Source organism: Paenibacillus sp. JSM ZJ436 (assembly GCF_044383795.1).
Lineage (GTDB): Bacteria > Bacillota > Bacilli > Paenibacillales > Paenibacillaceae > Paenibacillus_AQ > Paenibacillus_AQ algicola.
The window spans coordinates 1-55,764 of record NZ_JBISEO010000018.1 but is presented as its reverse complement, the minus strand read 5'-3'; the positions used below and the strand labels follow the sequence as shown (position 1 = coordinate 55,764).

General features: G+C 51.0%; 71 protein-coding genes, 1 rRNA gene and 1 other annotated feature (1 of these 73 only partly in view). Of the genes, 1 reads left to right on the top strand and 71 read right to left on the bottom strand.

Features of this window, described 5'->3' with window-relative positions:
• The 58 genes from truA to ACH6EH_RS17260 form a co-directional block, all read right to left on the bottom strand.
• Nucleotides 1-387 carry the start of a tRNA pseudouridine(38-40) synthase TruA gene (gene truA / locus ACH6EH_RS17545; RefSeq protein ID WP_208204482.1) on the bottom strand. 405 nt of this gene lie to the left of the window's left edge, so the window shows 387 of its 792 coding nt (coding positions 1-387); the start codon lies at nt 385-387; its stop codon lies off the left edge, out of view.
• 104 nt (nt 388-491) lie between these two features.
• A complete protein-coding gene (locus ACH6EH_RS17540; protein ID WP_397333250.1) occupies nt 492-698 on the bottom strand; it encodes a hypothetical protein in 207 nt (68 codons plus the stop codon).
• A 71-nt stretch (nt 699-769) separates the two neighbouring features.
• A complete protein-coding gene (gene rplQ / locus ACH6EH_RS17535) occupies nt 770-1,135 on the bottom strand; it encodes a 50S ribosomal protein L17 (protein WP_138227127.1) in 366 nt (121 codons plus the stop codon).
• Between the two features lie 34 nt (nt 1,136-1,169).
• The gene (locus ACH6EH_RS17530; RefSeq protein WP_138227128.1) at nt 1,170-2,114 is read right to left on the bottom strand and encodes a DNA-directed RNA polymerase subunit alpha; all 945 of its coding nucleotides are present in this window, start codon (nt 2,112-2,114) and stop codon (nt 1,170-1,172) included.
• 131 nt (nt 2,115-2,245) lie between these two features.
• A complete protein-coding gene (rpsK, locus tag ACH6EH_RS17525; RefSeq protein WP_054956043.1) occupies nt 2,246-2,641 on the bottom strand; it encodes a 30S ribosomal protein S11 in 396 nt (131 codons plus the stop codon).
• 19 nt (nt 2,642-2,660) lie between these two features.
• The gene (gene rpsM / locus ACH6EH_RS17520; RefSeq protein ID WP_138227129.1) at nt 2,661-3,029 is read right to left on the bottom strand and encodes a 30S ribosomal protein S13; all 369 of its coding nucleotides are present in this window, start codon (nt 3,027-3,029) and stop codon (nt 2,661-2,663) included.
• Between the two features lie 18 nt (nt 3,030-3,047).
• A complete protein-coding gene (rpmJ, locus tag ACH6EH_RS17515) occupies nt 3,048-3,161 on the bottom strand; it encodes a 50S ribosomal protein L36 (protein ID WP_003333770.1) in 114 nt (37 codons plus the stop codon).
• A gap of 75 nt (nt 3,162-3,236) precedes the next feature.
• Nucleotides 3,237-3,452 (bottom strand): translation initiation factor IF-1, encoded by a 216-nt coding sequence (gene infA, locus ACH6EH_RS17510; protein ID WP_006212898.1) that lies wholly within the window; start codon nt 3,450-3,452, stop codon nt 3,237-3,239.
• A gap of 2 nt (nt 3,453-3,454) precedes the next feature.
• Nucleotides 3,455-3,760: a KOW domain-containing RNA-binding protein gene (locus tag ACH6EH_RS17505; protein ID WP_138227130.1), complete on the bottom strand. Its 306-nt coding sequence runs from the start codon at nt 3,758-3,760 to the stop codon at nt 3,455-3,457.
• A gap of 8 nt (nt 3,761-3,768) precedes the next feature.
• Nucleotides 3,769-4,521: a type I methionyl aminopeptidase gene (map, locus tag ACH6EH_RS17500; RefSeq protein WP_208204483.1), complete on the bottom strand. Its 753-nt coding sequence runs from the start codon at nt 4,519-4,521 to the stop codon at nt 3,769-3,771.
• On the bottom strand, nt 4,518-5,171 hold the full coding sequence (locus tag ACH6EH_RS17495) for an adenylate kinase (protein ID WP_138227132.1): 654 nt from the start codon (nt 5,169-5,171) through the stop codon (nt 4,518-4,520). The genes map and ACH6EH_RS17495 overlap by 4 nt, the downstream gene beginning before the upstream one ends.
• Nucleotides 5,172-5,251: 80 nt before the next feature.
• Complete coding sequence (gene secY, locus ACH6EH_RS17490) at nt 5,252-6,550, bottom strand: preprotein translocase subunit SecY (protein ID WP_208204484.1); 1,299 nt, start codon at nt 6,548-6,550, stop codon at nt 5,252-5,254.
• Complete coding sequence (gene rplO / locus ACH6EH_RS17485) at nt 6,550-6,990, bottom strand: 50S ribosomal protein L15 (protein WP_138227134.1); 441 nt, start codon at nt 6,988-6,990, stop codon at nt 6,550-6,552. Before rplO ends, secY begins: the two co-directional genes overlap by 1 nt.
• A gap of 44 nt (nt 6,991-7,034) precedes the next feature.
• Complete coding sequence (gene rpmD / locus ACH6EH_RS17480) at nt 7,035-7,220, bottom strand: 50S ribosomal protein L30 (protein ID WP_138227135.1); 186 nt, start codon at nt 7,218-7,220, stop codon at nt 7,035-7,037.
• Between the two features lie 12 nt (nt 7,221-7,232).
• On the bottom strand, nt 7,233-7,730 hold the full coding sequence (gene rpsE, locus ACH6EH_RS17475; RefSeq protein ID WP_138227136.1) for a 30S ribosomal protein S5: 498 nt from the start codon (nt 7,728-7,730) through the stop codon (nt 7,233-7,235).
• Nucleotides 7,731-7,757: 27 nt separating this feature from the next.
• On the bottom strand, nt 7,758-8,126 hold the full coding sequence (rplR, locus tag ACH6EH_RS17470; protein WP_138227137.1) for a 50S ribosomal protein L18: 369 nt from the start codon (nt 8,124-8,126) through the stop codon (nt 7,758-7,760).
• Between the two features lie 113 nt (nt 8,127-8,239).
• Nucleotides 8,240-8,782, bottom strand: coding sequence for a 50S ribosomal protein L6 (rplF, locus tag ACH6EH_RS17465; RefSeq protein WP_138227138.1), 543 nt, complete (start codon nt 8,780-8,782; stop codon nt 8,240-8,242).
• A gap of 29 nt (nt 8,783-8,811) precedes the next feature.
• A complete protein-coding gene (gene rpsH, locus ACH6EH_RS17460) occupies nt 8,812-9,210 on the bottom strand; it encodes a 30S ribosomal protein S8 (protein WP_006212908.1) in 399 nt (132 codons plus the stop codon).
• A gap of 33 nt (nt 9,211-9,243) precedes the next feature.
• Nucleotides 9,244-9,429, bottom strand: a complete 186-nt coding sequence (locus tag ACH6EH_RS17455) for a type Z 30S ribosomal protein S14 (RefSeq protein WP_013312154.1) — start codon at nt 9,427-9,429, stop codon at nt 9,244-9,246.
• Between the two features lie 45 nt (nt 9,430-9,474).
• On the bottom strand, nt 9,475-10,017 hold the full coding sequence (gene rplE, locus ACH6EH_RS17450; protein ID WP_397333249.1) for a 50S ribosomal protein L5: 543 nt from the start codon (nt 10,015-10,017) through the stop codon (nt 9,475-9,477).
• Nucleotides 10,018-10,044: 27 nt separating this feature from the next.
• Complete coding sequence (rplX, locus tag ACH6EH_RS17445; protein WP_397333248.1) at nt 10,045-10,401, bottom strand: 50S ribosomal protein L24; 357 nt, start codon at nt 10,399-10,401, stop codon at nt 10,045-10,047.
• Nucleotides 10,402-10,457: 56 nt separating this feature from the next.
• Nucleotides 10,458-10,826, bottom strand: a complete 369-nt coding sequence (gene rplN / locus ACH6EH_RS17440; protein ID WP_138227141.1) for a 50S ribosomal protein L14 — start codon at nt 10,824-10,826, stop codon at nt 10,458-10,460.
• Nucleotides 10,827-10,864: 38 nt separating this feature from the next.
• Nucleotides 10,865-11,131, bottom strand: coding sequence for a 30S ribosomal protein S17 (rpsQ, locus tag ACH6EH_RS17435; RefSeq protein WP_025336666.1), 267 nt, complete (start codon nt 11,129-11,131; stop codon nt 10,865-10,867).
• A gap of 42 nt (nt 11,132-11,173) precedes the next feature.
• Nucleotides 11,174-11,371 (bottom strand): 50S ribosomal protein L29, encoded by a 198-nt coding sequence (gene rpmC, locus ACH6EH_RS17430; RefSeq protein WP_007132561.1) that lies wholly within the window; start codon nt 11,369-11,371, stop codon nt 11,174-11,176.
• On the bottom strand, nt 11,361-11,795 hold the full coding sequence (gene rplP / locus ACH6EH_RS17425) for a 50S ribosomal protein L16 (protein WP_007132562.1): 435 nt from the start codon (nt 11,793-11,795) through the stop codon (nt 11,361-11,363). The genes rpmC and rplP overlap by 11 nt, the downstream gene beginning before the upstream one ends.
• A gap of 2 nt (nt 11,796-11,797) precedes the next feature.
• Entirely contained in the window at nt 11,798-12,463 is a 666-nt protein-coding gene (gene rpsC, locus ACH6EH_RS17420) for a 30S ribosomal protein S3 (RefSeq protein WP_046680965.1), read from the bottom strand.
• Between the two features lie 13 nt (nt 12,464-12,476).
• A complete protein-coding gene (gene rplV / locus ACH6EH_RS17415; RefSeq protein ID WP_138227142.1) occupies nt 12,477-12,809 on the bottom strand; it encodes a 50S ribosomal protein L22 in 333 nt (110 codons plus the stop codon).
• A gap of 36 nt (nt 12,810-12,845) precedes the next feature.
• Nucleotides 12,846-13,121, bottom strand: coding sequence for a 30S ribosomal protein S19 (gene rpsS / locus ACH6EH_RS17410; protein ID WP_138227143.1), 276 nt, complete (start codon nt 13,119-13,121; stop codon nt 12,846-12,848).
• 68 nt (nt 13,122-13,189) lie between these two features.
• Nucleotides 13,190-14,020, bottom strand: a complete 831-nt coding sequence (gene rplB / locus ACH6EH_RS17405; protein ID WP_138227144.1) for a 50S ribosomal protein L2 — start codon at nt 14,018-14,020, stop codon at nt 13,190-13,192.
• 28 nt (nt 14,021-14,048) lie between these two features.
• Complete coding sequence (rplW, locus tag ACH6EH_RS17400; RefSeq protein WP_138227145.1) at nt 14,049-14,342, bottom strand: 50S ribosomal protein L23; 294 nt, start codon at nt 14,340-14,342, stop codon at nt 14,049-14,051.
• Nucleotides 14,342-14,965 (bottom strand): 50S ribosomal protein L4, encoded by a 624-nt coding sequence (gene rplD, locus ACH6EH_RS17395; protein ID WP_138227146.1) that lies wholly within the window; start codon nt 14,963-14,965, stop codon nt 14,342-14,344. Before rplD ends, rplW begins: the two co-directional genes overlap by 1 nt.
• A 28-nt stretch (nt 14,966-14,993) precedes the next feature.
• Nucleotides 14,994-15,617, bottom strand: coding sequence for a 50S ribosomal protein L3 (gene rplC / locus ACH6EH_RS17390; RefSeq protein WP_138227147.1), 624 nt, complete (start codon nt 15,615-15,617; stop codon nt 14,994-14,996).
• A gap of 38 nt (nt 15,618-15,655) precedes the next feature.
• Nucleotides 15,656-15,964, bottom strand: coding sequence for a 30S ribosomal protein S10 (gene rpsJ / locus ACH6EH_RS17385; RefSeq protein ID WP_006676490.1), 309 nt, complete (start codon nt 15,962-15,964; stop codon nt 15,656-15,658).
• A gap of 355 nt (nt 15,965-16,319) precedes the next feature.
• Entirely contained in the window at nt 16,320-17,510 is a 1,191-nt protein-coding gene (gene tuf / locus ACH6EH_RS17380) for an elongation factor Tu (protein ID WP_138227148.1), read from the bottom strand.
• A gap of 99 nt (nt 17,511-17,609) precedes the next feature.
• On the bottom strand, nt 17,610-19,688 hold the full coding sequence (gene fusA / locus ACH6EH_RS17375; protein ID WP_138227149.1) for an elongation factor G: 2,079 nt from the start codon (nt 19,686-19,688) through the stop codon (nt 17,610-17,612).
• Nucleotides 19,689-19,734: 46 nt separating this feature from the next.
• Entirely contained in the window at nt 19,735-20,205 is a 471-nt protein-coding gene (gene rpsG, locus ACH6EH_RS17370) for a 30S ribosomal protein S7 (RefSeq protein ID WP_138227150.1), read from the bottom strand.
• Nucleotides 20,206-20,255: 50 nt separating this feature from the next.
• On the bottom strand, nt 20,256-20,675 hold the full coding sequence (gene rpsL / locus ACH6EH_RS17365; protein WP_138227151.1) for a 30S ribosomal protein S12: 420 nt from the start codon (nt 20,673-20,675) through the stop codon (nt 20,256-20,258).
• 137 nt (nt 20,676-20,812) lie between these two features.
• The gene (locus tag ACH6EH_RS17360; protein WP_138227152.1) at nt 20,813-21,064 is read right to left on the bottom strand and encodes a ribosomal L7Ae/L30e/S12e/Gadd45 family protein; all 252 of its coding nucleotides are present in this window, start codon (nt 21,062-21,064) and stop codon (nt 20,813-20,815) included.
• 179 nt (nt 21,065-21,243) lie between these two features.
• Nucleotides 21,244-24,855 carry a DNA-directed RNA polymerase subunit beta' gene (gene rpoC, locus ACH6EH_RS17355; RefSeq protein ID WP_397333247.1) on the bottom strand — a complete coding sequence of 1,204 codons (3,612 nt, stop codon included), beginning with the start codon at nt 24,853-24,855 and terminating at the stop codon, nt 21,244-21,246.
• A gap of 88 nt (nt 24,856-24,943) precedes the next feature.
• Nucleotides 24,944-28,489, bottom strand: coding sequence for a DNA-directed RNA polymerase subunit beta (rpoB, locus tag ACH6EH_RS17350; protein WP_138227154.1), 3,546 nt, complete (start codon nt 28,487-28,489; stop codon nt 24,944-24,946).
• A gap of 346 nt (nt 28,490-28,835) precedes the next feature.
• Nucleotides 28,836-29,444, bottom strand: coding sequence for a class I SAM-dependent methyltransferase (locus ACH6EH_RS17345; protein ID WP_397333246.1), 609 nt, complete (start codon nt 29,442-29,444; stop codon nt 28,836-28,838).
• Between the two features lie 208 nt (nt 29,445-29,652).
• Nucleotides 29,653-30,015: a 50S ribosomal protein L7/L12 gene (gene rplL, locus ACH6EH_RS17340; protein ID WP_138227156.1), complete on the bottom strand. Its 363-nt coding sequence runs from the start codon at nt 30,013-30,015 to the stop codon at nt 29,653-29,655.
• A gap of 62 nt (nt 30,016-30,077) precedes the next feature.
• Entirely contained in the window at nt 30,078-30,581 is a 504-nt protein-coding gene (gene rplJ / locus ACH6EH_RS17335) for a 50S ribosomal protein L10 (protein ID WP_138227157.1), read from the bottom strand.
• A gap of 52 nt (nt 30,582-30,633) precedes the next feature.
• Nucleotides 30,634-30,791: a sequence feature (ribosomal protein L10 leader region), on the bottom strand.
• Nucleotides 30,792-30,859: 68 nt separating this feature from the next.
• Nucleotides 30,860-31,552 carry a 50S ribosomal protein L1 gene (gene rplA, locus ACH6EH_RS17330; RefSeq protein WP_138227158.1) on the bottom strand — a complete coding sequence of 231 codons (693 nt, stop codon included), beginning with the start codon at nt 31,550-31,552 and terminating at the stop codon, nt 30,860-30,862.
• A gap of 82 nt (nt 31,553-31,634) precedes the next feature.
• A complete protein-coding gene (gene rplK / locus ACH6EH_RS17325) occupies nt 31,635-32,060 on the bottom strand; it encodes a 50S ribosomal protein L11 (RefSeq protein ID WP_138227159.1) in 426 nt (141 codons plus the stop codon).
• Between the two features lie 65 nt (nt 32,061-32,125).
• Nucleotides 32,126-32,659: a transcription termination/antitermination protein NusG gene (gene nusG / locus ACH6EH_RS17320; protein ID WP_138227160.1), complete on the bottom strand. Its 534-nt coding sequence runs from the start codon at nt 32,657-32,659 to the stop codon at nt 32,126-32,128.
• 21 nt (nt 32,660-32,680) lie between these two features.
• On the bottom strand, nt 32,681-32,872 hold the full coding sequence (secE, locus tag ACH6EH_RS17315; RefSeq protein WP_138227161.1) for a preprotein translocase subunit SecE: 192 nt from the start codon (nt 32,870-32,872) through the stop codon (nt 32,681-32,683).
• 21 nt (nt 32,873-32,893) lie between these two features.
• Nucleotides 32,894-33,043: a 50S ribosomal protein L33 gene (gene rpmG / locus ACH6EH_RS17310; protein WP_006212941.1), complete on the bottom strand. Its 150-nt coding sequence runs from the start codon at nt 33,041-33,043 to the stop codon at nt 32,894-32,896.
• A gap of 378 nt (nt 33,044-33,421) precedes the next feature.
• Complete coding sequence (sigH, locus tag ACH6EH_RS17305; RefSeq protein ID WP_138227162.1) at nt 33,422-34,069, bottom strand: RNA polymerase sporulation sigma factor SigH; 648 nt, start codon at nt 34,067-34,069, stop codon at nt 33,422-33,424.
• A 157-nt stretch (nt 34,070-34,226) separates the two neighbouring features.
• Nucleotides 34,227-34,751 carry an NYN domain-containing protein gene (locus ACH6EH_RS17300; RefSeq protein ID WP_208204487.1) on the bottom strand — a complete coding sequence of 175 codons (525 nt, stop codon included), beginning with the start codon at nt 34,749-34,751 and terminating at the stop codon, nt 34,227-34,229.
• 7 nt (nt 34,752-34,758) lie between these two features.
• Nucleotides 34,759-35,508, bottom strand: coding sequence for a 23S rRNA (guanosine(2251)-2'-O)-methyltransferase RlmB (gene rlmB / locus ACH6EH_RS17295; protein WP_208204488.1), 750 nt, complete (start codon nt 35,506-35,508; stop codon nt 34,759-34,761).
• A 75-nt stretch (nt 35,509-35,583) separates the two neighbouring features.
• Nucleotides 35,584-36,027 (bottom strand): Mini-ribonuclease 3, encoded by a 444-nt coding sequence (locus ACH6EH_RS17290; RefSeq protein WP_397333245.1) that lies wholly within the window; start codon nt 36,025-36,027, stop codon nt 35,584-35,586.
• On the bottom strand, nt 36,024-37,430 hold the full coding sequence (cysS, locus tag ACH6EH_RS17285) for a cysteine--tRNA ligase (RefSeq protein WP_138227165.1): 1,407 nt from the start codon (nt 37,428-37,430) through the stop codon (nt 36,024-36,026). The genes ACH6EH_RS17290 and cysS overlap by 4 nt, the downstream gene beginning before the upstream one ends.
• 24 nt (nt 37,431-37,454) lie before the next feature.
• A complete protein-coding gene (gene cysE / locus ACH6EH_RS17280) occupies nt 37,455-38,162 on the bottom strand; it encodes a serine O-acetyltransferase (protein WP_397333244.1) in 708 nt (235 codons plus the stop codon).
• A 464-nt stretch (nt 38,163-38,626) separates the two neighbouring features.
• The gene (gene gltX / locus ACH6EH_RS17275; RefSeq protein ID WP_397333243.1) at nt 38,627-40,087 is read right to left on the bottom strand and encodes a glutamate--tRNA ligase; all 1,461 of its coding nucleotides are present in this window, start codon (nt 40,085-40,087) and stop codon (nt 38,627-38,629) included.
• Between the two features lie 59 nt (nt 40,088-40,146).
• A complete protein-coding gene (gene ispF, locus ACH6EH_RS17270) occupies nt 40,147-40,635 on the bottom strand; it encodes a 2-C-methyl-D-erythritol 2,4-cyclodiphosphate synthase (RefSeq protein ID WP_397333242.1) in 489 nt (162 codons plus the stop codon).
• The gene (gene ispD / locus ACH6EH_RS17265) at nt 40,632-41,330 is read right to left on the bottom strand and encodes a 2-C-methyl-D-erythritol 4-phosphate cytidylyltransferase (RefSeq protein WP_397333241.1); all 699 of its coding nucleotides are present in this window, start codon (nt 41,328-41,330) and stop codon (nt 40,632-40,634) included. The genes ispF and ispD overlap by 4 nt, the downstream gene beginning before the upstream one ends.
• 96 nt (nt 41,331-41,426) lie before the next feature.
• Nucleotides 41,427-42,515, bottom strand: coding sequence for a PIN/TRAM domain-containing protein (locus tag ACH6EH_RS17260; protein ID WP_397333240.1), 1,089 nt, complete (start codon nt 42,513-42,515; stop codon nt 41,427-41,429).
• 270 nt (nt 42,516-42,785) lie between these two features.
• On the opposite strand from ACH6EH_RS17260, the gene ACH6EH_RS17255 reads away from it, so the two are divergent.
• Nucleotides 42,786-43,181 carry a nucleoside triphosphate pyrophosphohydrolase family protein gene (locus ACH6EH_RS17255; protein ID WP_397333239.1) on the top strand — a complete coding sequence of 132 codons (396 nt, stop codon included), beginning with the start codon at nt 42,786-42,788 and terminating at the stop codon, nt 43,179-43,181.
• 128 nt (nt 43,182-43,309) lie between these two features.
• On the opposite strand, the gene pssA is transcribed toward ACH6EH_RS17255, so the two are convergent.
• The 13 genes from pssA to rrf all read right to left on the bottom strand — a co-directional run.
• Nucleotides 43,310-44,038: a CDP-diacylglycerol--serine O-phosphatidyltransferase gene (pssA, locus tag ACH6EH_RS17250; RefSeq protein WP_138227172.1), complete on the bottom strand. Its 729-nt coding sequence runs from the start codon at nt 44,036-44,038 to the stop codon at nt 43,310-43,312.
• Nucleotides 44,039-44,089: 51 nt separating this feature from the next.
• Nucleotides 44,090-45,166: a DNA integrity scanning diadenylate cyclase DisA gene (gene disA, locus ACH6EH_RS17245; RefSeq protein ID WP_138227173.1), complete on the bottom strand. Its 1,077-nt coding sequence runs from the start codon at nt 45,164-45,166 to the stop codon at nt 44,090-44,092.
• A 13-nt stretch (nt 45,167-45,179) separates the two neighbouring features.
• The gene (gene radA / locus ACH6EH_RS17240; RefSeq protein ID WP_138227174.1) at nt 45,180-46,547 is read right to left on the bottom strand and encodes a DNA repair protein RadA; all 1,368 of its coding nucleotides are present in this window, start codon (nt 46,545-46,547) and stop codon (nt 45,180-45,182) included.
• Between the two features lie 300 nt (nt 46,548-46,847).
• Nucleotides 46,848-49,295, bottom strand: coding sequence for an ATP-dependent protease ATP-binding subunit ClpC (clpC, locus tag ACH6EH_RS17235; protein WP_397333238.1), 2,448 nt, complete (start codon nt 49,293-49,295; stop codon nt 46,848-46,850).
• Nucleotides 49,296-49,364: 69 nt separating this feature from the next.
• Nucleotides 49,365-50,444: a protein-arginine kinase McsB gene (gene mcsB, locus ACH6EH_RS17230; protein WP_397333237.1), complete on the bottom strand. Its 1,080-nt coding sequence runs from the start codon at nt 50,442-50,444 to the stop codon at nt 49,365-49,367.
• 55 nt (nt 50,445-50,499) lie between these two features.
• Entirely contained in the window at nt 50,500-51,021 is a 522-nt protein-coding gene (mcsA, locus tag ACH6EH_RS17225; RefSeq protein WP_138227891.1) for a protein-arginine kinase activator protein McsA, read from the bottom strand.
• Between the two features lie 34 nt (nt 51,022-51,055).
• Nucleotides 51,056-51,517, bottom strand: a complete 462-nt coding sequence (locus tag ACH6EH_RS17220) for a CtsR family transcriptional regulator (protein ID WP_138227177.1) — start codon at nt 51,515-51,517, stop codon at nt 51,056-51,058.
• 381 nt (nt 51,518-51,898) lie between these two features.
• Nucleotides 51,899-52,645: a hypothetical protein gene (locus ACH6EH_RS17215; protein ID WP_397333236.1), complete on the bottom strand. Its 747-nt coding sequence runs from the start codon at nt 52,643-52,645 to the stop codon at nt 51,899-51,901.
• Nucleotides 52,642-53,343: an ABC transporter ATP-binding protein gene (locus tag ACH6EH_RS17210; RefSeq protein ID WP_397333235.1), complete on the bottom strand. Its 702-nt coding sequence runs from the start codon at nt 53,341-53,343 to the stop codon at nt 52,642-52,644. The genes ACH6EH_RS17215 and ACH6EH_RS17210 overlap by 4 nt, the downstream gene beginning before the upstream one ends.
• On the bottom strand, nt 53,343-53,729 hold the full coding sequence (locus ACH6EH_RS17205; protein WP_138227180.1) for a GntR family transcriptional regulator: 387 nt from the start codon (nt 53,727-53,729) through the stop codon (nt 53,343-53,345). Before ACH6EH_RS17205 ends, ACH6EH_RS17210 begins: the two co-directional genes overlap by 1 nt.
• 58 nt (nt 53,730-53,787) lie before the next feature.
• Nucleotides 53,788-54,546 (bottom strand): ABC transporter permease, encoded by a 759-nt coding sequence (locus ACH6EH_RS17200; RefSeq protein WP_208204493.1) that lies wholly within the window; start codon nt 54,544-54,546, stop codon nt 53,788-53,790.
• A complete protein-coding gene (locus tag ACH6EH_RS17195) occupies nt 54,539-55,480 on the bottom strand; it encodes an ABC transporter ATP-binding protein (RefSeq protein WP_397333234.1) in 942 nt (313 codons plus the stop codon). Before ACH6EH_RS17195 ends, ACH6EH_RS17200 begins: the two co-directional genes overlap by 8 nt.
• 202 nt (nt 55,481-55,682) lie before the next feature.
• A 5S ribosomal RNA gene (rrf, locus tag ACH6EH_RS20250) occupies nt 55,683-55,764 on the bottom strand; the annotation flags it as partial.

The window sequence follows — 55,764 nt, the reverse complement described above, 5'->3', positions numbered from 1 at the left end:
AAATTGATAACGGAGATGAAAAGGATCCGGAAACTGGTTGGCGTTAATCGTATATCGGTAGGTTTTGCGCTTCGCCTCCCGGCGGGAATGAAAATCAAGCGAAACCTCCTGTGCATCAGTTACGACAATGTCCGAAGGCAGCCTGGAGTTCAGAGCCGAACACCACCGCTCCGGAGGAATCATGGCAGCGGAGCAGAAATTAAAAATCTGTCCCCGAGCATGAACGCCGGCATCGGTCCGGCCTGAGGCCGTGATTTTCAACGATTCCCCCGTCAAGCCGTAGATGGCCTGCTCAATCACATCCTGAACGGTGTTGCCGTCCGGCTGTGTCTGAAAGCCATTATAGTTCGTACCGTCGTAGCTTACTCTCATCAGAAGATTGCGCATAATTTCCCTCCTGCCTGGTGCCTGATGTCGTTCTCCCCGGTTAGGTGAGTGCAGCCTGGTCCAAAAACACCTAAAAAAAGAGCCCACCAAGGAGCTCCTTTTCATCATGCCAGCCGATCCTTCACAGTCAGCTGCATGACTAGAAGGCCTACCTTACGATGCCACAGGTGTAGCCGAGAGGAGCCGAACAAGTACGGCATGTTCCATCTCGAACCACGTCCCTGATCTAGGCTCTGAACGATTATCACAGGGGATAAATCAGTAACGAGCCGGGCATACATAACTACAGTCACTTCGGATGCAAAGCTCACTGTCGTTATTGAAACCTTTCGGCTGCAGCCACAAGATTTCAATAGTGATCTAACAGGTTAGATTGTAATGATTAAGCGCGGTCTACCAGTTCCAGATAAACCATAGGAGCTGCGTCACCACGACGAGGTCCCAGCTTCAGGATACGAGTGTATCCGCCGGCACGCTCGGAGTAACGAGGTGCAATCTCAGCAAACAGCTTTTGAATTGCATCCTGCTCACCATCAACCGTTTCACGACGAACAAATGCAGCTACCTGACGACGTGCATGCAGGTCATTGCGCTTTGCCTTGGTGATCAGCTTTTCAGCGATGGAACGCACTTCCTTGGCTTTCGCCTCGGTTGTTTGAATACGCTCGTACAAGAACAGATCAGTTACCAGGTCACGAAACAACGCTTTACGCGCGCTGGAATCGCGGCCCAACTTTTGGTATGCCATGTGTTTTCCCTCCTTTGCTAAAGCAATCGCGAGACTATTCTTCCGAACGGAGTCCCAAACCTAGCTCTTCAAGCTTCTCTTGAACTTCCTCCAAGGATTTGCGGCCCAGGTTACGGACCTTCATCATATCCTCTTCAGTTTTCGTCGTCAGCTCTTGTACCGTATTGATGCCGGCACGTTTGAGGCAGTTATAGGAACGTACGGAGAGATCCAGCTCTTCGATCGTCATTTCAAGCACTTTTTCTTTCTTGTCTTCTTCTTTTTCGACCATGATCTCGGCATCCTTCGCTTCGTCGGTCAGACCGACGAATAGGAAGAGGTGCTCGGTCAGGATTTTGGCGCCAAGGCTGACGGCTTCCTCCGGGCGAATGCTGCCATCCGTCCAGATTTCCATAGTCAGCTTGTCATAGTTGGTCACTTGACCTACGCGGGTGTTTTCAACGCTGTAGTTGACACGGCTGATCGGCGTATAGATCGAATCGACGGGAATGACGCCGATAGGCTGGTCATCGTGCTTGTTCCGATCCGCCTGGACATAGCCACGACCGCGATTGGCGAAAACACGCATATGAAGTCTTGCACCCGGGCCAAGCGTCGCAATATGCAGATCCGGATTAAGAATCTCCACATCGCTGTCTGCACGGATGTCTCCGGCAGTCACGACACCTTCGCCTTCCGCATCAATTTCGAACACTTTCTCTTCGTCGGAATGAATCTTCAGCGACAAAGCCTTCAGGTTCAAAATGATTTCAGTCACGTCTTCCATGACACCCGGAACCGTAGAGAACTCATGCAGAACGCCGTCAATCTGAATGGATGTGACAGCTGCGCCAGGCAGCGAGGACAGCAAAATGCGGCGGAGAGAATTCCCCAGCGTTGTACCGTAACCACGCTCCAGCGGTTCAACTATGAATTTTCCATAGGTTCCTTCCTCATTGACATCAACGGTCTCAATTTTCGGCTTTTCGATTTCAATCACGCAAGTACCCCTCCTTCAAACGTCGCTCCTATATGAAACTGTCATCTTATCCAGTAATCCATGTAGTATGCCTAAACAACCATTCTTAGCAGATTGCACCGGATTTATACCACATTAACAGGATGACTTCATTATACGCGACGACGTTTTGGCGGACGGCATCCGTTATGCGGAATTGGTGTTACGTCCTTGATCAGGTTAACTTCAAGACCTGCAGCCTGGAGGGAACGGATAGCTGCCTCACGGCCAGCGCCCGGACCTTTAACCATAACCTCTACAGCCTTCATGCCATGTTCCATTGCTGCTTTAGCCGCTGTTTCAGCAGCCATCTGTGCAGCAAACGGAGTGGACTTACGGGAACCTTTGAAACCCATGCCGCCGGAGCTCGCCCAAGAAATAGCATTTCCGTGGGGATCCGTAATGGTAACAATCGTATTGTTGAACGTGGAACGGATGTGAGCCACGCCAGATTCAATATTTTTGCGGTCACGACGTTTAGTACGTACGACTTTTTTTGGTTTAGCCATTGTCTGTTATCCCCCTTTCTTATTTCTTTTTGTTCGCTACCGTACGACGAGGACCTTTACGTGTACGAGCATTGGTTTTAGTACGTTGACCACGGACAGGCAGACCACGACGGTGACGAATACCGCGGTAGCAGCCAATCTCCGAGAGACGTTTAATATTCAAAGAAATTTCACGACGCAGGTCACCTTCAACCTTCACATTACCGTCGATCGTTTCGCGCAATTTGTTTACTTCGTCTTCTGTCAGATCACGGACACGAGTGTCCGGATTGATGCCTGCTTCATTGATAATTTTCTGGGAAGTCGTTTTGCCGACTCCGAAAATGTAAGTCAAGGCGATCTCAACGCGTTTGTCACGTGGCAAATCCACACCAGCTATACGAGCCATTACGCTACACCCCCTTCTTTAACCTTGTTTTTGTTTGTGTTTCGGATTTTCACAGATAACCATTACATTCCCTTTGCGGCGAATGACTTTGCATTTCTCGCAAATAGGCTTCACAGAAGGTCTTACCTTCATGTTAATTACCTCCTCCAAGTTTTACATCAGTAAAACCGCTTCGCAGCTTTTGTTGTTTCCAGACGGAAACGACATCTATTTACGGTAAGTGATACGACCTTTAGTTAAATCGTATGGTGAAAGTTGGACAACCACTTTGTCACCTGTAAGGATACGGATAAAGTGCATCCGCAGCTTCCCGGAGACGTGAGCTAAAATCTGATGACCATTTTCCAGCTCGACCTTGAATGTTGCATTCGGCAACGGCTCGATGACCGTGCCTTCGACTTCAATGACATCTTCTTTGGCCACAATCATTCTCCTTTCTGATCAGCATTCGGATTCTCGGATAAAAATCGGCTGACGGCGAACCGCAGCTTTCCATTTGTTACCCGACCGCTTTCTTGCAAACTGTTTACAACTTCGCTGCTAATAAAGGATTGAGGCATCAGATGAAGAATATTCTTTTTCTTCGCCTGATCGAATTTAATGCTGTGCCCATCCGCTATCTTAACATACTTGCTGTCCTCAATAGAAACGATAACGGCATGCTGATCGGCACCTTTGCCTCTCAAGATCCTAACGACCTGACCCAAGCTCAATGTGACTGGTTTATTCAACGTATCACCTACTCCGGCAGCTTCGTCAAGATTTCCATACCTTCTGCGGTGACTGCAACTGTATGCTCGAAATGAGCGCACAATGAGCCGTCAACCGTAACAACCGTCCAATTGTCTTCCAGCGTCTTTACATTCCGTTTACCGGCATTGACCATCGGTTCAATCGCGAGCACCATGCCCGGCTTAAGCCTCGGTCCCCGGTCCGGAATGCCGTAGTTCGGGATCTGCGGATCTTCATGCAGTTCTGCCCCTACGCCATGGCCAACATACTCCCGGACGACGGAAAAGCCCGCCTCCTCGATGTGACGCTGGATGGCATGAGAGATTGTAAACAAGCGGACATCAGGTTTAATTAGTGCCAGTCCCGCATATAATGCGCCTTCTGTAACCTCTAGCAGGCGCTGAGCCTCATCAGAGATTCTGCCCACCGGGTACGTCCATGCCGAGTCACCGTGGTAACCCTCATACTGTGCACCGATATCAAACGTGACGATATCGCCCTCGATCAATTTGCGTGTACCGGGAAATCCGTGCACCAGTTCTTCGTTCACTGATGCGCAAATGCTGGAAGGAAATCCGTTGTAGCCTTTGAAGGACGCCAAAGCGCCTTGGCTGCGAATAAACACGTCGGCTATGTGGTCCAGTTCCCCCGTGGTTATCCCCGGTTGAACGTGAGAAGCTAGCAGCTTGTGACACTCAGCCACAATCCGGCCCGCCTCTCTCATCAAGCCCAGTTCCGTTTCGGATTTACAAATGATCATTCACGTGAGCCCCGCAGTATAGACGCAATCTCTTCCGAAACCACGTCGATTTCCTGTTCACCATCCATTTGACGCAGAAGGCCTTTATTTTCATAAAACGTGAGGAGTGGTGCTGTTTTGTTGATATATTCGTCCAAGCGAATGCCCACACTCTCTTCATTATCATCAGAGCGCTGGTACAGCTCGCCGCCGCATTTATCACAAATACCTTCCTGTTTAGGCGGGTTGAAGATGACATGATAGGTAGCGCCGCAGGATTTACAAATACGGCGTCCTGTCAGACGAGCAAGCAGCTTGTCGCGGTCAACCTTCAGGTTAATGACGTGATCCAGACCGGTGTTCATGCGGTTCAGAATGTCATCCAGCGCTTCCGCTTGCGAAAGGGTTCTTGGAAAGCCATCCAATAAGAAACCTTTTTCGCAATCGGACTGCTGCAGACGCTCTTCCACAATCCCGATCGTCACATCATCAGGCACTAGCAGACCTTGATCAATATATTCCTTGGCTTTCACACCAATAGGTGTTCCTTGCTTGATCGCCAGGCGAAATGCATCACCTGTAGAGATATGAGGAATACCGAATGTATTGACGATCGCTTCTGCTTGTGTACCTTTGCCTGCCCCAGGAGGTCCCATGAATAAGATGTTCACCCTAGTCCCTCCTCTAGCCTGTAGTTAGAACAGCATAATAGGTGCCGGAAGGGGATAAGCCACTACCCGGAACCTATTACTTATTTATTGATAAATCCTTTATAGTGACGCTTGATCAGCTGGCTCTCAATCTGCTTCATCGTATCGAGCGCAACGCCCACCACGATCAGCAAGGATGTACCACCGATTTGGACGGTACGAGGCAAGCCGGCCAAAGCGCCAAAGAAGACAGGAAGTACAGAGATTACGGCCAGGAACAGCGCTCCTGTCATCGTCAACCGTGTCATAACACGGGTCAAGTACTTCTCGGTAGCTTTACCAGGACGGATGCCCGGAATGTAGCCGCCGTTTTTCTTCATATTATCAGCCATCTGGTTCGGATTCATCTGCACGAAGGTGTAGAAGAACGTGAAACCGATGATCATCAATACATAAAGGACCATGCCCAGCGGCGCGTCATAAGCCAGATAAGCGGTAATCCACTTCGCCCAGTCCGTTGTGGACCAGAAGCTGGCCAGAATCACGGGGAATTGAAGCAGCGACATCGCGAAGATGACCGGAATGACGCCAGCGCCATTAACCTTCAGCGGGATGTGCGTGTTCTGTCCGCCAAACATTTTGTTGCCTACAACACGCTTGGCGTATTGTACTGGAATCTTGCGGATCCCCTGCTGGATAAACACAACGCCCGTTACAATCAAAATCAGGATCAGTACGATCACAATTGCCTTCAGACTGTTCAGGAAAATCTGATTGTCTTGAATGAAATTGGATTCGATTGTAGAGCGGATATGCATTGGAATACCAGCTGCGATACCTGCGAAGATAATAATCGAAATACCGTTGCCGATACCCTTTTCTGTAATCTGCTCACCGAGCCACATCAAGAAGGATGTACCTGCGGTCAGCACGATCGCAATGACCAGATAATCGACAAAGCCTGCATTAGGAATCATCTCGGTGCCGTATAGGCGGTTAAAGCCGATCGACATCCCGAATGCTTGGATCAGACCCAGTATTACCGTACCATAACGAGTAATCTGAGCCAACTGCTTTTTACCGTGTTCCCCTTGTTTGGCCCATTCCGCAAACTTCGGAATGACGTCCATCGACAGAAGCTGTACGATAATGGACGATGTAATATATGGAAAGATCGAGAGAGCGAAGATCGAAAACTGCGATAACGCGCCCCCCGAAAACGTGTTAAGGAGACCAAACAGCTCATTGCCCGCCTCGTTGCTTTGCGTAAAGACATCCTTGTTCACACCGGGAACCGGTACGAAGGAGCCGATACGAAACACAATGAGGACTAACAGGGTAAATATGATCCGATTGCGAAGATCCTCGACACGCCATATATTTTGCAGGGTCTTAAACATTAGATCACCTCGGTTTTACCGCCGGCAGCCTCGATCTTTTCTACCGCAGTTTGAGAGAACTTATTCGCTTTTACAGTCAGCTTTACGGACACTTCGCCGTTACCAAGAATTTTGATGCCGCTCTTCGTATTTTTTACGATGCCGCTCTCAACCAAAACTTCTGGAGTCACTTCAGTACCCTCTGCAAAGCTGTTCAGTTCTTCGATGTTCACAACCGCGTATTCTTTCCGGGTCGGGTTCACGAAACCACGTTTCGGAAGACGACGATACAGCGGATTTTGACCGCCCTCGAAGCCTGGACGCACGCCACCGCCGGAGCGGGAGTTTTGTCCTTTGTGACCTCGACCTGATGTTTTACCCGTACCACTGCTTGTTCCGCGTCCAACGCGCTTACGCTCTTTGCGGGATCCTGCAGCTGGGCTCAGCTCATGTAACTTCATCTGTCGTTGCACCTCCTTAATGTATCCGGGTTGAGTACCCGGGATTAACCTTCAATTTCTTTAACAGAAACCAGGTGATTAACCTTCTTGACCATACCGCGAATAGCTGGATTGTCGTTATGAACCACGGAATGGTTGATTTTACGCAAGCCCAGTGTTTTCACAGTCACACGCTGATCTTCCGGACGGCCGATCACGCTGCGCACGAGGGTGATTTCAAGTTTACTCATGAGATTCCCTCCTTAACCCATTAGCTCTTCGACAGATTTGCCGCGAAGCTTCGCAACTTCTTCAATACGCTTCAGGCGGGACAAGCCTTCCAAAGCTGCATTGACCATGTTCATGGAGTTCGAAGAACCTAATGATTTTGTCAAAATGTCGCCTACGCCAGCCAGTTCCAATACAGCACGAACCGGTCCGCCAGCGATTACTCCAGTACCTTCAGATGCAGGCTTCATGAATACGCGGCCAGCACCGAAGTGACCTGTTACTTGGTGAGGAATTGTGGTTCCCACGAGTGGAATGTGGATCAGGTTTTTCTTCGCATCTTCAATAGCTTTGCGAATGGCATCTGGAACCTCGCCAGCTTTACCGATACCTGCTCCAACCCAACCCTTGCCATCACCGACAACAACGAGAGCGCTAAAGCTGAAACGGCGACCGCCTTTTACAACCTTAGCAACGCGGTTAATATTTACAACTCTTTCAGTCAGTTCTAAAGTGTTAGGATCTACACGCAAGTCGTTTACCTCCTTTTGAAAATTTTCTTAAAATTCAAGGCCTGCTTCGCGAGCTGCTTCAGCCAGCGCTTGAATACGTCCGTGATACAGATATCCGCCGCGGTCGAACACGACTGCTTTGTAGCCTTTATCTGCTGCACGCTTTGCAACCAGCTCACCGACTTTACGCGCGGATTCCACGCTGCCGCCGTTGGAGATGTCGCTGCTCAATTCTTTATCCAATGTAGAAGCCGAAGCCAGTGTTACGCCAGCTACGTCATCGATCAGTTGAGCATAGATATGTTTTGAAGAACGGAACACGTTCAAACGTGGACGCTCTGCAGTTCCTTGAATTTTCTTCCGAACACGCAGATGTCTTTTCAAACGAGCCTTGTTCTTATCCTGTTTGGTGATCATGCTTCCCTTTCACTCCTTTCAGTTATGCCTTTACAGCTTCACTTTAAGATGCAAGGGGTAAGTAAAAGCTAACACTAGACCAAGCCAGCGGGCTGACCCGCAGGTGATCAGTCTTACTTCTTCTTACCAGCCTTACCTTCTTTACGGATGATACGCTCACCTTCGTACTTGATACCTTTGCCTTTATACGGCTCAGGTTCACGAACGGAACGGATCTTAGCAGCGTAAGCACCTACGCGCTCTTTATCGATACCACGAACCGTAATCTTGGTGTTGGATGGAACCTCAAACTCGATTCCTGGCTCCGGTGTAATTTCAACCGGATGGGAGTAACCCACGTTCAGAACGATTTTGTCACCGGACTTTGTTGCACGGTAACCGACACCCACGAGCTCAAGGTTCTTAGAGAAGCCTTCAGTAACACCGCTGACCATGTTTGAGACAACGCTGCGGGTTGTGCCGTGTAAAGAACGATGAGTCTTTTGATCGGAAGGACGAACGACGTTGATCTCGTTGTTCTCTACCGAAACCTGCATATCTTTATGCAATGCACGAGTCAGGGTACCTTTAGGTCCTTTAACTGTGATTACAGAGTTATCGAGTGTGACTTCCACACCGCCTGGGATTGCAATTGGTTTACGACCAATACGGGACATTCATTGCACCTCCTATCTTGTGACGTTAATTACCAAACGTAGCAGAGAACTTCTCCGCCGGCTTTGCTTTGACGAGCTTCTTTGTCGGTCATTACTCCCTTGGAAGTAGAGATGATCGCGATACCGAGACCGCCGAGTACACGAGGAACTTCGTTGCTCTTCGTATAAACACGCAGACCAGGCTTACTGATTCTCTTCAGACCTGTAATAACACGTTCGTTATTGGAACCGTATTTCAGGAATACGCGGATGATCCCTTGTTTGTTATCTTCCACGAATTCTGCATCACGGATGAAACCTTCACGCTTCAGAATGTCAGCGATTTGCTTCTTAATGGTCGATGCAGGCATTTCTACTGTCTCGTGACGCACAGTGTTGGCGTTACGGATACGAGTAAGCATATCTGCAATTGGATCGGACATAGTCATGTAGGGTGTACCTCCTTCCCGGTTATAAACTTCTTACCAGCTTGCTTTTTTCACGCCAGGAATCTGGCCTTTATAAGCTAATTCACGGAAACAAATTCTGCAAATTTTAAACTTCTGCAGTACCGAATGTGGACGACCGCAACGCTCACAGCGGGTATAAGCCCGCACTTTGAACTTTGGTGTGCGTTGTTGTTTAACTTTCATCGAAGTTTTTGCCACTTAGCCTGACACCTCCTAAATAGTTTCGGAGAAAGAACGACGGTGTTACTTCGCGAAAGGCATGCCCAGTTGAGCCAGCAGTTCACGGGACTCTTCGTCCGACTTAGCCGTCGTAACGATAACGATATCCATACCACGAACCTTATCTACTTGATCATACTCAACCTCTGGGAAGATGAGCTGCTCTTTCAAGCCAAGCGTGTAGTTGCCACGGCCGTCAAAAGCTTTAGTGGATACGCCGCGGAAGTCACGTACGCGTGGAAGCGTAATGTTGAACAGCTTGTCGAGGAAGTAGTACATGCGCTCGCCGCGCAGAGTAACCTTCACACCGATTGGCATGTTCTCACGCAGTTTGAATCCGGCGATGGATTTCTTAGCACGGGTGATAACCGGCTTCTGGCCAGCGATCAACTGCATGTCGTTCACCGCGGAATCCAGCACCTTCGAGTTAGCAACAGCGTCACCTACACCCATGTTGATGACTACCTTCTCGATTTTCGGAACCTGCATAACTGTTTTGTAGCTGAACTTCTGCATCAGAGCAGGAGTTACTTCATTCAGAAAACGTTCTTTCATTCTTGCTGCCATGATTCAAGGACCTCCTTTCTTAACGTCTTATTTATCGATTGCTTCTCCGGATTTCTTAGCGACGCGAACCTTTTTGCCGTTGTCCAGCACTTTGTAACCGATACGGGTTACGCCTCCGCTCTTCGGATCAACATGCATTACGTTCGAAACGTGAATTGGAGCTTCCTTCTCGATGATACCACCTTGCGGGTTTTGCTGGCTTGGCTTCTGATGCTTCTTGATCATGTTTACGCCTTCCACCAAAACGCGGTTCTCACGAGGGTAAGCTGCGATGACGCGGCCTTTTTTGCCTTTGTCCTTACCGCTGATCACAATCACGTTGTCGTCTTTCTTCACGTGAAGCTTATTGTTATGGGATTCCAGAACTTTTTTCACTCTAGGCATTCGTTACACCTCCTGGGGCCTGTGATTCACAAGCATTACTTAACTGATCCGTCCAATTAGATAACTTCCGGAGCCAAGGAAACGATCTTCATGTAGTCTCTTTCGCGAAGTTCGCGAGCGACTGGTCCGAAAATACGAGTTCCGCGCGGGCTTCTGTCCTCTTTCACAACGACCGCTGCATTCTCATCAAAAGAGATGTAAGATCCGTCCTTCCGACGTACAGAACGCTTAGTGCGTACGACAACCGCTTTGACTACATCACCTTTTTTGACAACGCCGCCTGGTGTTGCTTGTTTAACGGAGCACACGATCAAATCACCGATTTGAGCTGTACGGCGACCTGTACCACCCAATACGCGGATACACATCAGTTCCTTCGCACCAGAGTTGTCGGCAACAGCCAAACGTGTAAATGGTTGAATCATTGATATTTCCTCCTTTCAACAAAAGCTGCTTGCTATATTTAGATGATGACCGCTTTCTCTACAACTTCAACCAGTCTCCAGCGCTTGTCTTTGGAGAGAGGGCGAGTTTCCATGATCTTAACGGTATCTCCGATTTGAGCCGTGTTGTTCTCATCATGCGCTTTAAATTTCTTGGTGTATTTAATGCGCTTGTGATACAGGTCATGCTTTTTATAAGTTTCAACAGCTACCACGATGGTTTTATCCATTTTGTCGCTGACTACTTTACCGATTTGCACCTTACGAGCATTGCGTTCTTCGCTCATTGTTGGCCTCCTTTCTGAATACAGACAACAGGGTCTGTTTCATTAACTAATCCCAAGTTCTCTTTCACGGATCACGGTTTTAGCACGAGCTATTTCTTTGCGTACGTCACGAATCCGGGTCGGATTGTCAAGCTGACCAGTAGCCAATTGAAAACGGAGGTTAAAGAGTTCCTCTTTAAATCCGGCGATTTTTTGCTCGATTTCTGCAGTGGTCAAGTTACGCAGTTCATTAGCTTTCATTTGCTTCACCACCCACTTCTTCACGTTTCACAAACTTTGTTTTTACAGGCAGCTTGTGAGCGGCAAGACGCATCGCTTCGCGGGCGATTTCCTCAGAGACGCCTCCAAGTTCAAACATGATCTTGCCTGGCTTCACAACGGCAACCCATTTCTCAACGTTACCTTTACCGCTACCCATCCGCACTTCGAGAGGCTTTTGAGTAATCGGCTTGTCAGGGAAAATCTTGATCCATACTTTACCGCCACGGCGGATATAACGAGTCATCGCAATACGCGCAGCTTCGATCTGACGGTTCGTGATCCAGCCCGGCTCCATAGCCTGCAGACCGAATTCACCGAAGTTCAGTTCTGTACCGCCTTTAGCTTGGCCTCTCATATGGCCGCGCTGTTGCTTGCGGTGTTTTACACGTTTTGGTACCAACATGATTAGTTGCCTCCTTCCTGAGCAGCTTGTTTCTTAGCCGTAGGAAGAACCTCTCCACGATAGATCCATACTTTCACGCCGATACGGCCGTAAGTCGTATGCGCTTCTGCTGTACCGTAGTCAATGTCTGCACGAAGCGTATGAAGTGGAACAGTTCCTTCACTGTAGCCTTCCGTACGAGCGATCTCGGCGCCGCCAAGACGTCCGCTGACCGATGTTTTGATCCCTTTAGCTCCGGCACGCATAGTTCTTTGGATTGCTTGCTTCAAAGCACGACGGAACGATACACGACGCTCCAGCTGTTGTGCAATGCTCTCGGCAACAAGAATTGCGTCGATCTCAGGGTTTTTGATTTCGGAAATGTTGATGTGGACTTTTTTGCCGCCAGCGATTTTAGTCACTTGACCGCGCAGTACTTCAACCTCCGAACCACCTTTACCGATAACCATACCTGGTTTCGCAGTATGGATGGTTACGTTCACGCGATTCGCTGCTCTCTCGATCTCGATACGGGATACAGCGGAATCTTTCAGCTTGTTCTTCAGGTATTCACGGATTTTCACGTCTTCCAGCAAAAGATCACCGAAATCTTTGCCTGCATACCATTTGGATTCCCAGTCACGGATAATTCCGATACGGAGTCCTACTGGATTTACCTTTTGACCCACACGTTTTCCCTCCTTATTTTTCAGCTACCACCAAAGTAATATGGCTGGTGCGTTTGTTAATCCGGCTTGCACGTCCCATCGCGCGAGGGCGGAAACGTTTCATTGTCGGACCTTGGTTGACGTAAGCTTGAGTTACGACCAGCTTGCTAACGTCCAAAGAATAGTTATGCTCAGCGTTTGCGATCGCCGAGTTCAGCAGCTTCTCTACAACCGGTGAAGCAGCTTTCGGAGTGTGACGAAGAATTGCAATTGCTTCGCCGACCTGCTTACCGCGGATCAAGTCAACTACCAGTTGAGCTTTACGAGGAGCGATCCGAATCGATTTTACATGTGCTTTTGCTTCCATGGGTTTAACCTCCTCTCAAACAAAGAGCTATCAAAATTATCTTCTGGTTTTCTTATCGTCTTCATGACCTTTGTAGGTACGGGTTGGCGCGAACTCGCCCAACTTGTGTCCTACCATGTCTTCCGTTACGTATACTGGCACGTGTTTACGGCCATCGTATACTCCGAATGTGTGACCGATAAATTGCGGGAAAATCGTGGAGCGGCGGGACCAGGTTTTAATTACAACCTTTTTCTCCGTGCTGTTCAGCTCCTCCACTTTTTTGAGCAGATATCCGTCAATGAAAGGTCCTTTTTTCAAACTACGGCTCATATGGTAATCCTCCCTTCACCAAATTGTCTCGTCACTCGCACGTGACACGAAGTTATGCACAATGTGTATTACTTCGTGCGGCGGCGAACGATATATTTGTCAGAAGCTTTTCCTTTTTTACGAGTCTTCGCACCCAGGGTTGGTTTACCCCATGGAGACATTGGAGACTTACGTCCGATTGGAGCGCGGCCTTCACCACCACCGTGAGGGTGATCGTTAGGGTTCATTACAACACCGCGAACTTCAGGACGTTGACCCAGCCAGCGGCTACGGCCTGCTTTACCGATCTTGATCAGCTCATGATCGCCGTTACCAACGGAGCCGATTGTCGCGCGGCAGGTTTTCAGGATGTGACGTACTTCACCGGAAGTCAGACGAATTGTAACATACTTTTCTTCCTTACCGAGAAGCTGTGCTTCAGTACCGGCTGCACGAACCAGCTGTCCGCCTTTACCTGGTTGAAGCTCGATGTTGTGGATAACGGTACCGACCGGAATGTTCTCCAGTGGAAGTGCGTTACCGATCTTGATGTCAGCACCAGCGCCGGAAACGACCTGGTCTCCAACCTTCAAGCCTTTAGGAGCGATGATATAACGCTTCTCACCGTCTGCATAATGGATCAGAGCGATGTTGGAAGTACGGTTTGGATCGTATTCGATAGTAGCAACGCGACCTGGAATGCCGTCCTTCGTACGCTTAAAGTCGATGATACGGTATTTACGCTTATGTCCGCCGCCATGGTGACGAACTGTAATTTTACCTTGGTTGTTGCGGCCTGCTGTTTTGCTCAGAGGCGCCAGCAACGATTTCTCCGGCTGGTTTGTTGTGATTTCTTCAAACGTCGACACGGACATGTTGCGTCGAGCCGGGGATGTCGGTTTATACTTTTTAATAGGCACTGTGTTTCCCTCCTAACTTTACAGATTTTTATTCAACTGCTTCAAAAAACTCAAGCGGCTTGCTGTCAGCAGTAAGAGTTACGATAGCTTTCTTCCATTCCGATGTGTAACCGGAGTGACGGCCATAACGCTTCGGCTTCGCAGGAACACGCATGGTGTTAACGTTCGAAACTTTTACGTTGAAAATGGATTCAACAGCTTTCTTGATCTCCGTCTTGTTCGCACGAATGTCTACTTCAAAAGCATATTTCAGCTCAGCCATGTAGTCAGCCGTACGTTCCGTGATCACTGGGCGCTTAATGATATCGCGAGGATCCTTCATTACGCGAGCACCTCCTCTACCTTCTGGACTGCTTCTTTCGTAATGATCAGTTGATCGTACGTCAGTACGTCAAGAACATTAATGCCATCAGCCGCTACAAACTTCACACCAGGGATGTTACGAGCGGACAAGGCTACATTGTCATCATAGCTAGGAGCCACGATCAGAGCTTTGCTTCCCACTTTCAGGTTGCTGAGAATGTTAGCAAACTCTTTGGTCTTTGGAGCGTTCATTGTCAGCTGATCCAGCACGATGATGCTGTTATCCTGTACTTTCGAGGAAAGCGCGGATTTGATCGCTAGACGACGAACCTTCTTCGGCAATTTAAAGGAATAGCTGCGTGGAGTCGGTCCAAATACGACGCCGCCGCCTTTCCATTGCGGTGAACGGATCGAACCTTGACGGGCACGACCAGTACCTTTCTGTTTCCACGGCTTGCGTCCGCCGCCGCGTACTTCAGAACGTCCTTTAACTTTGTGTGTACCACGGCGCAGGGAAGCACGCTGCAGCAATACTGCGCTGTGCAGAACATGAGCGTTAGGCTCGATTCCGAAGACGGAATCATTCAGTTCCACTTCACCCACTTGGCTGCCGTCGATACTAAAAAGTGCTACTTTAGGCATTGATTGTTCCTCCTTTCTTCAGGCGAGATTACTTCTTCACCGTTTCTTTAATTTGTACATAGCCTTTCTTAGGTCCTGGAATGGAACCTTTCACGAGCAGTACGTTGCGCTCTGTATCTACACGAACGACTTCAAGCTTCTGAATTGTTACAGTGTTATGGCCCATGTGACCTGGCAGGCGCTTGCCTTTAGGAACACGGTTCGCTTGAATGGAACCCATGGAGCCCGGACGGCGGTGATAACGGGAACCGTGGGACATAGGTCCGCGGCTTTGGCCCCAGCGCTTGATAACACCTTGGAATCCTTTACCTTTAGAAATACCGGTTACGTCAACAAACTCGCCTTCAGCGAAGACATCAGCCTTCAGCTCTTGGCCAACCTCGACAGACGCGAGGTCAACACCGCGAATTTCGCGAACGTAGCGCTTAGGTGCAGTGTTAGCTTTTTTCGCATGTCCTGCCTCTGGCTTGTTGGCGTTCTTTTCTTTCTTGTCAGAGAATCCGACCTGAATCGCTTCGTAGCCGTCGTTCTCGAGATCTTTCTTTTGCAAAACAACACAAGGACCTGCTTCGATAACAGTAACAGGAATTACATTACCTTCAGCGGTAAATACTTGAGTCATTCCGAGCTTTCTCCCTAAGATACCTTTCATGTTGACACCTCTTTTCTCTTCTCAATAAATTTCGTATATTACAGCTTGATTTCGATATCTACACCGGACGGCAGGTCCAAGCGCATCAAGGCATCCACAGTTTGTGGAGTCGGGTTCACAATGTCGATCAGACGCTTATGTGTGCGCATCTCGAACTGTTCCCGAGAATCCTTGTACTTGTGTACCGCACGGAGAATGGTAATTACTTGTTTCTCAGTTGGCAATGGGATCGGACCAGATACGCCGGCACCCGAACGCTTTGCTGTTTCAACAATTTTCTCAGCGGATTGATCAAGAATTCTGTGGTCGTAAGCTTTCAAACGAATACGGATTTTTTGCTTTGCCATTTTATTTTCCCTCCTTCTATCGCCCAATTTGGTATCGGACATACTCCGTGAAAATTTTCTAACCACCTGCTCCATGGCAAAGGGGCCGGGTGTGTCAGTAACCTCTCACATCATCGCAACGTCGCAGAACAACATTCATTATTATATAGAATAGATAGGCTCAATGCAAGCTTTTCTTTATAATTTATCTTTACCGTTTTATCTGGCAGGAATACACTTCCAAACAAAGCTAAAGATCTCAGCAGATTTTCATTAAAAAAGAGTCTGGCTGCTAAGCCAGACTCTTCTACGGGACATCACATTGTTGCTCGTTCCAGTACACTGTTGCTTTATAATCAGACGTTAAGTCTTTATATTACTTAATGATTGTAGCTACGGAACCCGCACCTACTGTACGACCGCCTTCACGAATGGAGAACTTAGTTCCTTCTTCAATCGCGATTGGGGAGATCAGGTTAACCGTTACAGTGATGTTATCACCAGGCATAACCATTTCTGCGCCTTCTGGCAGGTTGATAACGCCAGTTACGTCAGTTGTACGGAAGTAGAACTGTGGACGGTAGCCAGTGAAGAAAGGCTTATGACGTCCGCCCTCTTCTTTGCTCAGCACGTACACTTGAGCAGTGAACTCAGTGTGCGGCTTAACGGAAGCTGGCTTTGCCAGTACTTGACCACGCTCGATTTGAGTACGGTCTACACCGCGCAGCAGTGCGCCGATGTTGTCGCCCGCTTGAGCGGAATCCAGCAATTTACGGAACATTTCAACGCCCGTAACAACGGATTTCTTAGTTTCTTCTTGAATACCAACGATTTCGATCTCGTCGCCGACTTTAACAGTACCACGCTCTACACGACCTGTAGCAACGGTACCACGACCAGTGATGGAGAATACGTCCTCGACAGGCATCAGGAAAGGCTTGTCAGTGTCGCGCTCTGGAAGAGGGATGTACTCATCGATCGTTTTGAACATTTCAACGATCTTTTGAGCCCATTCGCCATCCGGATTCGTCAGCGCTTCACGAGCAGAACCACGAGTGATTGGAGTATCGTCGCCTGGGAAGTCATACTCGCTCAGGAGATCGCGAACTTCCATTTCTACCAGTTCCAGAAGCTCTTCGTCTTCAACCATGTCGCATTTGTTCAGGAATACGACGATGTAAGGAACGCCTACCTGACGGGACAGCAGGATGTGCTCACGAGTTTGCGGCATTGGGCCGTCAGCTGCGGATACAACCAGGATTGCTCCGTCCATTTGAGCTGCACCAGTGATCATGTTTTTAACATAGTCAGCGTGACCTGGGCAGTCAACGTGTGCATAGTGACGGTTGTCAGTTTCGTACTCTACGTGTGCAGTAGAGATTGTGATACCGCGCTCGCGCTCTTCTGGAGCTTTATCGATTTGATCGAATGCTACAGCAGCACCGCCGTAAGTTTTGGACAGTACAGTTGTGATTGCTGCAGTCAGCGTAGTTTTACCATGGTCGACGTGACCGATAGTACCGATGTTAACATGGGGTTTCGTACGTTCGTATTTAGCCTTTGCCATTTGAACAATTCCTCCTTAAGGGGATATATATGTTTGGGCCGGTTGGGAGCTGCGGCAACGATGAAGTTTCCGCCCTCCGCTCCGACAGGTAAAACGTTATTATTCTCCGCCTTTGTTCTTGGACACGATTTCTTCGGAGATGTTCTTCGGAACTTCTTCATAATGAGAGAGTTCCATGGAGAACACACCGCGTCCTTGTGTACCGGAACGCAGGGTTGTGGAGTAACCGAACATTTCGGACAGAGGCACCTTCGCACGGATAATTTGAGCGCCACCGCGAGCATCCATACCTTCGATGCGTCCACGACGGGAGTTCAGCATACCCATTACGTCGCCCATGTATTCCTCAGGGACGGTAACTTCCACTTTCATGATTGGCTCAAGCAGGACAGGCTTACACTTGTCTTTAGCTGCTTTCAATGCCATGGAGCCGGCGATTTTAAACGCCATTTCGTTGGAATCGACATCATGGTAGGAACCGTCAACAATCGTTGCCTTAACGTCAACGAGAGGGAAGCCGGCGAGTACACCGTTCTTCATTTGCTCCTCAATCCCTTGCTGTGCAGGACCAACATATTCTCTAGGTACGGAACCGCCGACAATCTTGCTCTCGAACTGGTTGCCAGTACCCGGCTCCAGAGGTTCGAACTCAACCCAAACGTGACCGTATTGACCACGACCACCGGACTGACGAACGAATTTACCCTCAACGCGACCTGGGGTGCGGAAGGTTTCACGGTAAGCAACCTGTGGTTTACCCACATTGGTCTCTACCTTGAACTCACGACGCATACGGTCGATGATGATATCCAAGTGAAGCTCACCCATACCTGCAAGAATCGTTTGACCGGTTTCTTCATCAGTATGAGCACGGAGAGTTGGATCCTCTTCCGTCAATTTACCAAGAGCGACACCCATCTTGTCCTGGTCCGCTTTGGTCTTTGGCTCCACAGCGATCTCGATTACTGGATCCGGGAAGTTCATGGATTCCAGAATAACCGGATTCTTCTCATCACACAGTGTATCACCTGTGCCTGTATCTTTCAAACCTACAGCTGCTGCGATATCTCCGGAGTATACTTCAGAGATTTCTTGACGGCTGTTCGCGTGCATTTGAAGGATACGTCCGATCCGCTCGCGCTTGCCTTTAGTAGCATTCAATACGTATGAACCGGATTGCAGAATACCGGAGTATACGCGGAAGAATGTCAGTTTACCCACATAAGGGTCCGTCATAATCTTGAACGCCAGAGCCGAGAACGGCTGGTCGTCACCAGACTTACGGATTGCTTCTGTTCCGTCTTCCAGTGTACCTTTAATGTCTGGTACGTCAACTGGAGCCGGCAGATAGTCAATAACTGCATCCAGCATCAGCTGAACACCTTTGTTGCGGTAAGATGAGCCGCAAATCACTGGGAAGATCTTAACCTCTACTACACCTCTACGAAGAGCACCTTTCAGCTCAGCTATGGAGATTTCTTCTCCTTCGAGGTATTTCATGGTCAGCTCTTCATCCAGTTCTGCAACCTTCTCGATCAGCTCATTGCGGAGCTCTTCTACCTGATCCTTGTAGTCCGCTGGAATTTCAGCTTCTTCGATATTTTGGCCGAGGTCATCCTTATACATATAAGCTTTTTCCTCAACGATATCGATGATTCCTACAAAGTCAGACTCAGCGCCGATTGGCAACTGAATAGCTACCGCATTCGCTTGCAGACGGTCTCTCATGTCTTTCACAACATTCAGGTAGTCCGCGCCGATGATGTCCATCTTGTTCACGTATGCGATCCGCGGAACGCCGTAGCGGTCTGCTTGTCTCCATACGGTCTCGGACTGAGGCTCTACGCCCTCTTTAGCACTGAATACACCTACTGCCCCATCCAATACACGAAGGGAACGTTCAACTTCTACTGTGAAGTCAACGTGTCCCGGGGTGTCGATAATATTAACGCGATGACCTTTCCATTGAGCGGTAGTCGCAGCGGAAGTAATCGTGATCCCGCGCTCCTGTTCCTGCTCCATCCAGTCCATTGTAGCCGCACCCTCGTGAACTTCACCGATTTTGTGCGTACGGCCTGTGTAGAACAAGATCCGCTCTGTGGTGGTCGTCTTACCAGCGTCAATATGCGCCATGATCCCGATATTACGTGTATTTTTCAAGGAGAACTCTCTTGCCATGACAATAGTCTCCCTTCAAAATTGAAGTTTTATGAACGGCTTAATCCTACCAACGGTAGTGAGCAAACGCTTTGTTCGCTTCAGCCATTTTGTGCGTGTCTTCGCGTTTCTTAACAGAAGCGCCTGTGTTGTTGGAAGCATCGATAATCTCAGCCGCCAAACGCTCTTCCATTGTCTTCTCGCCGCGGTTGCGGGAGTAGTTTACGAGCCAACGTAATCCCAGGGATGTACGTCTTTCAGGTTTAACTTCGATCGGCACCTGGTAGTTTGCACCGCCGACACGGCGTGCTTTAACTTCCAATACTGGCATGATGTTCTTGATGGCTGCTTCAAACACTTCCATCGGATCATTGCCGGTACGCTGCTGGATCAGGTTGAATGCGTTGTAAAGGATGCTTTGTGCTACACCTCTTTTACCATCCAGCATAATGCGGTTGATCAGACGAGTAACCAGCTTGCTGTTATAAACCGGATCTGGCAGCACGTCTCTTTTAGTAACTGGACCTTTGCGTGGCATGGATATCCCCCTTTCTTTATGTTAAGCTAGCTTGTTGATGGTTGTATGAATTAGCTCTTCGCTTTAGGACGCTTCGCGCCGTACTTGGAACGAGCCTGCATCCGGTTGTTCACACCAGCGGTATCAAGTGCGCCGCGAACGATGTGGTAACGTACACCCGGAAGGTCTTTTACTTTACCGCCACGAACCAGTACTACACTGTGCTCCTGCAGGTTATGACCGATACCCGGAATGTAAGCTGTAACCTCGATACGGTTAGTCAAGCGTACACGCGCGTATTTACGAAGCGCGGAGTTCGGCTTCTTCGGCGTCATTGTACCTACACGAGTACAAACACCGCGTTTTTGCGGAGCGCTCAAATCGGTTTCCTCACGTTTCAAAGCGTTGAAGCCTTTTTGCAGAGCCGGAGATTTCGATTTGTAAACTTTAGCTTGACGACCTTTACGGACCAGTTGGTTAATTGTTGGCATGCTGCCACCCCCTTCCTCAATTTGTCATTCAGTTACAAACCTGATTTAAGTCCACAGACCCAGGCGGTTCATAAAAGAACAAATGAAAAGTTTTTGCCGACAGAAGTGACCTCCTGCAACAAAAACAGTTTCTTAACCTAAGATTTCAAGACTGCTGACATCGCAGCACCGACTTCGATTCCGCACGCCTCGCCGAGTTGCCTCGTTGTTGGCACATACGTTATATCCACACCATGCTTCTGACACAGGGATACAATCTTCGTTATCAAACGCTTGTCGCAATCTTCGGCTACATATACCTCAGCAGCCTGACCGTTCTCCACGGCCTTCATGGTTTGCTTCGTACCGATCTTCAGTTGAGCGTCCTGCCATTTCTTATCACCAGACACGAACATACCCTCCAAAAGAACAGGAATAGAGCTGATGCTCAAGCACCTTTGCTATATTAGCATCTGCATATAGCGATGTCAAGCATTTATATAATTACAGTTAGAATTTAAGAGGCTGGGCTGCAGCTGCCGGATTTCGTGCCGCTGCAGCCGCCTCTTTGGATTCTATTCAGTGCAGATTACTCCGCGTTTACACTTTCCAGCTCTTGGTTGTCCGAGACTTCGTCCTGGCCTTCAAACTTCACACTGCGGTAACGGTTCATACCTGTTCCTGCAGGGATCAGCTTACCAATGATTACATTCTCTTTCAGACCGAGCAGCTGGTCAACTTTGCCCTTGATTGCAGCATCTGTCAGTACGCGGGTTGTCTCCTGGAAGGAGGCCGCGGACAGGAATGAATCTGTCTCCAGAGATGCCTTGGTAATACCGAGCAGCACCGGCTTCGCCACTGCCGGCTCTTTACCCGACAGGATCGCCACCTTGTTCGCAGACTCATATTCGTGCAGATCCACGAAGGAGCCTGGAAGCAGGCTGGTATCTCCCGCGTCAACGATGCGGAATTTACGCAGCATCTGGCGGATCATGACTTCCACGTGCTTATCGTTAATTTCTACGCCCTGGTTCCGGTATACGCGCTGAACTTCCTGAAGGATATAGTTCTGCACGCCGCGGATTCCTTTAATGCGCAGCATTTCTTTAGGGTCAATTGAGCCCTCGGTCAATTCATCCCCGGCTTCGATTTGTTTGCCTTCGCTTACGCGCAGACGGGAACCGTAGGTGACAGAATACACCTTGGTCTCCGCTTCACCCTGGATCTCAATCTCGCGGCGGTCCTTGGTTTCACGGATTTCTTTCACGACTCCGTCAATCTCACTGATGGTAGCCTGACCTTTCGGATTCCGGGCCTCAAACAGCTCCTGAATACGCGGAAGACCCTGCGTGATATCATCACCCGCTACGCCCCCGGTATGGAACGTACGCATCGTGAGCTGGGTTCCCGGCTCCCCGATGGATTGGGCTGCGATAATACCTACAGCTTCGCCAATTTCCACAAATTTGCCGGTAGCCAGGTTGCGGCCGTAGCATTTTTTGCAGACGCCGTGACGGGCACGACAGCTTAGAATAGACCGGATTTGAAGCTTCTCGACGCCAGCTTTTACGATAGCATCTGCCTTATCGGAGTCAATAAGCTCATTACGGTTCACGAGAATTTCTCCTGTTTCCGGATGACGAACGGTTTCAAAGGAATAACGTCCTTCAATCCGATCATACAGATCCTCGATTACTTCCTTACCGTCCTGAATCCGGCTTACAGTGAAGCCTTTATCCGTGCTGCACTCATCTTCACGTACAATGACATCCTGGGCCACGTCAACCAGACGACGGGTAAGGTAACCGGAATCCGCTGTACGCAGCGCCGTATCGGCCAGACCTTTACGCGCACCGTGCGTGGACAGGAAGTACTCGAGTACCGTCAGACCTTCACGGAAGTTCGATTTGATCGGCAATTCAATGATTCGTCCGGACGGGTTCGCCATCAGACCGCGCATACCGCCGAGCTGTGTGATCTGGGATTTGTTACCCCGTGCCTTGGAATCTACCATGAGCATGATGGAGTTGAAGCGGTCCATCGACTTCATGAGCACTTCGGTAATATCATCCTTCGCCTTGGACCAGATATCAATAACGCGGTCATAGCGCTCTTCATTTGTAATCAGACCACGGCGGTACTGATTCATAACGACGCTGACCTTATCGTCAGATTCCTTCAGAATCTCGTTCTTCTCATCCGGTACAATAACGTCGGATACTGCAACAGTGACGCCTGCACGTGTGGAATACGTAAAGCCGAGCTGCTTGATTTTATCCAAAATCACAGAGGTCTCGGTTGTATGATACGTTTCAAAGCAGCGTGCAATGATTTGACCCAGGTATTCTTTGCCAACTGCCCCGCTGATTGGCAGGTTCTGAATAACCTCCTGGATGTCAGCGCCTTTTTCATATACAAAGAACTTCTCCGGAGTGCCCTGGAACAGATTCTCACGAGTCGGTTCGTTGATATAAGGGAAGGTTGCCGGGTAAATTTCGTTAAAAATAATCTTCCCGACCGTTGTCACGAGCATAGCCTGCTGCTGCTTATCGGTAAAGCTGGTTTTGCCCAATGCCTTCACCGGAATGGCTACGCGTGCATGCAGTCCTGCAGCACCACGCTGATAAGCGGACACTGCTTCGTTGACACTACCCAGAATCATGCCGGTGCCTTTTTCCTCTTTGTTGTCCATCGTGAGGTAGAAGGAGCCGAGAACCATATCCTGGGACGGAGTCACGACTGGCTTGCCGTCTTTCGGGTTCAAAATGTTACCGGAGGCCAGCATCAGCAGACGCGCCTCTGCTTGAGCTTCCGCCGAGAGCGGTACGTGCACCGCCATCTGGTCACCGTCAAAGTCGGCGTTGTAGGCCGTACATACGAGCGGATGCAGACGGATTGCATGACCCTCTACCAGAATCGGCTCGAACGCCTGGATTCCGAGTCTATGCAGAGTTGGGGCACGGTTCAGCAGAACCGGATGCTCCTTAATAACTTCTTCAAGAACGTCCCACACCTCAGGGCTTACGCGTTCTACCTTGCGTTTAGCACTCTTGATGTTGTGGGCAAGACCCTTGTTCACGAGCTCTTTCATCACAAAAGGCTTGAACAGCTCCAGTGCCATCTTCTTCGGTAGGCCGCACTGATACATTTTGAGGTAAGGACCGACTACGATAACCGAACGGCCGGAGTAGTCTACCCGCTTACCCAGCAGATTCTGACGGAAACGGCCCTGCTTACCCTTCAGCATATGGCTGAGAGATTTCAAAGGACGGTTGCCGGGACCGGTTACCGGACGACCACGGCGTCCGTTGTCAATGAGGGCGTCTACCGCTTCCTGCAGCATCCGCTTCTCATTCTGAACGATAATATCCGGCGCACCCAGGTCCAAAAGACGCTTCAGACGGTTGTTCCGGTTAATGACGCGGCGATACAAATCATTCAGGTCCGATGTCGCAAAACGTCCACCGTCCAGCTGAACCATCGGGCGCAGCTCCGGCGGAATGACCGGAAGCACATCCATAACCATCCACTCCGGATTGTTACCGGAGTTACGGAAGGCCTCAATAACCTCCAGCCGTTTGATCGCACGGTTACGGCGCTGCCCTTGAGCGGTACGCAGCTCTTCTTTCAAGAACTCCAGCTCTTTATCAATGTCCAGGTCCTGCAGAAGCTTCTTCACAGCCTCGGCACCCATACCAGCCTGGAATCCGTACCCGTACTTCTCACGGTAGCTGCGGTATTCCTTCTCGGACAGCAGCTGTTTTCTTTCGAGAGGTGTATCACCTGGGTCAGTCACGACATACGAAGCGAAATAAATAATTTCCTCCAGGGATCGTGGAGACATATCCAGCGCAAGGCCCATCCGGCTCGGAATGCCTTTAAAGTACCAGATATGAGATACAGGAGCAGCGAGCTCGATATGGCCCATGCGTTCGCGGCGAACCTTCGCGCGAGTAACCTCAACGCCGCAGCGATCGCACACAACGCCTTTATAACGAACGCGCTTATACTTGCCGCAATGACATTCCCAGTCCTTCTGAGGACCAAAAATACGTTCGCAGAACAAGCCTTCCTTCTCCGGCTTCAATGTACGGTAGTTAATCGTTTCCGGCTTCTTGACTTCACCTCGGGACCAAGAACGAATCTTCTCCGGGGAAGCCAGGCCGATTTTCATGTACTCAAAATTGTTAACATCCAACAAGGAGCAACCCTCCTCAACCTAGTCCTAGTTATATGGCTTTCACTCACAACACCACCGCCGGCTGTTCACCGGCGGGGTGGCATGACAATTATTCTACTCCGACTTCCGCACCTTCCAGGTTGAGGCTCAGCTTATCGTTGCCGCCCTCATCCTCGTCGTCCAGCTCTTTCATTTCGATCTCCTGCTCGTCCTCGCTCAGGATTTTGACATCCATACCGAGGGACTGAAGCTCCTTGATCAATACTTTGAACGACTCCGGAACTCCCGGCTCCGGTACATTCTCGCCCTTGACGATAGACTCGTAAGTCTTCACACGACCAACCACGTCATCGGACTTGACGGTGAGGATTTCCTGAAGGGTATATGCAGCACCATAGGCTTCCAGTGCCCATACCTCCATCTCCCCGAAACGCTGACCGCCGAACTGAGCTTTACCACCCAGCGGCTGCTGTGTAACGAGAGAGTAAGGACCCGTGGAACGGGCGTGAATCTTATCGTCAACCATGTGCGCGAGCTTGATCATGTGCATGACGCCAACGGTAACCTCGCGCTCAAAGCGCTCTCCCGTACGTCCGTCATACAGCACGGTCTTACCATTGCGCTGCATGCCTGCTTCTTCCATCGTATCGAACACGTCGTACTCGCTGGCACCGTCAAATACCGGGGTCGCGACATGGATTCCCAGCTGCAGCGCAGCCATACCCAAGTGAACCTCCAGCACCTGTCCGATGTTCATCCGGGAAGGTACCCCCAGCGGGTTAAGAACAACCTGTACCGGCGTGCCGTCTGGAAGGAAAGGCATATCCTCTTCCGGCAAAATCCGCGCCACGACACCCTTGTTACCATGGCGTCCGGCCATCTTATCGCCTTCCGAGATCTTCCGTTTCTGAGCAATATACACGCGCACCAGCTGATTCACGCCCGGAGGCAGCTCATCGCCGTTCTCGCGAGTAAACACCTTAACATCCACGATAATCCCGTCACTACCATGCGGTACGCGGAGCGATGTATCACGGACTTCACGAGCCTTCTCACCAAAGATTGCGTGCAGGAGGCGTTCCTCTGCTGTCAGCTCTGTAACACCCTTAGGCGTTACTTTACCAACGAGAATGTCGCCCGCGCTGATTTCTGCTCCGATGCGAATAATACCGCGCTCATCCAGGTTCTTCAGTGCTTCTTCCCCGACGTTCGGAATATCCCGTGTGATCTCTTCCGGACCGAGCTTCGTATCCCGTGCTTCAGACTCATATTCTTCAATATGAATGGATGTGTAAACATCCTCTTTCACGAGTTTCTCGGAGAGCAGGATTGCATCCTCATAGTTGTAGCCTTCCCAAGTCATGAAAGCAACGACTACGTTACGGCCCAGTGCCAGTTCACCCATCTCCGTGGATGGACCGTCCGCCAGGATGTCACCCTTCTGGATCACGTCACCGCGCTGTACGATCGGGCGCTGGTTAATGCAGGTACCTTGGTTCGAACGCATAAATTTGTGTAATTTATACTTAACGATATCGCCTTTGACCTCTTGACCGTCTACCGATTCAACTCGGCGCAGCCAGATCTCGTTCGCAGACGAACGCTCAATAATTCCATCGTATTTGGATACAATACATACACCGGAATCCTTCGCGGATTTATGTTCCATTCCCGTTCCTACCAGCGGAGCTTTAGGAATCAACAGAGGTACAGCCTGACGCTGCATGTTCGATCCCATCAGTGCGCGGTTGGAGTCATCGTTCTCCAGGAACGGAATAAGCGCGGTCGCTACAGATACAACCTGCTTCGGTGAAACGTCCATGTAGTCTACACGTTCACTTGGCATTGGCAAAATGTTATCCGACTGCTTATTGTAACGGACAATAACCATATCGTCCCTAAACTTGCTCTCTTCTGTCAATTCCGCATTAGCCTGGGCCACGACATAGTTATCCTCTTCGTCCGCGGTCAAGTAATCAATCTGCGTGGTCACTTGTCCGGTCTTCGGATCTACCCAGCGATACGGCGCTTCAATAAAGCCGTACTCGTTAATGCGGGCAAAGGTCGAAAGGGAGTTGATCAGACCAATGTTCGGTCCCTCCGGGGTTTCAATCGGACACATCCGGCCGTAGTGACTGTGATGGACGTCCCGCACTTCAAAGCCGGCACGTTCCCGAGTCAAACCGCCCGGTCCGAGTGCAGACAGACGACGCTTATGCGTCAGCTCTGCCAGCGGATTCGTCTGGTCCATAAACTGTGACAGCTGAGAGCTTCCGAAGAATTCCTTAATCGATGCGATAACCGGGCGAATGTTGATCAGCGCCTGAGGCGTAATCACACTAGCGTCCTGAATGGACATTCTCTCCCGTACTACGCGCTCCATACGGGATAAACCGATACGGAATTGATTCTGCAGCAGCTCACCCACAGAACGAAGACGACGGTTGCCCAGATGGTCAATATCATCCGTATCGCCGATGCCATGCAGCAGGTTAATGAAATAGCTGATCGAAGAAATGATGTCCGCTTGGGTAATGTGCTTTACGGATTTGTCGATAATTCCGTTCGCAATAACCTTAACGACCTTGCCGTCCTCAAACGGGGAGAACACATCAATAGTCTGAAGCGGAATATCATCGCTTTCCATTACGCCACCGGCAACATGATAGGTTTTGAAGCCTACATTGTTCTCCAGGTACGGAATGATTTCATCCAGCAGACGGCGATCCACGGTTTGACCCGCTTCAGCGATAATTTCACCCGTCTCTGTATCAACCAGACTTTCAGCCAGACGCTGGTTAAACAGTCGGTTCTTGATATGGAGCTTCTTGTTAATCTTATAGCGGCCTACATTCGCCAGGTCATAACGCTTCGGATCGAAGAAACGTGCGACGAGCAGGCTCTTTGCATTCTCCAGCGTCGGCGGTTCGCCTGGACGGAGACGTTCATAGATCTCAATGAGCGCCTTCTCTGTAGAATCTGTATTATCTTTATCCAGGGTATTGCGAATGTACTCGTCATTGCCCAGCAGGTCCAGAATTTCGGCATCCGTGCCAAAACCCAGAGCGCGAAGCAGCACCGTCACTGGAATTTTGCGTGTACGGTCGATCCGGACATAAACGATGTCCTTCGCATCCGTTTCAAGCTCCAGCCAGGCACCACGGTTCGGAATAACGGTAGCGGTGTATGTTTTCTTTCCGTTTTTGTCCACTTTAGTGCTGAAATAGACGCTGGGAGAGCGAACCAACTGGCTGACAATGACCCGTTCGGCACCGTTAATGATGAATGTTCCGGTTTCCGTCATCAGCGGGAAATCTCCCATGAACACTTCCTGCTCCTTGACTTCTCCTGTCTCCTTGTTGATGAGACGAACCTTTACGCGGAGCGGCGCCGCATAAGTAACGTCGCGTTCTTTCGCGTCATCGACGGTATATTTCGGTTCTCCGAGGCTGTAGTCAATAAACTCCAGCACCAAGTTTCCTGTAAAGTCCTGAATTGGCGAGATGTCCTGAAACATTTCGCGAAGTCCTTCCTCCAAAAACCATTCGTAGGATTTTTGTTGGATCTCAATCAGGTTCGGAACTTCGAGTACCTCGTTAATACGTGCATAACTTCGCCGAGTGCGTCGACCATATTGAACAAGATGTCCTGCCAACTTAAACTCACCCCTCATGTCTACTCACTTTTAAAAATACATTGCGAACCTCTGTTTGTAACACTATAATGGAACATACAGAGGATACTCCCATAAATAGAGAAAAGCCCTTATCGAAGACGTTTCGAAAAAAGAGCAGCTTATCCATGGTTATGATAATCATCTCATATCCAGTAGATTTGCCCAAAATGTACATATTATACGTCAACACGACTGACTTTATTCAGCCTTTGTCATGTCAAGGCTTGACATTTCAGCAAACTACAGATAAAGAGACCATCCTAATACTGACATTTTATAATAATACCACAATGAACAAGCCGGGTCAATGCCCAGTTTGTTGCATTTACGTTGTCGCTTTAACGGCCCTGAGGATACGGTATCCCTTATCCTTGGTCACTTCCTCTACTTGCTGAAACAGACTTTCCAGCTTGGCTCTCGCAGATGGAGCGCCCTGCTTCTTCTGAATGACGATCCACAGCGCCCCGCCGTCCCGAAGATGGCGATACGCTTCTTCAAAAATAGTATGCACTGTTTCTTTGCCTGCACGGATCGGCGGATTGGTCAGCACGACATCAAAGGCTTCGCCTTGAATAGACGAGAACAAATCACTCTCCAGGATGGTGACATTGCCAATCCCGTTCAGAGCAGCATTCTCCTTCGCCAGTTCAACAGCCCGGCTGTTCACATCTATCATCGTGACATGCCCGGTAGAGGCGAGCTTTGCTGCAGACAAGCCGATGGGCCCGTAGCCGCAGCCCACATCCAGCACCTTAGCCTGTGCCGGAAATTCCATGGCTTCAATCAAGACCTTACTGCCGTAATCGATTCCCCCTTTGGAGAACACCCCCGCGTCACTGATGAAGCTCAGCTTCGTACCGCGAAGAACAACATCCAGCTTTCGCCGATCATGACCCGACTCCGGATTGTTAGAATAGTAATGCTGATTCGGCATAATCTCTCCTTCTCACACCTTCCGAAATCATCCTATCAACCTCTTAGCACCCTCGGGCCGAAAAATGCCTGCATAGTTTCAGTATACCCGAATGCAGCAAGCCATATTCTAGCTGAATCAGCTTCCCGTGGCTGCCTATAATAACAAACCCCTTGAACCGAAATTCAAGGGGTTTGGTCATTTCAATCACAAGCTTTGGAGAAATGAATTACTTCACTTCTACTGCAGCGCCTGCTTCTTCCAGCTTCGCTTTAACAGCTTCAGCGTCTTCTTTGGATACTTTTTCTTTCAGTGGCTTCGGTGCGTTGTCAACCAGTTCTTTCGCTTCTTTCAGGCCAAGACCTGTGATTTCGCGAACAACTTTGATTACGTTGATTTTGGACGCGCCTGCGGAGTTCAGGATTACGTCGAACTCAGTTTGCTCAGCTTCAGCTGCTGCTGCGCCGCCACCAGCTACTGCAACTGGAGCTGCAGCAGTTACGCCGAATTCTTCTTCGATTGCTTTAACCAGATCGTTCAGTTCCAGAACGGACATACCTTTAATTGCTTCCAAGATTTGCTCTTTGCTCATTTGGGTTGAACCTCCATTTATATTAGGTTTATTGGTTTTATACTGCTAGGTGAACAGGAAGCTTACGCTCCTTGCTCTTCTTTCTCGGCCACAGCTTTAACTGCAAGCGCGAAGTTGCGAACTGGCGCTTGAAGCACGCTGAGGAGCATGGAGAGGAGACCTTCGCGAGAAGGAAGCTCTGCCAGTGCCTTGATCTCTTCCGTGCTGATTACACGGCCTTCAACAACGGCACCCTTCAATTTCAATGCGTCGTTCTTCTTGGCGAAATCATTCAGGATTTTAGCCGCAGCAACAGCATCGTCTTTGCTGAATGCAATCGCGGTAGGTCCTGTCAGCGCTTCGTCCAGCTCAGTCAGCTCTGCAGCTGCTGTCGCACGACGAAGCAGTGTGTTCTTCAATACTTGAAATTCGATGCCGGCTTCACGAAGCTGCTTACGCAGTTCAGTTACTTGGGCAACGTTCAGTCCACGATAGTCCGCTACAACGGTCGATACGCTTTCGCGCAGCTTGGAAGTAACCGCGTCCACCGCTTCCTGCTTGGATTGAATCACTTTTGCGTTTGCCAATATTTACACCTCCTGATTGTATGGTTAGCTGGAAAGTCACACTTCCCATCCTACGGGCATCAAAAAAGCCTCCGTAGAATCACGAAGGCCTGATGAATCATCCCTATACCGAATCATCGGCATAGCTGTTGACGTTCTATCATAACACCTCGGTAGGAGATTAAGCCTGCTAACGGCACCTACTGTCTACGGTAAGCATATTCGAATGTAATAACAAGTCATCTTCATGACAACTGTTACAGCATATCAATGTCCATGACAAAAGTCAATGGTAATTATTATCTGTAACTAGCTGTGCTCACGCGTGCGCTAGGTCCCATCGTCGAAGAGATCGCGATGTTCTTCAGGTATACACCTTTAGCAGCCGCTGGCTTCGCGCGGTTCAGAGCGTCAACCAAAGCTTTCAGGTTGTCGTTCAGTTGAGCCGCATCAAAGGACACTTTACCGATTGGCGCGTGGATTTGACCTGCTTTGTCCAGACGATACTCGATTTTACCGGCTTTAATTTCTTGAACAGCCTTGGCAACATCAAAAGTAACCGTTCCGGCTTTAGGGTTAGGCATCAGACCTTTACCGCCGAGCAGACGGCCCAATTTACCTACTTCACTCATCATATCAGGTGTAGCTACGCAGACGTCGAATTCGAACCAGCCCTGTTGGATTTTGTTGATCATGTCCTGATCGCCAACAAAATCAGCGCCAGCCGCTTCGGCTTCCTTCGCCTTTTCACCTTTTGCAAATACCAGTACGCGCTGTGTTTTACCCGTGCCGTGAGGCAGGACTACAACACCGCGGACAGCCTGGTCTTGTTTACGCGGGTCAACGCCCAAACGTACAGCCGCTTCGACCGTCTCGTCGAATTTGGCAGTTGCGGCCTTCTTCACCAGTTCAACGGCTTCCAAAGGCTCGTAAGTTGCTTCGCTGTTAATCAGCTTGGCAGCTTCGGCATATTTCTTACCATGTTTAGCCATGTTAAATGTTCCTCCTTTGTGGTATTAGCGGAATGTCCTCCCACATATTCCGGATCAAGTCCGGGGTAAAGATCAATAGAACCTAGTCTTCAACTGTAATACCCATACTGCGGGCAGTACCTTCAACCATCAGCATTGCAGCTTCAACAGATGCAGCGTTCAGGTCTTCCATCTTTTGCTCCGCGATTTGACGCACTGCGTCACGCTTTACCGTTGCAACCTTCTTCTTGTTCGGTTCGCCGGATCCTTTTTCGATCTTAGCAGCAACCTTCAGCAGAACAGCAGCCGGTGGAGTTTTGGTGATGAATGTAAAGGAACGATCCTCGAATACCGAGATTTCAACCGGGATAATGAGGCCAGCCTGATCAGCAGTACGAGCGTTGAATTCTTTACAGAATGCCATGATGTTGACACCCGCTTGACCCAATGCCGGACCTACTGGAGGAGCTGGATTCGCTTTACCTGCAGGAATTTGCAGTTTAACAACCTTGATTACCTTTTTAGCCATGTGAGACACCTCCTTGCATCAATAGTGGTACTCGGACGCCTTGTAGCGCCCTCCCACAAGAAACCTTATATCTTCTCCACTTGAGTATAATCCAACTCCAGCGGGGTTTCCCGTCCAAACATGTTGACGTGCACCTTCAGCTTACTCTTCTCAACCAAGATTTCTTCCACGGAGCCCACAAAATTCGCAAAAGGACCTACCTTGATCCGAACGGATTCCTTGATGTCGAACTCGATCTTCGGCTTCGGTTCTGCCATGCCCATATGCTTCAGAATCTGTTCTACCTCTTCTGGAAGCAAAGCTGTGGGTTTGGAGCCCGAACCTGTCGATCCGACAAATCCCGTTACCCCAGGCGTGTTGCGAACAACATACCAGGAGTCATCCGTTTGAATCATTTCGACCAAGACATATCCCGGGTAAACTTTACGCATGACGGTCTTCTTCTTACCGTCCTTGTCTACCACTTCTTCTTCCATCGGAACAAGAACGCGGAATATTTTGTCCTCCATGCCCATGGACTCGACGCGTTTTTCCAAATTGGCTTTGACCTTATTCTCATACCCAGAGTAGGTATGAACTACGTACCATCTTTTTTCCATATCAAGCCACCTGGGACCCTTCTAAATTATCGCTTCGATCACAGCGGAGATGCCGATGTCTAGAACCCAAAAATAAACAGTGACAAACGCAATGGTGCCGATAACGATCAACGTGTAGTTTGTCAATTCTTTACGATTGGGCCAGCGAACTTTTTTAAGTTCACCCCAGCTTTCAGAGAAAAAGGAAAACAGAGACTTGAAACCACGTTTCACGCCGACTACACCTCCAAAAAACTATCTGGTTTCGCGATGAGGAGTTTGCTCGTTACAGAACTTGCAAAATTTCTTCATCTCCATGCGGTCGGGGTGATTTCGCTTGTTTTTGGTGGTTGTGTAGTTTCTTTGTTTGCAGCTTGTACAAGCCAAAGTGATAATTACCCGCATGATGTACACCTCCCGAAGACGTCCTTCTTCATCAGAAGAACCGATATTAATCCTAGTAGAAATACCGGCTATCCGAATAAAGACGGATCACCAATATTCCCGCGGAACATAAGCCTGCACAAATAAAAAAAATCCGTGCCTGCTCATATTCTGAATAAACCGCTAGAGCTTTAGGTGCTCCTGCGATCATTCATGAAAACGCGAATTTAGGCCTACCTGAAACACTTTATCACATGGAACTCGCCATTTCAAGCCTTTTTCTCTCTGATCCCAAGGATGCATTACTTTCCATTATGGTCAATCTCGCTCCAGATGAAACCTTTGCAAGAGCCCACACTAACAAAAAAAGGCCCGAATCCGAGCCTTCCCCTTCCACAATCAATGATCCCGCACCTCTAAATATCGCTCCAGCTTTCGCTTTACACGCTGAAGGGCGTTATCAATCGACTTAACATGACGACTTAAATCCACGGCAATTTCCTGATAAGAGCGGCCGTCCAAATAGAGCATGAGTACTTTGCGTTCAAGGTCGCTCAGAATTTCTGACATCTTGTCTTCCAGCCCGACAAACTCTTCCTGGTTAATAATTAACTCTTCCGGATCACACACCGCCGTGCCGCAAATGACATCCAGCAGCGTCCGGTCCGAATCCTCATCATAAATCGGCTTGTCCAAGGATACATAGGAGTTCAGAGGAATATGCTTCTGACGCGTAGCCGTCTTGATGGCTGTAATGATCTGCCGTGTAATGCACAGCTCCGCAAACGCTTTAAATGAGGACAGCTTGTCTCCCTTGAAATCCCGAATAGCCTTGTACAGGCCAATCATGCCTTCCTGAACGATGTCCTCCCGGTCGGCGCCGATAAGAAAGTAAGAGCGCGCCTTGGCACGAACAAAATTCCGGTACTTATTGATCAGATATTCCAACGCCCCGATTTCACCTTCACGGACCGCCTCGACAATGTCTTCATCACTAGCAACATCATACCTCGACAATAATATGACTTCCTTGAGGTCGACACTCAATAGAATCCCTCCGGCCCGGAACGCACGGTAGCCCGTCACTCGCTTGAAATATATGACAAGTATATATGATGCCTTTCAGACCGTCAACCACAGTATCCCTGTTTTAGAACATTAATAACATAACTGTAAAGTGCTGCTTGATGTCTTTAAACGCTCTTTATTTCTCACGCCGCCAGCGCTCCAGCTGTTGAAGAATGTTATCGGAAACCTTGCCTTCCAGGGTGTTTCGCTGTGAACGCTCCCGGTCCTCTCTGATCCGGCGCTTTACCTCCTGCTCGCTTTGCTCGATCTGGCTTAGCAGCTCCCGTGCCGGAATCCGCAGCGCGCCCAGCGCAAAAATAACATGCTGCTCCATGAGATCGCTGGTCGCGACATAGATCTTGCGGCGACGATGGCTGAACTCCACTACCAGGCGCTCGATGCACTCATCAGCGGTTTCTTTTTCCTTGGTGAAATACACCTGCACCTTCCCCTGCGTAAACGACTTGCCGATCCCCGGCACCAGATAAGCATCAAAAATCGCAATAACGCGCAGTCCCGAAAAAGCCTGATAGTCCGCCAGCCTCTCCAACAGGCCATCCCGCGCCTCCTGCATGCTGACCTTGGCAAGCTTCGCCAGAAAGGGCCAGCCGCCGATCATATTATAGCCGTCGACCAGCAGTACATCCCGCCAATCGGCCATCTTCCCGTTACCCCTTGGCGCGGCGGCGGCGGAGCACCTCGTACATAATGACTCCTGCCGCTACGGAAGCGTTGAGGGAGTTGATCTGTCCGGACATCGGAAGCTTGACCAGCACGTCGCATTTCTCCCGGATCAGCCGCCCCATGCCTTTGCCTTCGTTGCCAATGACAATAGCAACCGGTCCGTCGAATACCGTCGATTCAAAAAGATCCTCTGCTGCATCCACGGCTGTGCCTACAATCCATACGCCCATTTCCTTAAGCTGCTCAATCGTCTGCGCAAGATTCGTCACGCGGGCAACAGGAACGTACTCTACTGCTCCGGCCGAGGTTTTGGATACCGTGGCTGTCACCTGGGCAGACCGGCGCTTGGGCAGAACGACGCCGTGAACGCCCGTGCAGTCTGCGGTTCTCAGGATGGAGCCCAGATTGTGAGGATCCTCGATCTCATCGAGAAGCAAAAGGAAGGGCGCTTCCCCCTTCTCTTCAGCACGCTTGAGCAGGTCATCCAGCTCTGCGTACGCGTATGGGGCTGCCTGGGCTACAACACCCTGGTGCTGCACGCCGGGCACCATCTGGTCCAGCTTGCGCTTGTCCACATTTTGGATGACGATCCCCGCTTTTCTGGCTTCAGCAATGATGGGCTGCGTCAGATGCTTTTGTGCATTTTCAGCAATCCATATTTTATTGATGGTGCGTCCCGAACGGAGCGCCTCTGTTACCGAGTGCTTCCCGGCAATGATTTCTTCTTCCTGCATAACAGCTTCCTCCTGATGCCTGCCAATGCTGCGAGTGCTGCAGGTCGGCGGCTGGGTTATTTCATGATTCGACACTTATGATTCGACATGATTTTCTTTGTATTCAATACCTTGGCCGATCAGCTCCTGAAGCCTGTCATGCTGATTGGCGTAATACAGATAGCCTACCAGACATTCAAACGCCGTAGCATGCCTGTACTCCAGTACATCGGCATTCTTGGGTACGCTGCCGGACTTGGCATTCCGTCCCTGGCGGACCACATCTCTCTCTTCTTCCGTTAACCGGGGCTCCAGGAAGCCTAGAATCATGCTTTGGGCCCGGGCGGAGACCAGGCTGGTTGCAGCCCGGTGCAAATGATTCGGCCGCAAGCCCGGCTTGGAAATCAAATACTGGCGAACTGCCATCTCATATATAGCATCTCCTATATACGCCAGTACAATCGGCGGTATTAAGCGGAGAGGGCGGGAGGACGGATAAGGAAACCATCCGTCCTGTCCCTGCATAGGACCGCCGCTCATTTACGCCGCCAGCGCATCCCCTGCGCCGTATCCTCCAGCAGGATGCCCCGAGCTGCCAGCAAATCGCGAATTTCATCGGCTCTCGCCCAATTCTTGCTGCTGCGGGCCTCTACACGTTCGCGGATGAGCTGCTCAACCTCTTCATCCAGCAGCTCTTCTGCCGGTGTGTCCACGATGCGAAGCACCCCGTTCATCTCTTCATAGGCAGCCAGCACAAGCTTCAGGTCCTCTGACGGGATGGAGGGCTGCTGCAGCAGCTGATTGGCTTCTGCTGCCCATTGGAACATCGCTGTAATGGCGTCCGGTGTATTGAAGTCATCCTGCATTTTGTGATGGAACTCCGCCAGCACAGCGGCCATACTCTTAGTAACCGTCTCGCTGGGATGTCCATCCGGTGAAGACACAGCCAGCTCCAGACGGTGACGGATGTTGCCGGCTGCATTGCTGATCCGATCAATGCTGCTCTGTGCCTGATCCATCACCTCATCACTGAAATTCAGCGGGTTGCGGTAGTGTGTCGAGAGCATGAAATAGCGAATCGCTTCCTTCGTATATTGATTCCGCAGCTCCCGCACCAGCACACCGTTACCGAGTGATTTCGACATTTTCTCATTGTTGATTCGAATGTAGCCGTTATGCATCCAATAGTTCGCCAGCGGCTTGCCCGTCAAGGCTTCCGACTGAGCCACCTCGCACTCGTGGTGCGGGAACTGGAGATCCTGGCCGCCGCCGTGAATATCCAGCGTATCCCCCAAGTACCGGCGGGCCATGGCCGAGCATTCAATATGCCAGCCCGGGCGGCCGCTTCCCCATGGGCTATCCCAGGAAATTTCACCGGGCTTGGCTGCTTTCCACAGCACGAAGTCTTCCGGATTCTCCTTGCGCCGGTCCACCTCGATCCGGATGCCGAACTGCAGCTCATCCAGGTTCTGCTGAGAGAGCTTTCCATAGTCCTGAAACTTGCGCGTCCGGTAGAATACGTCTCCACCATTCTCATAAGCGAAATCCTTGTCGATCAGCTCCGAGATGAACCCGATGATCGGTTCCATGTTCTCTGTCACCCGCGGGTTCAGCGTTGCCCGCGGAATGCCCAGGCCGTCCAGATCCTCGTAATAAGCAGAAATAAACTTTTCTGCCACTTCCGGCACGGTCGTTCCGGTCTGCTCCGCCTTGCGGATCATTTTGTCATCCACATCGGTAAAGTTAACGAGATAATTCACAGCATAGCCCTGCTGCTCCAAATAACCGCGCACCACATCAAAAAAGATCATCGGGCGCGCATTGCCGATATGAATATAGTCGTATACGGTCGGGCCGCACACATACATGCTGACCTTGCCAGGTTCATTGGACTGAAAAGCTTCCTTCTTGCGGGTTAGTGTATTATACAGGTGAAGTGCCATGGTTAGGGTCACATTCCTTTCGTCCTATCGCTTTTGTAAATCTTTATGCACCGCTGCCTCCAGAGGTTCACGAGCGGGATCACCGGACCCAGACCCCGTCTCCTGACGGCGGCTCAGCTCCTCGCGCAGCTCATCAATTTCCTTTTGCATCGTTCGCAGCATATCCACCACCGGATCCGGCAGCCGGGTATGATCCAGCCGATCCCGCACCCGCTCTCCGTTCTGCTTCACGACCTTGCCCGGGTTGCCCACCACCGTGCTGTTCGCCGGCACCTCCCGAAGCACGACGGCATTGGAGCCGATATTGGAATTATCCCCAATGGAGAAGGAGCCCAGTACCTTGGCGCCAGAGCCGACAACCACGTTGCTGCCAATGGTCGGATGCCGTTTCCCCTTTTCTTTGCCCGTGCCCCCCAGGGTAACTCCCTGATAAATGACAACATCATCGCCGATCTCACAGGTCTCCCCAATCACTACACCCATTCCATGGTCGATAAACAGCCGCTGGCCGATGCGCGCACCAGGGTGAATCTCAATGCCGGTCATAAACCGGCTGATCTGTGAAATGACGCGGGCCACCGTGTACCATCGTCTCTTGAACAACGCATGAGCCACCCGGTGCGCCCACAGAGCATGAAGTCCGGAGTACGTGAATACAACCTCAAACCACCCACGGGCGGCCGGATCGTTCTCGAACACCGTGCGAATATCCGACTTCATCTGCTTGAACATGGGTCCTCCCCCTCTCTCTTTACCACTACCATCCCGCTGTCTGCAAAATATAAAACAAAAAACGCCCCTGCAGCTCTCGCTGCAGAGACGTCGATTACGCGGTTCCACTCTGCTTGAATCCTGACACGCCCTGATCAGCTGCCGTCTTGACAGCCCCAACAAGGGTAAACCCCGGATTCCACTCCAGTCCGTAACGGGGACGACCGGCATTGTCTAACGTAAAAACCGCTTCAACAATGCAGCTCCTAGGCGCATTTCCGCTCTCGGCAGTGGATCGCTTTCAGCCTGGAGGAGTCATGCCTAGCATGACCATCACTCCCGCAATCCTCTCTGTAATCCGCCTTCATTCACGCGTACTTCTCCTGATCATTGCTGTTTCATTATGACTTCGTACCTTGATACTGCTCTATATTCTACTCAAAAGAAGACGCTGTGGCAAGAGGTCTCATTGCCCAGCTGCAAGCCTAGCCCTTGATCTGGGATTCAAGGCGCTCCAGCACCCGATCTCTGCCCAGCAGCCAGATGGTCTGATTCAAATCCCGGCCATGCGTCTGCCCGGTCAATGCTACCCGGATCGGCATGAACAGCTGCTTGCCCTTAAAGCCGGTCTCCTTCTGCACTTCCTTAATCAGGGCAGCGACGTGCTGAGCGGTAAATGTCTCGCTTGCCTCCAGCTTCTGGCGAAGTGCGGACAGCACAGCAGGCACCTGCTCTCCTGCCATAATCTCTGCCGCCTCTTCATCCATTTCCAGATGAGTGCGGAAAAATACGCTGGATAAATCAACAATTTCTGAAGCGGATGTCAGCTGCTCCTGATACAGTGCAACCAAAGCGCGTGCCCATGACTCTTCCTGTGCATCCAGCTCCTGAGGAAGACGGCCGGCCTTCTGGAGGTGAGGAATCGCCAGATTCGCCACCACATCCGGGTCCGCCTGCTTGATATAAGCATTGTTCAGATGCTCCAGCTTCTTCGTATCGAATACAGCCGGGCTCTTGGACAGACGGTTTGCATCAAACATCTCGATCAGCTGCTCCCGGGAGAGGATTTCCTCCTCGCCTTCCGGGGACCAGCCCAGCAGCGCGATGAAGTTGAACAGCGCCTCCGGCAAATAGCCCAGCTGGTCATACTGCTCGATAAACTGGATGACCGACTCATCCCGCTTGCTCAGCTTCTTGTGATGCTCATTCGTAATCAAGGTCATATGACCGAACTGCGGCGGAGTCAGGCCCAGCGCTTCGTAGATCATCAGCTGGCGCGGCGTATTGGAGATATGATCCTCGCCGCGAAGCACGTGGCTGATCTTCATCAGCGAATCATCCAGCGCTACAGCAAAGTTGTACGTAGGGATGCCGTCTTTTTTCACAATGACGAAGTCGCCGGTTTCCTTGCTGTTGAAGGAGATCGTGCCCTTCACCATGTCATCCCAGGTATAAATGCGTTCGTCCGGAACACGGAAGCGAATGCTCGGTACCCGGCCCTCGGCCTCAAAGCCTGCGCGCTGCTCTTCTGTCAAATTCCGGTGCTTACCGGAGTAGCGCGGCGTTTCACCGCGGGCCATCTGCTCCTCCCGCTCCTGCTCCAGCTCTTCCTCTGTGCAGTAGCAGTAGTATGCCAGGCCGCGGTCAAGCAGGTCCTGCCAGTAGGTGCGGTACAGGTCCAGGCGCTCGGTCTGGCGGTAAGGGCCGTAGTCACCGCCTACGTCCACGCTTTCATCCCATTGCACGCCGAGCCATTTCAAATATTTCAGCTGGCTCTCCTCGCCGCCGGCCACGTTGCGCTTCACGTCTGTGTCTTCGATCCGGATAATGAATTTCCCGCCATGCTTGCGGGCAAACAAATAATTAAACAGCGCCGTTCTGGCATTGCCGATATGTAGATGTCCGGTTGGACTCGGCGCATAACGGACGCGGACTTCTTCAGTCATGGATGATTCCTCCGTAGGCATATTCATTTTTTTGGTAAAATATTGAATGATTTCTTTGCTCAAGATGATAGCATATCTGAAACGAGGCAGACAACCGCCTGCGCGGCAATGCCTTCGCCCCGTCCCGTAAAGCCCAGCTGCTCGGTCGTCGTCGCCTTCACATTGACCTGCTCCGGCTCGGCATTCATGGCCTTGGCCATAATTTCGGCCATCTGCGGGATGTACGGCGCCATCTTCGGCTTCTGTGCAATAATGGTACAGTCCGCATTCCCCAGCGAATAGCCCTTCTCCTTGGCCATGCTCCACACCTCTTCCAGCAGCTTCAGACTGTCGGCATCCTTAAAAGCGGGATCAGTGTCCGGAAAATGTCTGCCAATATCGCCCAGACCTAATGCGCCGAGAATCGCATCACTCAAAGCATGCAGCAGCACATCGGCATCGGAATGCCCCAGCAGTCCCTTCTCGTACGGAATATGCACCCCGCCGATAATGCAGGGTCTGCCCTCCGTCAGCTGATGCACATCAAATCCCTGGCCTACGCGAATCATGAATCCGACTCCTCCTTGTTTCGTGTCATCAACGCCGCCAGCACCAGATCATCCGGCGTCGTAATTTTGATATTGCTGTATTTGCCCTCTGTAATCGCCACCGGCAGCCCGAGATGCTCCAGCAGCATTGCATCATCCGTTGCCGCAAAGCCGTCCTGCTGTGCCGTCTCGTGGGCTCGCAGCAAATCAGCAAGACGAAAAGCCTGCGGCGTATGCACAGCCCACAGACTTTGACGGGCCGGTGTGCCCGTAATCAGGCCCTGCCCGTTGACCTGCTTGATCGTATCCTTCACAGGCACGGCCAGCACAGCCGCTCCCTCCCGGATCGCGGTATCCCTGCAGGCTGCGATTTCCTCGTGCGTCACGAAGGGACGTACCCCGTCATGGATCATCACCCATTCACTGTGCAGCTGCAGGATCCCGAGATACACGGACTCCTGACGCTCCCGGCCGCCGGGGACGACAGCCTTGACCTTGTCCAATCCGTACTCCGAGATCCAGTCCTGACAGCGCGGCACATCGTCTTCCCCCGTCACCAGCACGATTTCTTCCATCCATGGCAGGCGGTTAAATATATCCAGGGTCTGGACCACAATTGGCCTGCCGCCAATGTCCAGAAACTGCTTGCTTTCCCGGGTGCCCATTCTTGAACCTTTTCCTGCCGCTACAATCACGGCTCCGAAGCCCGTAAACATATCAAAACCCCTGTTCCAAAATGCCCCGCTTTAGAGAAGCTTGCCTGTCATCCCTGCTGCGGCGCGCAGTATAGGTACATGTTCCATCATACCTGTTTACTGCGCTTTTTCCAACAGTTTCGGTTTCGCAAAAATCATCCGTCCCGCCGAGGTCTGAAGGACACTTGTGACCAGCACCTCCATCATGTTGCCGATATAATCCCGTCCGCCTTCCACGACGATCATCGTCCCGTCATCCAGATAAGCCACGCCCTGACCGTGCTCCTTGCCATCCTTGATGATCTGCACGAGTATTTCCTCGCCTGGCAGCACAACCGGCTTCACCGCATTCGCCAGATCATTGATGTTCAGCACCGACACGCCCTGCAGCTCACATACCTTGTTGAGATTGAAATCGTTGGTTACCACCTTGCCCTGAAGCACCTTTGCCAGCTTGACCAGCTTGCTGTCCACCTCGGAGATGTCTTCAAAGTCTCCTTCATAGATGAGTACCTTGACGTCCAGTTCCTTCTGGATCTTGTTCAAAATATCCAGTCCCCGCCGTCCCCGATTGCGCTTCAGCAGGTCAGATGAATCCGCGATATGCTGCAGCTCCTCCAGCACAAACTCAGGAATGACAATTGTCCCCTCAATAAACCCGGTCTTGCAAATATCAGCGATCCTGCCGTCAATAATGACACTGGTATCCAGAATCTTATGCTCCTCGAACCAGCTCGGCTCCGGTTCGGCACTCTGACTCCAGCGGCCGCTCATCCAGAAGGATGCCAGCTCGTCCTTCTTCTCCAGGCCGATCCGGTAGCCCGCATAGCCTCCCAGCAGCGTCAGGCCGACCTGAAGCAGGCGTCCTCCCTGGCCCATCCAGGCAAGGCCTGGGGAGAGGAGCAGCGACAGCAGCAGGCCTCCCAATAGACCCGCCATACCGGCAGCCAGCTCGTTCATAGGCACTCTTGCGCAGGCAGCAATAACCCCCTGCAGCCTTCCGGCGAATCGGTCGGCCAGAAGCGTGCCGCTCATCCCGAACAGCAGCGCACCCAAGAGAGCAAACACCCCGCTTCCCCCTCCCAGCATGCCTTGGCCAAATACGAGCCCCAGCTCGGGAAACGATGGCTCCAGCCACTCATATAACGAATTTCCGCACCATGCCCCGCACAGTAAGGTGAATACTAAGATAGCTTTTTTTAACATAGGTCCGGCGCACCTCCTTTAACAAAATAGTGTCAACTTATAGCACTCAGTATGGTCAGATTTTCCAATGGATAATCGTATAGAAATGTAAAATTTTATTGGAAGAGGAAAATGCGCGGTCATGTGGCTGACTTTCAGGGCATATCAGGGCATGACGGAGAGAATCCCCGGTTCAAGCCGTTTCCCGGCAAGCTGGCCAGGTTGAATCCCTAGATGGGGTGGACTATAATGAATGCAACTATATCAACAAATCGAGGTGGATGTTAAACGATGAACGCTCCTAATTTACAGGCCTTTCAGGATCAGGTCTCCGAATTGCTGCTCCGCCACCGCAGTCTGCTGGACGTCCTCTCCAAGAATGGCCAAAGCAGTGCTTCCGTTAACCGGGCTGTCACCAAAGCGATCACGGAATGCGGATGTATTGAGCTGCATGCCACCAAACAAAGCTTTGACGCCGGGACGGATCTTGAATCGGCCAGAGCGCATGCCGGCACTCATATCGAGGGAAGCTTGTGCGAGAATTGCCGGGAGGCTGTAAGCTCTGAGCTGGGGCGCAATTTGTTTTATATGTCTGCTATGGCCAACCTGCTCGATATTCAGCTGGAGGATGTACTCAACAAGGAATCCAAGAAATGCTCGACGCTGGGATTGTTCAATTTATCGTAAAGATGTTCTAAGCAAAAAAAAGCATTTATTTCTCTGCCCTTACGTTCAAGGACAGGAAATAAATGCTTTTTATTCGTGGATATGTCGGTATGGATCCGAGTAAACGCTATACATGGTCACAGATGGCATTACCGGTCCGAAGAACGATACGCCTCTTCCTCAGAATTCCGCTTCATACGGCGGCCGCGAATGAGACGCTGCACACTCTGCTTCAGGCCAAAGCCTGCATACAGCACCAAGGGTACAAAGATCAGCATAGAGGTCTGCTCCGGGAAGAACACCGCTACAGCAACCGCAGCAATAACGACCAGCGGCGTAAACTTGATCGCCTTCTTCGGAAGGCCGATCTTCTTGAAGTTCGGGTATTTCACACGGCTAATCATCAGATAAGAGAGCAGCAGCATGGCAATCATCATATAGGGCGCTGAAATTTCTTCGTGGAACAGAGCCAGTGTAGCCAGTACACCGCCCGCCGCCGGAATCGGCAGCCCGATGAAATATCCCGGAATACCCGGGCGGACATTGAATCGTGCCAGTCGGAGCGCTCCGCACATCGGAAAGACCGCGGTTACAGTCCAGGCCAGCGCACTGTTCATATCCATAAAAGCTACGGAATACATAATGAGCGCCGGTGCTACGCCAAACGATACGATGTCAGACAGGGAATCCAGCTCTTTGCCAAAATCACTCTGCGCATTGAGGGCGCGAGCCACTCTGCCATCCAGTCCGTCAAGCAGCATAGCGACGATAATCATAATAGCCGCTGTGCTGGTGTTACCGTTTACCGCAAGAATTATGCCAATCATTCCGAGAAACAGATTACCTAAAGTAAACATGTTCGGAATTGATTTCGTCATGGGTTGTTCACCTCGTTAGATTTTACATCACGTTAATAGATTGTATGATATTTACATTTGTCTGTCAATAAATACTTGATCCTGCAGACGCTTCAGACCTTCTTTAATCGTGCGCGCCCGCACCTCTCCGATGCCGTCCACTTCATCGAGCTCATCAATGCTCGCCGCCATGATGCTCGGCAAATCCTCAAACGTATCCACCAGATTACGAATAATGACATTCGGCAGCCGCGGGATTTTATTCAGGATGCGGTAGCCGCGGGGAAGCACTTCCTCATCGGCGGTAGCTGTGGAGGAGGGATAGCCCAACAGCCGAAGAATGAGATTAATATCGAGAAGCTCCTCGTCATCCAGCCGCTTCAGCGCATGAATAATCTCTCTGACGTTCTCCTCGCTGTACTCCTTGGCATAATCGGCATACAGGAACCAGGCTTCCTCTTCAATGTTGCTGACGAGCTCTTCCATCTGCATACTGATCAAACGGCCTTCGTTACCCAATTCATTGATATACCGTTTGATCTCCTTCTTAATCCTTAACACCATTTCGACCCGCTGAATAACATTTACGACCTCATGAATCGTCACCAGCTCTTCAAATTCCGAGGCGGACAGGTTCGTCAGCGACTGGTTCAGCACCACCCGGTAACGCTCCAGTGTCTGAATAGCCTGATTCGCTTTGGTCAGGATGACGCCAATTTCCTTCAGAGAATAACGGATCGAGCCCTGATAGAGCGTAATAATGTTCCGGCGCTGGGAGATGGACACCACCAGCTTCCCGGTCTGCTTCGCCACCCGTTCTGCAGTACGGTGCCGAATTCCGGTTTCGATGGAGGAGATCGAGGAGTCCGGAATGAGCTGGGTATTGGCATACAGTATCCGCCTTAAATCCTCACTCAGAATAATCGCACCGTCCATTTTGGCCAGCTCATACAAGTAGTTCGGCGAGAAGTCACAATTGATGGAGAAGCCGCCGTCTACAACCTCCATCACCTCTGGACTGTAGCCGACCACGAGCAGGGCCCCGGTTTTGGCGCGCAGCACGTTCTCCAGTCCGTCACGGAAAGCTGTCCCCGGTGCCACCAGCTTCAGCAGTTCATTCATTTTGTCCAGTTGAACCGATTCTTTCACCTTAGTATGCCCCCTAATTTAACGCAACCGCTAACGCATCTGCTACCGTATTAACTCCAATAATTTCTATGCCCTTGGGATGCTTCCATCCCTTCAAGCTCTTCTCGGGCAGGATAACCCGTTTAAAGCCCAGCTTCTGCGCTTCCTTCACCCGCTGCTCCGCACGGGACACTGCCCGCACTTCACCGGTCAGGCCGACTTCTCCGAAGATGACGTCATACGGCTTCGTCGGTACATCGCGGAAGCTGGATGCAATGCTGACTGCGATCGCAAGATCCACAGCCGGCTCATCCAGCTTCACGCCCCCGGCTACATTCAGGTAAGCGTCCTGATTCTGCAGGAACATGCCCATCCGTTTCTCCAGCACCGCAATAATGAGATTCATCCGGTGATGATCTACCCCGGTGCCCATCCGCCTTGGAGACGGAAAATGAGTCGATGAGATCAAAGCCTGCAGCTCCACAAGTACGGGCCGTGTGCCTTCCATGCTCGCTACCACCGTAGAGCCGGCTACCCCCAGCGGACGCTCGGAGAGAAACAGCTCGGATGGATTGCCAACCTCCCGCAGCCCCTCCTCACCCATTTCAAAAATCCCCATCTCGTTCGTGGAGCCGAAGCGGTTCTTCACGGCGCGCAGCAGCCGGTACGTATGATGGCGTTCCCCTTCAAAATAAAGCACGCAATCCACCATATGCTCCAGCATCCGCGGTCCCGCGATGGCCCCTTCCTTCGTCACGTGGCCCACGAGCACTGTAGCGATGCCCTTAACCTTCGCAATCCGCATAAACCGGGCGGTGCATTCCCGCACCTGCGATACACTTCCCGGCGCACTTGAAATATCCGGCTGATACACCGTCTGAATGGAGTCAATAACCACAAACTGCGGCTGCACGCTTTCAATCGCTTCCTCCACACTCTCCAGATTTGTCTCGCAAAGCACAAACAGCTCCGGGGACAAGGCCCCTAGGCGGTCAGCACGAAGCTTGGTCTGGCGAACCGATTCCTCTCCCGAGATATACAGCACCCGCAGCCCGCGGTTAGCCAGCTGATTCGAGGTTTGGAGAAGCAGGGTTGATTTGCCGATGCCCGGATCACCGCCGACAAGCACAAGTGAACCCGGGACGAGTCCGCCGCCGAGTACTCTGTTCAGCTCTATAATGCCGGTCTCGATCCGGGGCTCCTTGCCGCTCTCCACATTCAGGATGGATACGGGCTTCTCTTTACTATGAAATACGGGCGAATTCATGCCCTGTGTCTTGATTACCGTCTCGGTTTCTTCCACCATGGAGTTCCAGGCCTGACAGCCTGGGCATTTGCCGTACCATTTCGGCGATTCATAGCCGCAGTCGGTACAATAAAACTTGGTTTTGGATTTAGCCATGTTCTCTCCTTTATGATGACCATCCTTTACAAAAAACCATAAGTCTTTTGCGAATTAGGCATTACTCAAAGTTTACCATTGATCACAAACCAACGTAAAGGCAAATCGGGAATCCTCTCCTTGATTATCGGTCTGTTTTTCCTAAAGCCTTACTGTATATACAAAAAAAGCAGGCCCTCGCGCATCATGCATCGGCCTGCTTCTTCAATCGTGATCACAGCAGAGGAGCATGCTGCCGGCTGTCGCCGGCAACTCTTGCTCTCCTGCCTGATGAGATCCTATATCTTATTATGGCTTGGGTTACTCCTGCTGCGCCGGGGCAGCCTGCGTTTTGGTTACGGTCAACGCGCCTTCGCTCTCGTCGATCAGCAGATGATCTCCTTTGGAGATATTACCCTTCAGCAGTTCCTCGGACAAACGATCCTCTATATGCTTCTGAATCGCTCTGCGGAGCGGACGGGCACCGAATGCCGGATCATAGCCTTCCTTCGCCAGGAATGCCTTCGCTTGATCGGTCAGCTCGAACTCCACATTGAAGTCACGCAGCCGCTTCTTCAGCTCATCCGACATCAGCATCACGATCTCGCCGATGTGCTTCTCTTCCAGGGAGTGGAACACGATGATTTCATCAATCCGGTTCAGGAATTCAGGACGGAAGCTCTTCTTCAGCTCATCCATGACCTTGCCCTTCATGTTGTTATAATCATGGCCCGCATCCAGCGATGCCGTGAAGCCGAGGGTAGAGTTACGCTTGATCGCTTCCGCTCCAACGTTAGAGGTCAGAATGATCAGCGTGTTGCGGAAGTCAACAACCCGGCCCTTGGAATCGGTCAAGCGTCCATCCTCCAGCACTTGCAGCAGGATGTTAAACACTTCCGGATGAGCCTTCTCAATCTCATCCAGCAGGACGACGGAATAAGGCTTGCGGCGAACCTTCTCGGTCAGCTGACCGCCCTCATCATAGCCGACATATCCTGGAGGCGCTCCAACGAGCCTCGAAGTCGAGTGCTTCTCCATATACTCAGACATGTCGATCCGCACCACGGCGTTCTCATCGCCGAACATGGCTTCTGCCAATGCACGGGCAAGCTCAGTCTTACCTACACCGGTTGGACCGAGGAAGATGAAGGAGCCCATTGGGCGCTTCGGATCCTTCAGGCCAGCGCGGGAGCGGCGTACGGCACGGCTGACTGCCTTGACGGCTTCCTCCTGGCCAATGACCCGGCTGTGAAGCAGCTGCTCCATGTTCAGCAGGCGCTCGGTCTCTTCTTCCTTCAGCTTGTTCACAGGAATACCGGTCCAGATGGCTACCACATCCGCAATATCCTCCGGAGTTACCTCGGAATCTGTACGTCCCTGCTTCTCTTTCCACTGGTTCTTCGTCACTTCCAGCTCTTCACGCAGCTTCTGCTCCGTATCGCGGAGCGCCGCAGCCTTCTCAAACTCCTGGCTCTGTACAGCAGCATCCTTCTCCTTACGGATATCCTCCAGACGAGATTCCTGATCCTTCAGGTTTGGCGGAATAGTGTACGTATGCAGCCTTACCTTCGAGCCTGCTTCATCAATCAGATCGATCGCTTTATCTGGCAGGAAGCGGTCTGTAATATAACGGTCGGACAAGCGTACCGCCTGTTCAATCGCTTCATCGGTAATTTTGACACGGTGATGCGCCTCATACCGGTCACGCAGACCGTACAGAATCTGGATGGCTTCTTCCGGAGACGGCTGATCCACCGTAATCGGCTGGAAGCGGCGCTCCAGTGCAGCATCCTTCTCGATGTACTTGCGGTACTCATCCAGGGTAGTTGCCCCGATGCACTGCAGCTCGCCCCGAGCCAGAGAAGGCTTCAGAATGTTGGAGGCATCAATAGCTCCTTCTGCGCCGCCCGCACCAATCAGCGTATGCAATTCGTCGATAAACAGAACAATGTTGCCTGCTTGGCGAATCTCGTCCATGATTTTCTTCAGGCGGTCCTCGAACTCACCGCGATATTTCGTACCGGCCACCACGGAGCCCATATCGAGCGTCATCACTCGCTTGTCACGCAGCGTTTCCGGAATTTCATTATTAATAATTTTCTGGGCCAGGCCTTCAGCGATTGCCGTCTTACCTACCCCTGGCTCACCAATCAGCACCGGATTGTTCTTCGTCCGGCGGCTCAGCACCTGAATAACGCGCTCAATTTCCTTGCTGCGCCCGATTACCGGGTCCAGATTGCCTTCCTTCGCAATCGCTGTCAGGTCACGCGCTAGGCTGTCCAGCGTTGGCGTATTTACATTTTGCGGCTGGCCGTGATGGCTCGAAACCGCTTCGCTGCTGCCAAGCAGCTGCAGCACCTGCTGACGCGCTTTGTTCAGGCTGATGCCCAGATTGTTCAGCACCCGTGCAGCCACACCTTCGCCTTCGCGAATGAGTCCCAGCAGAATATGCTCGGTGCCCACATACGTGTGGCCCAGCTTCCGCGCCTCGTCCATCGAGAGCTCAATGACCTTCTTCGCTCTTGGGGTGTAGGCAATATTCGTCGGCTGTTCCTGACCGCGTCCGATCAAGGTCTCTACCTCATCCTGAATCTTCTCCAGACCCAGTCCAAGACCGATCAATGCTTTGGCGGCAATACCGTCGCCTTCCCGGATTAATCCGAGCAAAATATGTTCTGTACCGATATTATTATGGCCAAGCCGTACTGCTTCTTCCTGAGCCAGTGCGAGCACCTTCTGTGCACGTTCCGTAAATCTGCCAAACATCATAAGTATTGCACCTCCATGATTGATGGTTGTATTGATTTTAAACGCAGCGCCGTCATTTTGCAAAATGGTTTAGCAAGGCTCCTGCTGCTGCCCGCTTAGCGTCTGCCGAATCAGCTTCGCCCGGCAAGAGTCCCGGTCGCCCGGATGGATGCTCTCCCCGAATTTCTTTTGCAGAAATCCGGGCTGGGTCATCACGTTCAGCTCATTCATCACGGAGCTGGACGGACCGTCCAGCAGACCCAAATCCACGCCAAGACGAACGTCGGACAGGCGCTGCGCAGCTTCCTTAGACTCCATCACAGCTGCATAGGACAAAATGCCATATGATCTCATAACCCGGTCCGTTATCCGCAGCCGGGAGTCGTTCAGCAGCTTCGCGCGCGCATTTTTCTCATGTTCGATAATTTGCAGCACGACGCTGTGCAGGTTATCTATAATTTCATGCTCGGTCTGTCCGAGCGTAATTTGATTCGATATTTGAAAAAGATTGCCGAGTGCTTCACTGCCCTCGCCATACATTCCGCGCACCGTCAAGCCAACCTGGGATACCGCCGACAGAATCCGATTAATCTGCTGGGTCATGACCAGCGCGGGCAGATGCATCATAACTGACGCTCGAAGGCCGGTGCCGACATTGGTAGGGCAGCTCGTCATATAGCCGCGCTTGTCGTCAAACGCATAATCGAGCTTCTCTTCAAATGCATCATCAAGCTCTGTGGCCTTCTCCCAAGCCTCCATGACCTGAAAGCCAGGATACAGGCACTGGATGCGTAAATGATCCTCTTCATTAATCATAATACTGATAGATTCATCGTCGTTTAACACGACTGCCCCGTTTCTCGACTCATTGGCAAGGTTCGGGCTGATCAGATGCTTCTCAACAAGCACCTTTTTATCCAGGTCGTCCAGCTCATCCAGATGGATGATGTGAAAGCCAGGAGTCCCCTCTTCGCACAGCCCTTCCTGGATCACCCCGGTCAGGATGCTCAGCACCTCACCGGACTGCTGGTTGGTCGCTAGCAGCGGGAACGGAAGCTGACGCAGATTGCGTGCTACCCGCACCCGGGTACTGATGACAATATCAGAATCCTGACCGCTTCCGCGCATCCACTCGCTGAGTGCGTGTTCGGTGAACCGGAGATTCGACATCACGCATTCCTCCTACTAAAATAAATGCAGCTTGTAAGCAAAGAAACCGACTAAACTACGGGGTCAGCCCCTTCTCTAACTCCCGGATCTGGTCGCGGATTTGCGCGGCCGTTTCGAATTCTTCCTGAACGATGTGTTCATGCAGCTCTTTTTTCAGCTCGGCAATCTTTCGCTTCGTCTGAATGCGTCCACCGCTTCGCTTCGGCACCTTGCCGACATGCGTGGTGCTGCCGTGCACCCTTTTGAACAAGGGATCCAGGCGATCCGAGAAATAGCTGTAGCAGGAGCTGCAGCCGAAGCGGCCCAGCTTGCTGAACTGGGTATAGGTCATCCCGCATTCCTCACACCTTGGAACCTGAGGTGCTTTGGCGCCGGACAGCTGCCCTTTACCCGATGGATCCAGATCCAGCAGGCCGGAGAGCAGGCTGTGGATCGAGAAGCCATTCGCCGTTCCGGGGATCATCTCCCCCTTCTCCCTCGCACAGGTCTCGCAAAAATGGAATTCCGTCTTCTCGCCATTCACAATCTTCGTAAAATGAAGCGTCGCCGGACGGATTCCGCATTCCTGGCACACCATACTCATTCACTCTCCCCTCTACAATAGACCGTGTTTACTTGCCCAGCAGCGACAGCAGCATCGCCTTCATGACCCGGGAACGGAGCTCATCGCGATAAGGAAGCTTCAGATTCAGACACTCCCTGGATATCGCACCCCGCATCAGACAGGCCTCCCGCTTGCTCAGAAATCCGGATTCCTCCAGCTGGTAGATCAGCCCTTCCGCTGCAGTCTGGTCTATATGGCTGCCGATACTGTGATGTAGATGATGGTGCAGCTCCGTATGCTGAGGCAGCTCGATCCGCTGAATGCGAATGTAGCCGCCGCCGCCTCGCTTGCTCTCCACCAAATACCCTTTCTCCAAGGTGAAACGGGTCTGGATGACATAATTAATCTGGGAAGGGACGCACGAAAATTGCTCGGCTAGATCATTCCGCTGAATTTCAATCGTGCCTTCCTTACTGTCCTGTAGACTGCCCTTTAAATATTGTTCGATAATATCCGAGATATTACGCATGTTGTTCATCCTCCACTGATTGAAACGCTAAGCCGTCTTCATCTTACACGTGTCGCACAGAGTCTTGCTCCTGGTTATGTTTAACCACCTGCAAACCATTAGAATCCCTTTTCGCTGACTTTGACTTTCTTTGACTTTGATAATATTATAGCATATTTTTATGATTTGCCAAGAGCTCCGTTATCATTTTTAACCGGGCTGTTGGAGAATATTCATGCCGCTTCAAAATTCACCCCGGCCAGCCTTGCCTCACCCTTTATCCTGCCAAAAAAGCCCCTGCCGTACAGCGGCAGCATCTGCTGCCCTTGCACGGCATAGGGGATCGGGAATCCGGGCGCTGCCGGAACTGTTATGATCGTATTCTCTAACACCAACCACGCTTTAGCTTACTTCTACTTTACGCTCAATCAGCTTCTTCGTGACATACACAAGAACGGCTACCACGATCAGCTCCAGAAGCAGCGGTCCCCAGGGGATTTCCGTGATGGGTCTAACCGGGGAGGCTGCAGACTCCTGAACACCGATTTGGAGCACAAAGATTTTGTTCGTCCAGGCGTTCGGTTCCCCTTCAATCCGGTCACCCAGCCAGGAAACGACGCTTGGAATCGCAATGGACAGCGCAATCCCGAGCCACAGGCCTCCTTTTGCAGAAAACACTCTTGCTACCGTTACACAGAAGAGCACCGTAACCACAAAGGAAGTAAATTGCCACAAAAGTGCAAGAATCATCAAAGTCCAATCCAGCCAGTGTAACACGCCAACCTGCATGAGTGCCTGCCAATTCTCACTCCAGAGCACCAGAACATGAGCACTTATCAGCAGCACAATAAAGATCAGCGCCATCCAGGACTGCACAACGGTAGAGATCATTCCGGAGGATACCGGGACCGGAAGCAGGCGCCGGCTGTAAGAGCGGATATTATGGTCAAATGTCTTAAACACAATGATTTGCAGGATGACCCCCGTCATGGCATAGGCCACCATGCTAAGAACCAATGTCACTTCATCCTTCCAGTACCCCAGACTATTCAGCGTAAGCATGACGCCCTGCAGAAGAACCAGCACCGTGATCAGAGCCAGCACCGCTCTTCCATTCCGTTTCCAGTCATATTTCAGTAGCCTAATCATTCCGCAAACACCTCTTTAAACATCTCGTCAACACTTTTGCCATGCTTTAAGCGCAGCTGCTCAACTTCCTCATGCATGACCATTTCACCGTCCCGGATAAAGACAATCTCATCAAAAATACGCTCAATATCCCGCACCAAATGCGTAGATATGATAATGCTGCTGTCCTCATGATAAAACTCCACAATGGCATCCAAAATCTTGCCTCGCGCTACCGGATCTACGCCGCCAATCGGCTCGTCAAGCAAGTACAGAGCAGCATTGCGGGACAGCGCAAGCGTCAGCTGAAGCCGCTCGTTCATGCCCTTAGACAGAGCACTGATCTTGTCCTCCTGCTTCAGATTCATAAACTCCAGCATATGTGTCGCTTTCTCCATATTAAAATCCGCGTAGAAATCACGGTAAAACATCAGCGCGTCCTTCACCTTCATCCATGATTCTGTCAGCGGACGGTCTGGCATGAACGAGACCATACTTTTTGTCTTCGGTCCCGCAGGAAGCCCCTGAACCTCCACACTTCCGGAGGAAGGAGAGAGCAGCCCTGCGGTCATTTTCATCAGGGTGCTTTTGCCGCTTCCGTTACTTCCCAGCAGTCCGATAATTTTTCCGCTTCCGACCGTCAAGGAAATGTCTTGCAGCGCAGTCTTGCGGCCATATTGCTTGGAAGCTCCTTTGAATACAAGCAGATTCTCTACCATTAGCTCTTCCTCCCGTTGAATTCTCCGGTTCTGAACGCGTCCGAGACGATGGACAGAATATCCTGCTCCTGAAATCCGAGCTCTTTCATTTCTGTAATAAAATGCTGAATCAGATCTCCAGCCATTTCTTTTTTAATGCTCATGATTTTGGATTCCTCACTTGTGACATACCGGCCGAGCCCCCGCTTGGTCTCCACGATCTCTTCACGCTCCAGTTCCTGAAAGGTACGCTGTACGGTGTTGGGATTGATTTGCAACAAGGAGGCAAGCTCACGCACAGACGGGATTTTGTCTCCCGACTGAAGCTTGCCGGTAATGATCTCTTTTTTGATGTAATTCATGATCTGAATATATATGGGCAGGTTGTTGTCAAATTCTATACTCACTAGGGTCTTCTCCTTTCAGCCGCTTGGGTAAGGGCTGCAACCGTCCTGGCTTTACCGCTTATGCAACATCACGCTTGTGAAACGTCCAGAAGCCGACCGCCAGAAACAGCAGCAGATATACGGCCAGCAAGGAGGCCGAGAAGGTTAGTGACATTCCCGGAAGAGGCCCTGTTCCTCCATCCCTGTATATGGACAAATCTACGTTCACGAACGGCAGATATTTATACCAATTGTATCGGGTTAATAGCTGGTTTGCCAGACCCTGTGCCACAATCAGGAACATGCCGATGCCGATGGCTGCGCCGGTGGAGCGGGTCACAATGCTGACGACAAAGGTAATCGTTACAAACAGGAGAGTGTACACCAGACTGTAGAGCGTACTCCACAGCAAATCTATGAAGGTCATATTTCCACCCGATGCTTCAAAAAAGAGCGCTCCCGCCGCCAACCCTGCTGCCAGCGTGAAAGCAGCCAGCGTCACAAGATACATCAAAATTGCTGTATACTTGGAGGCCAGGATCTTGCTGCGGCTTTGTGCACGGACAAGCAGCAGCTTAATGGTTCCGAAGCTGAATTCCATCGACACCAGACCCGCTGTAGATACGATCGCCAGCAAAGTCATCATCTGTCCCATTCCTTGGGTGCTTACGGCCAGTTGGGCAAATTCCAATGTCGTACTAGAGCCGGAGGCAAATGAATCGATCAGGTATGCGATGCCAAAAGCCATGGCTGCCAGCAGAGCATACGGGAGAACAAAGCTTTTCTTTTTAAACATCTTCAGCCATTCGTTGATGGTCAGCTTTACAAAGCTACGCAATACGGCCGCCTCCCGTCCATTTTAAAAATTCTTCTTCCAGCGTTTCCTTCACTTCGGTGATCCGGTAGAGAAGGATCTTATGCTCTACCAGCCGCTGTACCATGACAGGGATGGAGTCGTCTTTCAGCCTCAGGATCAGCTCCGGCTGGTCTGTAGGCTGATTCAGCACCGTAACCTCCTGCATGCTCCGAATGACCTCCAGGGCAGCGTCAGCCTGATTTACACGAATGCACACTGTGACCCAGCCCTCCTGATTCTGCCCCTGGCCCATGACCCGTTCTGTCACCAGCCTGCCTTCTTGAATAACGACCACACGGCTGCACATCAGCTCAATCTCCGATAAAAGATGGCTTGAAACGAGGACTGCTATCCCTTCTTCTTTGGCAATCTGCTTCAGATAATCTCTCATCTCGCGAATGCCTGCCGGATCAAGGCCATTCGTCGGTTCATCGAGGATCAGGATGGTCGGGTTATGCAGGAGGGCTTGAGCAATACCCAGGCGCTGCCTCATCCCGAGGGAGTAGGAACGAACCTTTTTATGGATGGCATCCTGTAAGCCTACAAGCTGCACGACCTCGTGCAGTCTGGATTCTGCAATCCCTTCACTCATCCGCTGATACTGCTTCAGATTGTCATAGCCGCTCATATAGGGATAAAACTCCGGGTTCTCAATGATACCCCCGATATGGGAAATGGCTTGTGTAAATTCACTGCGGATGCTGTGTCCATGTACCGTGACATCCCCTTTCGAGATCCGGATCAGCCCGACGATCATTCGAATGGTCGTCGTCTTGCCGGCTCCGTTCGGACCGAGAAGACCTACCACCTCGCCGCGGCGGATGTCAAAAGACAGGTTATCGACAATATTGCGATTGCCGATCGTTTTGGTAATTGATTTCGCACTGAGTACCACTTCATTGCTATTTCCGGTCATACTTCCACCCCTTGCTTGTGTTAGTGTTATAGTTAGATAGTACACTAGGATAGCAGGACTGTCAATGGACGATTCGGATGAATTGGGGAATTTTATTGGAGGAAGGATACAGCGTGCAGATTAAAGAAGCTTGCCGCTGCAGGCGCAGATTCAAACGCAAAAAAACCGTTACTGCATTAGCTGCAGTAACGGTTTCTTCTTCGCTTGGCGGCGTCCTACTCTCCCGGGACCCTGCGGTCCAAGTACCATCGGCGCTGGAAGGCTTAACGGTCGTGTTCGGGATG

Coding starts and splice junctions, on each gene's coding strand:
- rpsS (WP_138227143.1), bottom strand. CDS start 13,121: ATGAGCCGTAGTTTGAAAAAAGGACCTTTCATTGACGGATATCTGCTC.
- ACH6EH_RS17215 (WP_397333236.1), bottom strand. CDS start 52,645: ATGATTAGGCTACTGAAATATGACTGGAAACGGAATGGAAGAGCGGTG.
- rplA (WP_138227158.1), bottom strand. CDS start 31,552: ATGGCTAAACATGGTAAGAAATATGCCGAAGCTGCCAAGCTGATTAAC.
- ACH6EH_RS17255 (WP_397333239.1), top strand. CDS start 42,786: ATGAACGCTCCTAATTTACAGGCCTTTCAGGATCAGGTCTCCGAATTG.
- rplV (WP_138227142.1), bottom strand. CDS start 12,809: ATGGAAGCAAAAGCACATGTAAAATCGATTCGGATCGCTCCTCGTAAA.
- rpmD (WP_138227135.1), bottom strand. CDS start 7,220: ATGAGTAAACTTGAAATCACCCTCGTGCGCAGCGTGATCGGCCGTCCG.
- rpsJ (WP_006676490.1), bottom strand. CDS start 15,964: ATGGCAAAGCAAAAAATCCGTATTCGTTTGAAAGCTTACGACCACAGA.
- ACH6EH_RS17300 (WP_208204487.1), bottom strand. CDS start 34,751: ATGGCCGATTGGCGGGATGTACTGCTGGTCGACGGCTATAATATGATC.
- rpsM (WP_138227129.1), bottom strand. CDS start 3,029: ATGGCTCGTATAGCTGGTGTGGATTTGCCACGTGACAAACGCGTTGAG.
- rpmC (WP_007132561.1), bottom strand. CDS start 11,371: ATGAAAGCTAATGAACTGCGTAACTTGACCACTGCAGAAATCGAGCAA.
- rplW (WP_138227145.1), bottom strand. CDS start 14,342: ATGAAGGATCCTCGCGATATCATTAAGCGCCCAGTGATCACGGAACGT.
- cysS (WP_138227165.1), bottom strand. CDS start 37,430: ATGGCACTTCACCTGTATAATACACTAACCCGCAAGAAGGAAGCTTTT.
- rplK (WP_138227159.1), bottom strand. CDS start 32,060: ATGGCTAAAAAGGTAATCAAGGTTGTTAAACTGCAAATTCCTGCAGGT.
- ACH6EH_RS17345 (WP_397333246.1), bottom strand. CDS start 29,444: ATGCCGAATCAGCATTACTATTCTAACAATCCGGAGTCGGGTCATGAT.
- mcsA (WP_138227891.1), bottom strand. CDS start 51,021: ATGGTGTGCCAGGAATGCGGAATCCGTCCGGCGACGCTTCATTTTACG.
- ispD (WP_397333241.1), bottom strand. CDS start 41,330: ATGTTTACGGGCTTCGGAGCCGTGATTGTAGCGGCAGGAAAAGGTTCA.
- rpmG (WP_006212941.1), bottom strand. CDS start 33,043: ATGCGGGTAATTATCACTTTGGCTTGTACAAGCTGCAAACAAAGAAAC.
- ACH6EH_RS17195 (WP_397333234.1), bottom strand. CDS start 55,480: ATGACCGGAAATAGCAATGAAGTGGTACTCAGTGCGAAATCAATTACC.
- rplE (WP_397333249.1), bottom strand. CDS start 10,017: ATGGCAGCAAGAATGAAAGAACGTTTTCTGAATGAAGTAACTCCTGCT.
- ACH6EH_RS17210 (WP_397333235.1), bottom strand. CDS start 53,343: ATGGTAGAGAATCTGCTTGTATTCAAAGGAGCTTCCAAGCAATATGGC.
- rpsL (WP_138227151.1), bottom strand. CDS start 20,675: ATGCCAACAATTAACCAACTGGTCCGTAAAGGTCGTCAAGCTAAAGTT.
- rplF (WP_138227138.1), bottom strand. CDS start 8,782: ATGTCCCGTATTGGTCGTAAACCAATTGCAATCCCAGGCGGTGTGGAA.
- ACH6EH_RS17260 (WP_397333240.1), bottom strand. CDS start 42,515: ATGTTAAAAAAAGCTATCTTAGTATTCACCTTACTGTGCGGGGCATGG.
- pssA (WP_138227172.1), bottom strand. CDS start 44,038: ATGACGAAATCAATTCCGAACATGTTTACTTTAGGTAATCTGTTTCTC.
- rplQ (WP_138227127.1), bottom strand. CDS start 1,135: ATGGCATACCAAAAGTTGGGCCGCGATTCCAGCGCGCGTAAAGCGTTG.
- rpmJ (WP_003333770.1), bottom strand. CDS start 3,161: ATGAAGGTAAGACCTTCTGTGAAGCCTATTTGCGAGAAATGCAAAGTC.
- fusA (WP_138227149.1), bottom strand. CDS start 19,688: ATGGCAAGAGAGTTCTCCTTGAAAAATACACGTAATATCGGGATCATG.
- rplC (WP_138227147.1), bottom strand. CDS start 15,617: ATGAAAGGTATCTTAGGGAGAAAGCTCGGAATGACTCAAGTATTTACC.
- rplP (WP_007132562.1), bottom strand. CDS start 11,795: ATGTTGGTACCAAAACGTGTAAAACACCGCAAGCAACAGCGCGGCCAT.
- nusG (WP_138227160.1), bottom strand. CDS start 32,659: ATGGAAAAAAGATGGTACGTAGTTCATACCTACTCTGGGTATGAGAAT.
- rpsQ (WP_025336666.1), bottom strand. CDS start 11,131: ATGAGCGAAGAACGCAATGCTCGTAAGGTGCAAATCGGTAAAGTAGTC.
- tuf (WP_138227148.1), bottom strand. CDS start 17,510: ATGGCAAAGGCTAAATACGAACGTACGAAACCCCATGTTAACATCGGT.
- ACH6EH_RS17220 (WP_138227177.1), bottom strand. CDS start 51,517: ATGCGTAATATCTCGGATATTATCGAACAATATTTAAAGGGCAGTCTA.
- ACH6EH_RS17290 (WP_397333245.1), bottom strand. CDS start 36,027: ATGAGCGGCGGTCCTATGCAGGGACAGGACGGATGGTTTCCTTATCCG.
- gltX (WP_397333243.1), bottom strand. CDS start 40,087: ATGACTGAAGAAGTCCGCGTCCGTTATGCGCCGAGTCCAACCGGACAT.
- radA (WP_138227174.1), bottom strand. CDS start 46,547: ATGGCTAAATCCAAAACCAAGTTTTATTGTACCGACTGCGGCTATGAA.
- rplN (WP_138227141.1), bottom strand. CDS start 10,826: ATGATTCAACCATTTACACGTTTGGCTGTTGCCGACAACTCTGGTGCG.
- clpC (WP_397333238.1), bottom strand. CDS start 49,295: ATGATGTTTGGCAGATTTACGGAACGTGCACAGAAGGTGCTCGCACTG.
- rplD (WP_138227146.1), bottom strand. CDS start 14,965: ATGCCTAAAGTAGCACTTTTTAGTATCGACGGCAGCCAAGTGGGTGAA.
- map (WP_208204483.1), bottom strand. CDS start 4,521: ATGATCATTTGTAAATCCGAAACGGAACTGGGCTTGATGAGAGAGGCG.
- rpsH (WP_006212908.1), bottom strand. CDS start 9,210: ATGACTATGTCCGATCCAATTGCAGATATGCTTACTCGTATCCGTAAC.
- rpsG (WP_138227150.1), bottom strand. CDS start 20,205: ATGCCACGCAAAGGTCCAGTTACTAAAAGAGACGTGCTGCCAGATCCG.
- rplL (WP_138227156.1), bottom strand. CDS start 30,015: ATGAGCAAAGAGCAAATCTTGGAAGCAATTAAAGGTATGTCCGTTCTG.
- cysE (WP_397333244.1), bottom strand. CDS start 38,162: ATGTTCAAGCAGATGAAGTCGGATATTCGCACGGTGTTCGAGAACGAT.
- rplX (WP_397333248.1), bottom strand. CDS start 10,401: ATGCCTAGAGTGAAAAAAGTTCTGGAATCCCATAACAATAAGCTTCAC.
- rplO (WP_138227134.1), bottom strand. CDS start 6,990: ATGAAGTTACATGAGCTGAGCCCAGCTGCAGGATCCCGCAAAGAGCGT.
- mcsB (WP_397333237.1), bottom strand. CDS start 50,444: ATGTCGAATCTCCGGTTCACCGAACACGCACTCAGCGAGTGGATGCGC.
- ispF (WP_397333242.1), bottom strand. CDS start 40,635: ATGATTCGCGTAGGCCAGGGATTTGATGTGCATCAGCTGACGGAGGGC.
- rpsK (WP_054956043.1), bottom strand. CDS start 2,641: ATGGCTAAACCAAAAAAAGTCGTACGTACTAAACGTCGTGACCGCAAA.
- rplR (WP_138227137.1), bottom strand. CDS start 8,126: ATGATCACCAAACAGGATAAGAACAAGGCTCGTTTGAAAAGACATCTG.
- secY (WP_208204484.1), bottom strand. CDS start 6,550: ATGTTTAAGACCCTGCAAAATATATGGCGTGTCGAGGATCTTCGCAAT.
- rlmB (WP_208204488.1), bottom strand. CDS start 35,508: ATGCAGGAAGAAGAAATCATTGCCGGGAAGCACTCGGTAACAGAGGCG.